General features: G+C 67.2%; 52 protein-coding genes (2 of these 52 cut by a window edge). 25 read left to right on the top strand and 27 right to left on the bottom strand.

What is annotated here, in order from left to right; all coding sequences use genetic code 11:
* The 4 genes in view from ACZYSP_RS09225 to ACZYSP_RS09210 are tightly spaced (at most 43 nt apart) and all read right to left on the bottom strand, a layout consistent with a single transcriptional unit that may run on beyond the window.
* Positions 1-1,065, bottom strand: partial view of a hypothetical protein gene (locus ACZYSP_RS09225; protein ID WP_489013888.1) — the 5' portion only. It extends 12 nt beyond the left edge of the window; the window shows 1,065 of its 1,077 coding nt (coding positions 1-1,065); it begins with the start codon at positions 1,063-1,065; the stop codon falls past the left edge of the window.
* A gap of 31 nt (positions 1,066-1,096) precedes the next feature.
* Complete coding sequence (locus ACZYSP_RS09220; protein WP_307615770.1) at positions 1,097-1,990, bottom strand: amidohydrolase family protein; 894 nt, start codon at positions 1,988-1,990, stop codon at positions 1,097-1,099.
* A gap of 43 nt (positions 1,991-2,033) precedes the next feature.
* The gene (locus tag ACZYSP_RS09215; protein ID WP_307615769.1) at positions 2,034-3,035 is read right to left on the bottom strand and encodes a Bug family tripartite tricarboxylate transporter substrate binding protein; all 1,002 of its coding nucleotides are present in this window, start codon (positions 3,033-3,035) and stop codon (positions 2,034-2,036) included.
* Positions 3,019-3,864 (bottom strand): HpcH/HpaI aldolase family protein, encoded by an 846-nt coding sequence (locus ACZYSP_RS09210; protein ID WP_489013885.1) that lies wholly within the window; start codon positions 3,862-3,864, stop codon positions 3,019-3,021. The genes ACZYSP_RS09215 and ACZYSP_RS09210 overlap by 17 nt, the downstream gene beginning before the upstream one ends.
* Before the next feature lie 111 nt (positions 3,865-3,975).
* On the opposite strand from ACZYSP_RS09210, the gene ACZYSP_RS09205 reads away from it, so the two are divergent.
* Complete coding sequence (locus ACZYSP_RS09205) at positions 3,976-4,884, top strand: LysR substrate-binding domain-containing protein (RefSeq protein ID WP_093075366.1); 909 nt, start codon at positions 3,976-3,978, stop codon at positions 4,882-4,884.
* 10 nt (positions 4,885-4,894) lie between these two features.
* On the opposite strand, the gene ACZYSP_RS09200 is transcribed toward ACZYSP_RS09205, so the two are convergent.
* A complete protein-coding gene (locus tag ACZYSP_RS09200) occupies positions 4,895-6,133 on the bottom strand; it encodes an MFS transporter (protein WP_489013883.1) in 1,239 nt (412 codons plus the stop codon).
* Positions 6,134-6,367: 234 nt separating this feature from the next.
* On the opposite strand from ACZYSP_RS09200, the gene ACZYSP_RS09195 reads away from it, so the two are divergent.
* Complete coding sequence (locus ACZYSP_RS09195; RefSeq protein ID WP_489013881.1) at positions 6,368-7,636, top strand: M20/M25/M40 family metallo-hydrolase; 1,269 nt, start codon at positions 6,368-6,370, stop codon at positions 7,634-7,636.
* Between the two features lie 27 nt (positions 7,637-7,663).
* Here the strand turns inward: ACZYSP_RS09195 and ACZYSP_RS09190 are convergent, their stop codons facing one another.
* From ACZYSP_RS09190 to ACZYSP_RS09155, 8 genes are all read right to left on the bottom strand, one after another.
* Positions 7,664-9,652: a DUF3300 domain-containing protein gene (locus ACZYSP_RS09190; RefSeq protein ID WP_489013879.1), complete on the bottom strand. Its 1,989-nt coding sequence runs from the start codon at positions 9,650-9,652 to the stop codon at positions 7,664-7,666.
* 180 nt (positions 9,653-9,832) lie between these two features.
* Positions 9,833-10,471: a DUF3299 domain-containing protein gene (locus ACZYSP_RS09185; protein ID WP_093171965.1), complete on the bottom strand. Its 639-nt coding sequence runs from the start codon at positions 10,469-10,471 to the stop codon at positions 9,833-9,835.
* A 3-nt stretch (positions 10,472-10,474) separates the two neighbouring features.
* Positions 10,475-11,737, bottom strand: coding sequence for an ABC transporter permease (locus tag ACZYSP_RS09180; protein WP_093049958.1), 1,263 nt, complete (start codon positions 11,735-11,737; stop codon positions 10,475-10,477).
* A complete protein-coding gene (locus tag ACZYSP_RS09175) occupies positions 11,734-12,480 on the bottom strand; it encodes an ABC transporter ATP-binding protein (RefSeq protein WP_093075356.1) in 747 nt (248 codons plus the stop codon). The genes ACZYSP_RS09180 and ACZYSP_RS09175 overlap by 4 nt, the downstream gene beginning before the upstream one ends.
* A 4-nt stretch (positions 12,481-12,484) precedes the next feature.
* Positions 12,485-13,084 (bottom strand): DUF2796 domain-containing protein, encoded by a 600-nt coding sequence (locus ACZYSP_RS09170; RefSeq protein WP_093049964.1) that lies wholly within the window; start codon positions 13,082-13,084, stop codon positions 12,485-12,487.
* Entirely contained in the window at positions 13,081-13,989 is a 909-nt protein-coding gene (locus ACZYSP_RS09165) for a sulfurtransferase (protein ID WP_093075353.1), read from the bottom strand. Before ACZYSP_RS09165 ends, ACZYSP_RS09170 begins: the two co-directional genes overlap by 4 nt.
* A 39-nt stretch (positions 13,990-14,028) precedes the next feature.
* On the bottom strand, positions 14,029-14,961 hold the full coding sequence (locus ACZYSP_RS09160; protein WP_256216693.1) for a DMT family transporter: 933 nt from the start codon (positions 14,959-14,961) through the stop codon (positions 14,029-14,031).
* A gap of 58 nt (positions 14,962-15,019) precedes the next feature.
* Positions 15,020-16,162, bottom strand: coding sequence for an aromatic ring-hydroxylating oxygenase subunit alpha (locus ACZYSP_RS09155; protein WP_093075350.1), 1,143 nt, complete (start codon positions 16,160-16,162; stop codon positions 15,020-15,022).
* Positions 16,163-16,389: 227 nt separating this feature from the next.
* Between ACZYSP_RS09155 and xseB the strand changes: the two genes are divergently transcribed.
* The 4 genes from xseB to ACZYSP_RS09135 all read left to right on the top strand — a co-directional run bounded on the left by xseB (position 16,390) and on the right by ACZYSP_RS09135 (position 20,641).
* Positions 16,390-16,656: an exodeoxyribonuclease VII small subunit gene (gene xseB / locus ACZYSP_RS09150; protein WP_007829283.1), complete on the top strand. Its 267-nt coding sequence runs from the start codon at positions 16,390-16,392 to the stop codon at positions 16,654-16,656.
* On the top strand, positions 16,653-17,573 hold the full coding sequence (locus ACZYSP_RS09145; protein WP_093075348.1) for a polyprenyl synthetase family protein: 921 nt from the start codon (positions 16,653-16,655) through the stop codon (positions 17,571-17,573). The genes xseB and ACZYSP_RS09145 overlap by 4 nt, the downstream gene beginning before the upstream one ends.
* 20 nt (positions 17,574-17,593) lie before the next feature.
* On the top strand, positions 17,594-19,450 hold the full coding sequence (gene dxs, locus ACZYSP_RS09140) for a 1-deoxy-D-xylulose-5-phosphate synthase (RefSeq protein WP_093075345.1): 1,857 nt from the start codon (positions 17,594-17,596) through the stop codon (positions 19,448-19,450).
* A 111-nt stretch (positions 19,451-19,561) separates the two neighbouring features.
* Positions 19,562-20,641 (top strand): TRAP transporter substrate-binding protein, encoded by a 1,080-nt coding sequence (locus ACZYSP_RS09135; protein ID WP_093049979.1) that lies wholly within the window; start codon positions 19,562-19,564, stop codon positions 20,639-20,641.
* 57 nt (positions 20,642-20,698) lie between these two features.
* Here ACZYSP_RS09135 and ACZYSP_RS09130 read toward each other — a convergent pair whose 3' ends face one another.
* The 3 genes from ACZYSP_RS09130 to ACZYSP_RS09120 form a co-directional block, all read right to left on the bottom strand.
* Positions 20,699-21,187: a hypothetical protein gene (locus ACZYSP_RS09130; protein WP_093075341.1), complete on the bottom strand. Its 489-nt coding sequence runs from the start codon at positions 21,185-21,187 to the stop codon at positions 20,699-20,701.
* A complete protein-coding gene (locus ACZYSP_RS09125) occupies positions 21,184-22,725 on the bottom strand; it encodes a TRAP transporter large permease (protein ID WP_093075339.1) in 1,542 nt (513 codons plus the stop codon). The genes ACZYSP_RS09130 and ACZYSP_RS09125 overlap by 4 nt, the downstream gene beginning before the upstream one ends.
* Before the next feature lie 67 nt (positions 22,726-22,792).
* The gene (locus ACZYSP_RS09120) at positions 22,793-23,332 is read right to left on the bottom strand and encodes a TRAP transporter small permease subunit (RefSeq protein ID WP_093075336.1); all 540 of its coding nucleotides are present in this window, start codon (positions 23,330-23,332) and stop codon (positions 22,793-22,795) included.
* 175 nt (positions 23,333-23,507) lie between these two features.
* Between ACZYSP_RS09120 and ACZYSP_RS09115 the strand changes: the two genes are divergently transcribed.
* The gene (locus ACZYSP_RS09115) at positions 23,508-24,809 is read left to right on the top strand and encodes an SUMF1/EgtB/PvdO family nonheme iron enzyme (protein WP_256216692.1); all 1,302 of its coding nucleotides are present in this window, start codon (positions 23,508-23,510) and stop codon (positions 24,807-24,809) included.
* Between the two features lie 6 nt (positions 24,810-24,815).
* Here the strand turns inward: ACZYSP_RS09115 and ACZYSP_RS09110 are convergent, their stop codons facing one another.
* Positions 24,816-26,258, bottom strand: a complete 1,443-nt coding sequence (locus ACZYSP_RS09110) for an MFS transporter (protein WP_093075334.1) — start codon at positions 26,256-26,258, stop codon at positions 24,816-24,818.
* 107 nt (positions 26,259-26,365) lie between these two features.
* Here ACZYSP_RS09110 and ACZYSP_RS09105 point away from each other — a divergent pair, with 107 nt between their 5' ends.
* Positions 26,366-27,226 carry a hypothetical protein gene (locus tag ACZYSP_RS09105; RefSeq protein WP_093075331.1) on the top strand — a complete coding sequence of 287 codons (861 nt, stop codon included), beginning with the start codon at positions 26,366-26,368 and terminating at the stop codon, positions 27,224-27,226.
* Positions 27,227-27,259: 33 nt separating this feature from the next.
* Here the strand turns inward: ACZYSP_RS09105 and aptA are convergent, their stop codons facing one another.
* Positions 27,260-28,615, bottom strand: coding sequence for an omega-aminotransferase AptA (gene aptA, locus ACZYSP_RS09100; RefSeq protein WP_093075329.1), 1,356 nt, complete (start codon positions 28,613-28,615; stop codon positions 27,260-27,262).
* A gap of 106 nt (positions 28,616-28,721) precedes the next feature.
* Here aptA and ACZYSP_RS09095 point away from each other — a divergent pair, with 106 nt between their 5' ends.
* Complete coding sequence (locus ACZYSP_RS09095) at positions 28,722-29,681, top strand: LysR family transcriptional regulator (RefSeq protein ID WP_093075326.1); 960 nt, start codon at positions 28,722-28,724, stop codon at positions 29,679-29,681.
* A 6-nt stretch (positions 29,682-29,687) separates the two neighbouring features.
* On the opposite strand, the gene ACZYSP_RS09090 is transcribed toward ACZYSP_RS09095, so the two are convergent.
* On the bottom strand, positions 29,688-30,452 hold the full coding sequence (locus tag ACZYSP_RS09090) for a FadR/GntR family transcriptional regulator (protein WP_093075324.1): 765 nt from the start codon (positions 30,450-30,452) through the stop codon (positions 29,688-29,690).
* Between the two features lie 206 nt (positions 30,453-30,658).
* On the opposite strand from ACZYSP_RS09090, the gene ACZYSP_RS09085 reads away from it, so the two are divergent.
* The 9 genes from ACZYSP_RS09085 (at position 30,659) to ACZYSP_RS09045 (ending at position 39,554) form a co-directional block, all read left to right on the top strand.
* A complete protein-coding gene (locus ACZYSP_RS09085) occupies positions 30,659-31,864 on the top strand; it encodes an ABC transporter substrate-binding protein (protein WP_093075321.1) in 1,206 nt (401 codons plus the stop codon).
* 24 nt (positions 31,865-31,888) lie between these two features.
* Positions 31,889-32,749: a branched-chain amino acid ABC transporter permease gene (locus ACZYSP_RS09080; RefSeq protein ID WP_093075318.1), complete on the top strand. Its 861-nt coding sequence runs from the start codon at positions 31,889-31,891 to the stop codon at positions 32,747-32,749.
* A gap of 8 nt (positions 32,750-32,757) precedes the next feature.
* Entirely contained in the window at positions 32,758-33,717 is a 960-nt protein-coding gene (locus ACZYSP_RS09075; protein WP_093076048.1) for a branched-chain amino acid ABC transporter permease, read from the top strand.
* Entirely contained in the window at positions 33,714-34,481 is a 768-nt protein-coding gene (locus tag ACZYSP_RS09070; protein WP_093050013.1) for an ABC transporter ATP-binding protein, read from the top strand. The genes ACZYSP_RS09075 and ACZYSP_RS09070 overlap by 4 nt, the downstream gene beginning before the upstream one ends.
* On the top strand, positions 34,478-35,191 hold the full coding sequence (locus tag ACZYSP_RS09065) for an ABC transporter ATP-binding protein (RefSeq protein WP_093050016.1): 714 nt from the start codon (positions 34,478-34,480) through the stop codon (positions 35,189-35,191). The genes ACZYSP_RS09070 and ACZYSP_RS09065 overlap by 4 nt, the downstream gene beginning before the upstream one ends.
* A 34-nt stretch (positions 35,192-35,225) precedes the next feature.
* Positions 35,226-36,479 (top strand): Zn-dependent hydrolase, encoded by a 1,254-nt coding sequence (locus tag ACZYSP_RS09060; protein ID WP_093075315.1) that lies wholly within the window; start codon positions 35,226-35,228, stop codon positions 36,477-36,479.
* Positions 36,476-37,594 carry an ABC transporter substrate-binding protein gene (locus ACZYSP_RS09055; RefSeq protein ID WP_143062569.1) on the top strand — a complete coding sequence of 373 codons (1,119 nt, stop codon included), beginning with the start codon at positions 36,476-36,478 and terminating at the stop codon, positions 37,592-37,594. Before ACZYSP_RS09060 ends, ACZYSP_RS09055 begins: the two co-directional genes overlap by 4 nt.
* Complete coding sequence (locus ACZYSP_RS09050) at positions 37,591-39,084, top strand: M81 family metallopeptidase (RefSeq protein WP_093075310.1); 1,494 nt, start codon at positions 37,591-37,593, stop codon at positions 39,082-39,084. The genes ACZYSP_RS09055 and ACZYSP_RS09050 overlap by 4 nt, the downstream gene beginning before the upstream one ends.
* Positions 39,085-39,176: 92 nt before the next feature.
* A complete protein-coding gene (locus tag ACZYSP_RS09045; protein WP_093075307.1) occupies positions 39,177-39,554 on the top strand; it encodes a nuclear transport factor 2 family protein in 378 nt (125 codons plus the stop codon).
* Between the two features lie 27 nt (positions 39,555-39,581).
* Here the strand turns inward: ACZYSP_RS09045 and ACZYSP_RS09040 are convergent, their stop codons facing one another.
* Positions 39,582-40,727 (bottom strand): helix-turn-helix domain-containing protein, encoded by a 1,146-nt coding sequence (locus ACZYSP_RS09040; protein WP_093075305.1) that lies wholly within the window; start codon positions 40,725-40,727, stop codon positions 39,582-39,584.
* A gap of 178 nt (positions 40,728-40,905) precedes the next feature.
* On the opposite strand from ACZYSP_RS09040, the gene ACZYSP_RS09035 reads away from it, so the two are divergent.
* The 7 genes from ACZYSP_RS09035 (at position 40,906) to ACZYSP_RS09005 (ending at position 48,528) form a co-directional block, all read left to right on the top strand.
* Positions 40,906-41,403 (top strand): (2Fe-2S)-binding protein, encoded by a 498-nt coding sequence (locus ACZYSP_RS09035; RefSeq protein ID WP_093050034.1) that lies wholly within the window; start codon positions 40,906-40,908, stop codon positions 41,401-41,403.
* Positions 41,404-41,416: 13 nt separating this feature from the next.
* The gene (locus tag ACZYSP_RS09030) at positions 41,417-43,801 is read left to right on the top strand and encodes a xanthine dehydrogenase family protein molybdopterin-binding subunit (protein WP_093050036.1); all 2,385 of its coding nucleotides are present in this window, start codon (positions 41,417-41,419) and stop codon (positions 43,799-43,801) included.
* A 20-nt stretch (positions 43,802-43,821) separates the two neighbouring features.
* A complete protein-coding gene (locus tag ACZYSP_RS09025; RefSeq protein ID WP_093050039.1) occupies positions 43,822-44,613 on the top strand; it encodes an FAD binding domain-containing protein in 792 nt (263 codons plus the stop codon).
* A 67-nt stretch (positions 44,614-44,680) separates the two neighbouring features.
* Entirely contained in the window at positions 44,681-45,571 is an 891-nt protein-coding gene (locus ACZYSP_RS09020) for an AAA family ATPase (protein WP_093050042.1), read from the top strand.
* Positions 45,568-46,788, top strand: coding sequence for a vWA domain-containing protein (locus tag ACZYSP_RS09015; protein ID WP_093075302.1), 1,221 nt, complete (start codon positions 45,568-45,570; stop codon positions 46,786-46,788). The genes ACZYSP_RS09020 and ACZYSP_RS09015 overlap by 4 nt, the downstream gene beginning before the upstream one ends.
* A 34-nt stretch (positions 46,789-46,822) precedes the next feature.
* On the top strand, positions 46,823-47,491 hold the full coding sequence (locus ACZYSP_RS09010) for an SRPBCC family protein (RefSeq protein ID WP_093075300.1): 669 nt from the start codon (positions 46,823-46,825) through the stop codon (positions 47,489-47,491).
* A 14-nt stretch (positions 47,492-47,505) separates the two neighbouring features.
* Positions 47,506-48,528, top strand: coding sequence for an XdhC family protein (locus ACZYSP_RS09005; protein WP_093075297.1), 1,023 nt, complete (start codon positions 47,506-47,508; stop codon positions 48,526-48,528).
* Positions 48,529-48,584: 56 nt separating this feature from the next.
* Here the strand turns inward: ACZYSP_RS09005 and mnhG are convergent, their stop codons facing one another.
* The 7 genes from mnhG to crcB all read right to left on the bottom strand — a co-directional run.
* Entirely contained in the window at positions 48,585-48,941 is a 357-nt protein-coding gene (mnhG, locus tag ACZYSP_RS09000; protein ID WP_093050066.1) for a monovalent cation/H(+) antiporter subunit G, read from the bottom strand.
* A complete protein-coding gene (locus ACZYSP_RS08995; RefSeq protein WP_093050069.1) occupies positions 48,938-49,216 on the bottom strand; it encodes a K+/H+ antiporter subunit F in 279 nt (92 codons plus the stop codon). The genes mnhG and ACZYSP_RS08995 overlap by 4 nt, the downstream gene beginning before the upstream one ends.
* Entirely contained in the window at positions 49,213-49,704 is a 492-nt protein-coding gene (locus ACZYSP_RS08990) for a Na+/H+ antiporter subunit E (RefSeq protein WP_093075295.1), read from the bottom strand. Before ACZYSP_RS08990 ends, ACZYSP_RS08995 begins: the two co-directional genes overlap by 4 nt.
* Entirely contained in the window at positions 49,701-51,368 is a 1,668-nt protein-coding gene (locus ACZYSP_RS08985) for a monovalent cation/H+ antiporter subunit D (RefSeq protein ID WP_489014512.1), read from the bottom strand. Before ACZYSP_RS08985 ends, ACZYSP_RS08990 begins: the two co-directional genes overlap by 4 nt.
* Before the next feature lie 41 nt (positions 51,369-51,409).
* Positions 51,410-51,760 (bottom strand): Na+/H+ antiporter subunit C, encoded by a 351-nt coding sequence (locus ACZYSP_RS08980; RefSeq protein ID WP_093050075.1) that lies wholly within the window; start codon positions 51,758-51,760, stop codon positions 51,410-51,412.
* Positions 51,760-54,708: a monovalent cation/H+ antiporter subunit A gene (locus tag ACZYSP_RS08975; protein ID WP_093075293.1), complete on the bottom strand. Its 2,949-nt coding sequence runs from the start codon at positions 54,706-54,708 to the stop codon at positions 51,760-51,762. Before ACZYSP_RS08975 ends, ACZYSP_RS08980 begins: the two co-directional genes overlap by 1 nt.
* A 77-nt stretch (positions 54,709-54,785) precedes the next feature.
* Positions 54,786-54,906 carry the final stretch of a fluoride efflux transporter CrcB gene (gene crcB, locus ACZYSP_RS08970; RefSeq protein WP_093075291.1) on the bottom strand. 257 nt of this gene lie beyond the right edge of the window, so the window shows 121 of its 378 coding nt (coding positions 258-378); its start codon lies beyond the right edge, outside the window; its stop codon occupies positions 54,786-54,788.

The following is a 54,906-nucleotide window of genomic DNA, read 5'->3' as shown; positions in this document are numbered from 1 at the left end:
CCGGTACACCTTGCTCGGCGTGCGAAAGCGGATGTCGGCGCCGAGGCTGTTGGTCACCACCAGGTAGGCGTGGCCGTTGACCTCGAAGGCGCAGGCGTCGGTGCCGCCGGAGGTCGGAAACTCCCGCTGCGGCACCAGCTTGCCGTCGGCGAAGCGGTAGCCGACCGAGGTCAGCGAGGTAACGGGCGCCTCGCGGCTGCCGAGCAGGAAGTTGATCTGAACCAGCTCGCCACCCTGCGCATCTTCGCGCCAGACGAACTCGCGCCCGCCGGGGCCGCTCAGCGTCTGGTGCGCGACGAAGCCGGTGCCGTTCCAGCGCAGAAGCACGGTGTCGTCGTGCAGGCAGGCGAAGGCCAGCCAGGCTTCGCCCTGTGCCTCGAAGAACTGGAAGGCGCGGCCGGTCTTGCCGTCGAGCAGCTGGAAGTCTTCGAAGCGCTTGCCGCTCCACAGCATGACGCGCGAGCGCGCCACGTGGTCGGCATAGGCCAGGAAGCGCTGCCCGCCAATCTCGAAGAACGCGAAGTTGTAGCCCCAGGTCGAGTCGATGACCTGGAACTCGGCGAAGCACTTGCCGTTCCATTCGTAGATGGCCGACTTCGACGGATTCCGGGCCTCGGTGCCTTCCATCGCCACGCCTTGTGCGAGCGCCAGAAAGTGGCGTTCGCCGATGGTGAAGTGCGTCCATTGCTTGGCCGCGAAAGTGGGCACGCGCTGGAACTCGGTGAACGCGCCGTCCTTCAGTTCGAAGATGACCGAGTCGACGTTGAGCTCGTACGGACCGGCGCCCGACTTCAGGCTGGCGGTGGCCAGGAAGGCGCGGCCGCCGATCTCGAAGAACTCCGCGTCTTCTCCACCTGGCACGGGCAGTCGCGTGTGCGGCACGAAGGTTTCGTCCTGCCAGCGGTACACCAGCGCATCGATATCGCTGTTGCCCACGGTGATCATCGCGGGCTGCCCCGGCACGTCGACTGCGAGCTGCGGCACCACGAGGTAGCGCGTGCCGCCGTGAATGAAGGTCTCCGCTGCGCGCGCGCCGGAGGTGTCGAGGTCCTGGATGTTTTTCATCACGGTCGTTCTTTCGTTCGGCATGCGCACCTTACTGCGGAATCGGCGCAAAGCCGAACAGCCGCGCCGGGTTGTCCACCAGGATGCGCTGGCGCGCCGGTGCGTCGGGCGCCCACGGCGCGAGCAGGTTCAGCAGCTCGCCGGTGTCGCGCGCGCCGTCGGGAATGTGCGGCCAGTCGCTGCCCCAGATGGTGCGCTCGGGCAGGGCGTCGACGATGGCGTGCGCCAGCGGGCGCAGCTTCTCGAAGTTGCCGTCCTTGGCCACGCGGTAGGGGCCGGAGAGCTTCATCCAGCCGCGCCCGTCGGCCAGCACCCGCAGCAGGCGGTCGAAGTCCTGCCGCGTGAGGCCGTCGCTCTCGAGCATGTAGCCCATGTGGTCGATGACGAAGTCGGCATCGATGTCGCCCAGGTACGGAATGAGGTCGCGCACCACCCAGCCCGGCGTGTAGAACTGCAGGTGCCAGCCCAGAGCCTTCGTCATGCGCACGCTGCGCTGGATGTACTGCACCAGCTCGGCGGTCGGCAGGCCCGAGCGCAGGAACAGGTCGAGTCGCAGCGCGCGCACGCCGCGGCGGTGCATGTCGTGCAGCGTCTCTTCGGTGACGCTGTCGGCCACCATGGCCACGCCGCGCGCGCGTTCGCCGGCGATCTCCAGGGCGTCGAGCATGCAACGGTTGTCGGTGCCGTAGAAGCTGGGCTGCACGATCACATAGCGCGCCAGGTCCAGCGACTCGCACATGGCGTCGAGCTTGGTGAGCGGGCCGTCGGGCAGTGTGTAGTGCGGCTGGTCGACGTGCGGGTAGCGGTCTTCGCTTTCGAACACGTGCACGTGCGAGTCGCAGGCGCCGGCAGGCACGGTGAAGGCGGGGCACGCCAGCGTTTCGGGCGCGCGCATGGGCGTGGAAGTGAGGATCTGGGAACTCATGATGTCGAAGGAAAAAAGATGAGAGGAAAAAATCGATGAAGGCTCATTCGAGCGAGATGCCGCCGGCGGCAATCAGCCGGCGGTTGCGCTCGAGTTCGGCGGCGACGGTGCGGCGCATCGTCTCGGCGTCGGGCGTGACCGGCGCGAAGCCCTGCGCCTCGAGTGCCTTGAGCGTCTCGGGCCGGGCCAGCACCTCGCGCAGCGCCGCAGTGGCACGCTGCCGCGCAGCCGCCGGCACGCCTGCCGGCAGCACGATTCCGACCCACGAGCGGTAGGTGTAGTTGCGCAGCGCGTCGATGCCGGTCTCCGCAAAGCTCGGCACCGCGGGCAGCGCAGCCCAGCGGGTCGATGCCGTGGCGGCGAGCGCCCGCGCGCGGCCGTTTGCCACGAAGGGCACGATGGGCGAGGTGACGTAAGCCATCATGTCGACCTCGCCTGCGATCAGCGCATTCATCGCCTGCGCCTCGCCCTTGTAGGGCACGTGCCGCGCCGTGATGCCGAGCGTGTGCAGCAACTCCTCGGTCTGCAGGTGCAGGCTGGTGCCGACACCGAAGGAGCCGTATGTCAGCGCGCCGGGGTGTGCTTTCGCATAGGCCACGAGCCCGGGCATGTCGGTCACGGGCAGGTCGGCGCGCACCGCCAGCACGCCGTCGTTGAAGGCGACGATGCCGAGCGGATCGAAGTCCTTGAGCGGGTCATAGCCCGCCGCCTTGTCGACCACCGGATTGACCGATGCGATGGAAGGCGAGACCGCAATCAGCGTGTGGCCGTCGCGTGCGGCCCGCAGAGCCGCCTGCACGCCGATCTTGCCGGCGGCCCCGCCCTTGTTCTCGACCACGACCGGTTCCCCCAGCACGGAAGACAGGCCCTGCGCCACGATGCGGGCGACGCGGTCGATGGGTCCACCCGGCGGCGTCGGCACGACGAGGGTCGTCGCTCCTTGTGCAACCTGGGCGAGCACAGGGCCGGGCAAGGCCAGCGTTCCGAGCAGCAGCGCGAGCACGGCGCCTGTGCGGCGCAGGACTGCTTCAGCGCACGACCGCATCGCCGCTCTCCACACCGACCGAACTCAACGCCTTCGCGACGCGCTCGTGCGCGGCGGCCAGCAGCATGTCGGTGTCGATGCCGGTCATGAGGAAAGGCGCTGCACCACGGTGTACCAGCTCGGCCGAGTAGGCCGCGTCGGCGATGCCGCCGATGGCGAGCGGCTTTCCCACGCGCAGGCAGGCGGCCAGCGCAGTCTCGTGCGCGGCGCGTACCAGCGGGTGCTTGAAGTCACCGGCCACGCCCAGCTCGGCGCTCAGGTCGTTGGTGCCGATGCCCACGATGTCGATGCCCGGCACCGCGGCGATGCGCTCGATGTTCTCGATGCCCAGCGGGCTTTCGATCAGCACCTTCAGCGCGGTGGCCCGGTTCATGGCGACGTTGAAATCCGCCGCGGCCATCTTGCGGTAGCCCACGTGCGGCAGCGTGCCGATGGCCGAGCGGTGGCCCAGCGGCGGAAAGCGGCAGGCGGCCACGAGGTCTTCGGCCTGTGCCACGGTCTCGATGCGCGGCGCGATGATGCCGCCCGCGCCGCCGTCGAGCAGCCGGCCGATCACGCCGTACTCGCGCTCCGGCACACGCACGAAGGGCATGAGGCCGATGTCCATTGCGGCGGCACAGATCTGCACGGCCGCGTCGATGGCGATGCTGCTGTGCTCCAGGTCCACCCAGATCGCGTGGTGGCCGCTGGCCTTGGCGATGCGTGCCATGTCGGGCGTGCGCGAAGCGCGGATGCCCAGTGCCGCCACCGGCAGGCGCTGGCGCAGGCGGCTCACGACGAGGTTGGTCGATGCGGCGTCGGCGGACGCCGTTGCGCTGTCTTGCACCATGCGGGTTCTTCCTTTGTCTCTGTGGTTGTAAAGGTGTGAAGGGATGCTAGAGAATGGGCGTCATATCCGGAAATACCGGATTCGGATTGCATTCGATACGCTGGAGATATCGTGGAACTTCGACACCTGCGCTACTTCGTTGCCGTGGCGGAAGAACTCAACTTCACCCGCGCCGCGGAACGCCTCTACATGGCACAGCCGCCCCTGAGCACGCAGATTCGGGGGCTCGAAGAAGAGCTGGGGGTGCAGCTTTTCGAGCGCGACAAGCGCCGCGTGTATCTCACGCAGGCCGGGCGGCACTTTCTCGACCGGGCGCGCACCATCCTTGCCTCGGTGCAGAGCGCGAAAGACGAAGTGCAGAGCGCCGCAGCGGGCGAGGTCGGCAAGCTCAACGTGGGCTTCACCGCTTCGTCGATGCTCACGACGGCGCTGCCATCGGGCATTCGCCAGTACCGCGCGAGCTTTCCGGCGGTCGAGCTGCAGTTGCGGGAAATGGCGTCGATGCATCAGCTCGACGCCATCAATGCCCGCGAGCTAGACCTTGGCGTGCTGCGCAAGCCCAACGTGAGCATTCCGGTGGGCGTGACCATCGAGGAGTGGTACTCGGCGCCGCTGGTCGCGGCGATGCCGCAGCAGCACGTGCTCACGCGTGGCAAGGGCATCCACATCCGCGAACTGAAGGACGTGCCGCTGATCGTCTATCCGCGCGACGCGGGCATCGGCCTGTACTGGAAGGTGCAAGAGCTGTGCGCCAAGGCGGGCTTCCGCCCGGCGGTGATGCACGAGACGCGGGAGGCCTCGACCATGGTCGGGCTGGTGGCTGCGGGCTTCGGCGTGGCCATCGTGCCGGCCGACACGCAGTGCATCCAGCTCGAAGGGGTGCTGTACAGCCGCATCCTCGACAAGGACGCGGTGTCGAGCCTGTATCTGGGCTACCGCGATGCAGACGCCAATCCGCACCTCGACAGCCTGTTGCGGCTGTTGCGCGGCACGCAGGTCGCGTCGAGCCGCAAGCGCTGATGACGATCTGTCAGCCGCGCGGCTTGCGGTACGCGATCCAGCCCAGGGCCGCCGCCGCGATGAAGGCCGGGATCGCGGCGAGCAAGAACAGCTGCCCCCACGGCAACTTCGCACCCACCAGAAGGCCGCCGACCAGCGGCCCCACGATGGAGCCGATGCGGCCGACGGACATCGACAGCCCCACCCCGGTCGCGCGCACGCTCGCCGGGTAGTAGTGCACGCACAACGCGGGGATGTTCATCTGTCCGCCGATCACCAGTAGGCCGATGGCGAACACCAGGCAGAAGGAGGCGACCTCGCTGCCGACGATGTGAAAGCCGAAGAAAGGCACGAGCGCTGCACCCAGCGCCAGGCACAGCGCCACCGGTCCGAAGGGGCTGCGCCGCGCCACCGCGAAGGACATGGCGAAAGCCCCGGCCACGCCGCCCACGTTGAGCATCACGCCGGCGAGCGCGGAGCGCTGCGGGCTCATGCCGTTCATGGCGAGCACGCTGGGCGTCCAGCTCAGCAGGAAGTAGCTGACCAGCAGGATCATGAAGGCGGCGGTGGCGATCAGCACCGTGCCGGGGCCGCGTCCTTCGGCGACGAGTTCGGCCAGTGGGCGCCTGGCATGGGCGGGGCTTGCGTCCGCTGCCGTGGTGCTCGTGCGTCCCGACTCGGATATTGCGAACACCAGCGGCAGCAGCGCCAGCGCCAGTGTGCCGCCGCCGATGAAGATGCCGCGCCAGCCCACCGACTGCATCAGCGCTGCCGTGATGGCGCCCCCGGCCACGGCCCCGATGGGAAAGCCCAGGAACATGCGCGAGACCGTCGCGCTGCGTTGGTCTGGATGCGCATGCTCGGCCGCCAGCGCCGAGATGGTGGGAATCGCGCCGCCGAGGCCGATTCCCGAGAGAAAGCGCCACAGCATCAGCTGCTCCGGGCTGGCCGATGTCGCGCTCAGCAGGATGAAGCCGCCTGCCACCAGGATCGAAGCAAGCAGCAGCCGGCGCCTGCCGAAGCGGTCGGCCGCCGCACCCACGGTGAGTGCGCCCACCACAGCGCCCGCGAAGCTCACGGCGAACACCTTGCCGAAGGCGCCGGGCGGCATGCCCCATTCCCTGGAGATGAGCGGTGCGACGAAGGACAGCATCAGCGTGTCGTAGCCGTCGATCAATGCGATCAGGAAGCAGACGACGATCGAGAAGCGGCTGGCGTAGGGGAGGGCGCGTGGCGGGCGGCTGGCCCCGGCGAGTGGAAGCGATGACATGTTTTTGTCTCCTGATGGATGCAGCTGCTCTTTGGCGCTGATGCGGCCGATGCTAGGAGCCGCCATGCATATCCACAAATACATTTTCCGGAATGCATTGCGGTAGCTTTTGCGTATGGAGCCCTGCGGCGGACCAGTCGGGCAAACCCTGTCGTTGCCGTGTCTCCGATTTGCTCGCCCGGCACGAGCGCGTGGCTATGCTGTGTGCCGTCATTCACTCCCGAGAAAAACACCATGTCCTTGCGTTTGTCCTCCTTCCCGCTTCGCTCCATGGCCCTGGCCTGCGGCCTCGCACTCGGCGCTGTCGCCGGCGCGCACGCCGCGCCCGATGCGAAGCTGCTCGCCGCCGCCGAGAAGGCGCAGCCCGCGGTGATCGACAACCTCAAGGAGATGGTGCTGATCGAATCGGGCAGCCTCAACGTCGACGGCCTGCTCAAGATGGCCGACGTGGTGGAAGGGCGCCTGAAGGCCGCCGGCTTCAAGACCGAGCGCCGCAAGGCCACGGCCGGCGCGGGCGCCGACCTCGTGATCGGCACGATCAAGGGCACGGGCAAGCGCAAGATCATGCTGCAGGGCCATATGGACACGGTGTATGCGCCGGGCATCCTGAGCAGCCAGCCCTACAAGGTCGACGGCAACCGCATCTACGGCCCCGGCATAGCCGACGACAAGGGCGGCCTGGCCGTGATGATGGCCTCGCTCAAGATCCTGGCCGATGCCGGCTGGCGCGACTACGACACGCTCACTGTGGTGATGAACCCCGACGAGGAAGTGGGCTCGGTCGGCTCCGGCGAGCTGATCGCCACGATGGCCGACCAGCACGACACGGTGCTGTCGTTCGAGCCGACGGTGGCGAAGTCGGTGGTCAAGGGCGAGTCGCTGCTGCTGGGCGCGGCCGGCATCGCGCAGGCCACGATGGAAGTGAAAGGCCGCGCGGCACACGCCGGCGCGGCGCCCGAACTGGGCCGCAACGCGCTGTACGAGCTGTCGTACCAGATGCTGCAGACCAAGGATCTCGCCAAGGACATCCCCGGCGTTACGCTCAACTGGACCGTGGCGCGCGCCACGGGCCCGATCAACCAGATCACCGAGAAGGCGCAGGCGCTGGGCGACATCCGCATCACGCAGCCCGGCGCCGAGAAGAAGCTCAACGAGGCGCTGCAGGCGAAGATCGCGGCCGGCAAGCTGATTCCCGACACCGAGACCACGGTGAAGGTGGAAGTGGGCCGCCCGGCCTTCATCGCGGGCGACAAGGGCCGCGCGCTGGCCGAGAAGGCGCAGGCCATCTACAAGGAAATCGATCGCGACCTCGCGCTGACGCCGATGACCGGCGGCGGCACCGACGCGGGCTATGCGGGTCGTTCGGGCAAGGCGACGGTGGTCGAGAGCTTCGGTCTCGCGGGCTTCGGCTACCACGCGCGCGACGAGTACATCGAAGTCGACTCGATCGTGCCGCGCCTCTACCTCGTCACGCGGCTGCTGACCGAGATCGGCAAGAACTGATAGACGCCGCCTGGCGGCGCAGGCGCGCTACTGCTGTTGCTGTCCGGGCTCGCCGGGCCGTCCCGGTGGGCGCCGCGCCGCGACTGCAGCCGCGGCGGCCGCGCGCTGTTGCTGCTGCTGGGCCTGCTGTTGTTGGTGCTGCTGCTGTTGCTGCTGGCGCTGGATCTGCTGTTGTTGCTGCTGCGCCTGTTGCTGGGCACGGGCCTGCTGCTGCTGCATCTGCTGCTGACGTTGCTGCTGTTGCTGCTGCTGTTGCTGCATCGCCTGTTGCTGTTGAGCGCGCGCGGCTTGCTGCTGTGCCTGTTGTTGCGCCTGCTGCTGGCGGCGTAGCTGCTCCTGCTGGGCTTGCTGCTGCTGCCGGGCCTGGTTCTGGGCCTGCTGCTGTTGCGCTTGTTGGCGCTGGACCTGCTGTTGCTGTTGTTGGGCCTGCTGTTGCGCGCGGGCCTGTTGCTGCGCCTGCTGTTGCTGCTGCATCTGCTGGCGGCGCGACTGCTCTTGCTGGGCCTGTTGCTGGCGCTGTTGTTGCTGGCGTTGCTGTTCCTGCACCGCCTGTTGCTGTTGGCGCTGCTGTTGCTGCGCCTGCTGTTGTTGTTGCGCTGGTTGGGCTTGCTGGCGGCGCGCAGGGTCTTGCTGCTGCTGGAGCCGGGCCTGGCGTGCCTGCTGCTGTTGCTCGCGCGCTTGCTGTTGTTGCTGTTGTGCCTGCAACTGCTGGGTCTGCTGCTGCGAACGTTGCTGGGCTTGTTGCTGCGCCTGCTGTTGATGCATCAGGGCTTGCTGCTGGCGGACTTGTTGTTGCTGCTGTTGTTGCGCAAGCGCCGCCTGCTGCTGTTGCTGCTGGCGTTGTTGTTGCTGCTGCGCGAACAGTGCCTGCTGCTGTTGCGCAGGGCCCGGGCCGGCCGCGAAGTTGGGTGGCGGTGCCCCCGGCGGCAGCGCGCCGCGCGGTCCGCCATTGTTGTTGTAGACATTGCGCACGTTGTTGTTGACCACCGTGGTCGAGCGCGAGATGTAGGTGCTGTTGTTGTAGACCACGGCCGGCCGGGCGAAGGCTGGCTGCACGGCGAGGCCACGATCGCGGTCACGCCCGCGCGGCGCGCCCCAGTTCATGTTCCACGAGTGCCAGCCCCAGTCGTGCCGCTCCAGCGCGGCGCCCACGATCACGCCGGCTCCGAACGCGAGCGCACCCGCAGCCGCCACCTGGCCGCCGCTGTAGCCCCGCGACACCACCTCGACCGGCGGTGCATAGGCATAGCCGGGATAGATCGGCTGCGGATCGCCGTAGATGACCTGCGGGTCATAGGCCGGCACGTACACCACGTCAGGCTGCACGGGCTCGATGGTGATGTACTGCGGCGGCGGCTCGATTACCGCGGGGCCTGCGTACATGGGCTGCATGTCCGGCGAGGGCGCGTAGTTCTGCGGCGGCGCGGCGCTGGCCACGCGCAGCTTGTCGTTGTTCTTGAGGCGGCCCGCCTTCGATGCGCGCTGGCGCATGACCTGGATCGCGTTCATCACATCGGCCGGGTCGTTGTAGTAGGCCTGCCCGAGCGCCTCGGTCCACGGGATGTTGCCGGCCATCTGGTCGATGACGGGGCGGAATGCGGTGAGCGACTTCACGCTCGGGTCCCAGGGCTGCTGGTTGGCTGCATCGGACAGCGGGCCGGCCTTGAGGTTGCGGTTCTGCGCAAGCCATTCGTGCGCGGCGGTGATCTGCTCGGGGTAGGTGGCACCGGCCAGGATCTGGGCCACCAGCTTGTCGGGGTAGAGCGCGATGGGCGCGACCATCTGGTAGAGCTGCTCGGCGGCGGGCGGCGTGTAGGCAGCCTGCACCGGGGCTGCGGCAGGGGCCGGTGTTTGCGGCACCGAGGGCGCGGGCATGGTGGTTGCCGGGTCGGTGGCGGCGGCAGTGGGCGCGGCAGCTGGCGTACTGGGGGTCTTGTCGCAGCCTGCGAGGACGAGGGCGCCGATGCACAGCGAGATCGTCAGCAGTCGCGGAGCGAGGGGGAGATTTTTTGTCATCTGGAGTTCCATGAGGACGCCGGCGTCGTGCCCGGAACTCTTTCAACGGTGCGCGGCAGCAGGCGATGACAAAGCCTGCGCCGTGGATGCAACGGTCTGTGTCGGTGGTGCGCCGTCAAACCTGTCGGCGCAGAACCACACGGCAGGGAGGCCGCTGCCTCCCGCGCTGCTGCGTTGCTGCTACTTGGCGCCGCCCGTGTACTTGGTGACGCTGGCGGCGCTCACGTGGTAGCCGCTCACGCCCATCATCGAGTCGTTGCGCAGGGTCTGCAGCTTGCCGGTGACCCACACGGTGTCCATGGCGCGGAACTTGGCGCCCTTCTGCGGCACCACGTGCAGGATCTGGTTGGCGGGCGGCGGCGGCGTGTGGATGCAGGCGCCGAAGTAGGGCACCAGCAGGAACTCGGTGACCTCGCCCTTGGCCTCTTCGAGCGGCACGATAAAGCCCGGAATCTTGACTTCGGTGCCGTTCATCGCGGGGTTGGTCGGCGCGTTGTTCGACACCTCCTGCATCTTCATGAGCAGCTCGTTGGCGCGCGGGTCGCCATCGTCGAGTGCGCTCAGGTCCATGCCCTTGAACTCCTTGGCCGGGTCCCAGTCCTTGGGCACCAGTTCTTCCCAGGTGATCTGGCGAGGCTGGCCCGGTGCGGCCTTGGCGGCTGCGGGTGCCGCGGCCTTGCCACCCAATGGGTTGTTGGCGGTGGTGTCCTTGGGCGCGGGCTCGGCGGCCCAGGCGGCGGCCGTGAGGCCGGCACCGGCGATCAGCATTGAAAGCCGGATGAAAGCTTTGCTCTTGGACGTCGTGTGTGCAATGGGCATGGTTCAAATCCTCGGTGAGAGGCCGTCGGCAAGGGAGAGTCGGTAGGCGCGGATGCCAGGCAAGAGGCTTGCCAGCCATCCAGCGACCAGCAGGCTTGCCATGAGCAACCATTCGTTCAGTGTAGGTTCTGAAAGGCTCAATGTCAGCCCGAACTGTGCCTGCAGCCATGGCGAGAGCAGGGCGATGCCGAGCACCGCCATCACCACGCCGAAGGCCACGCCCAGCACGGTGACCATCGCGCCTTCGAGTGCGAGCAGCGCCAGCACGTGGCGCAGGCCCGCGCCCACGGCGCGCAGCACGGCGAGTTCGCGGCGGCGTTCGTTGAGGCCGGCCATCACCACAGACACCAGCCCCGCAAGGCTTACCAGCGCGACCAGCGCCGACATCAGCAGCAGCGCGTTCTCGCCGATGCCGATCACGCTCCACAGTTCGTCGAGCGCCACGCCGGGCAGGATGGCCATCAGCGGCTCGCCGGTGTAGGTCGAGATCCAGCGCTGCACGCCGAACACGGCGGCGCGGTTCTTCAGGCCCACCAGCGCGGCTGTCACGTTCTTGGGCGTGAGGTCGAACTTGCGCACCTGCTCGGCCGGAATGTGCACGCCCGGCATCGGCGCGCCGCCCACCCATTCGAGGTGGATGGCTTCCATGGCCGCGAGGCCGATGTGCACCGTGCGGTCGACCGGCGTGCCGGTGCGCGCGAGCACGCCGACCACGGTGAAAGGCTTGTCCGCATGCTCGGCCACGTTGAGCTCGCCGCTGCCGTGCGCGAGCGTGATCTTCTGGCCCACGTGGTAGCCGAGCTTGTCGGCCACTTCGGCGCCAACTACAGCATCGAACAGTTCGCTGAAGGGCTTGCCCTCGCGCAGCTTCAGCGTCTGTTTGTCGCCGTAGCGGAAGTGCGTGAAGTAGTCGGTGGAAGTGGCCAGCACTGCGAAGCCGCGATGCGAATCGCCGAGCGACAGCGGCACCACCCAGTCGACGCCCGGGTGCTCCGACAGCGCCTGCACGCTCTTCCACGAGATGTTGTTGGTGGCCGCGCCGATGCGGAACACCGAGTACAGCAGCAGCTGCGTGGAGCCGGTGCGCGCGCCCACGATCAGGTCGGTGCCCGAGACGGAGGATGCGAAGTTCTCGCGCAGCTCGGTGCGGATGCGTTCGACACCCAGAAGAAGAAAGGTCGACAGCGCGATCGAGAACACCGTGAGTGCCAGCGTGAAGCGGCGGTTCCAGGCGCTGCGCCAGGCAATCGAGAAAAGTGCTTTCATGCGTCCACCGCCATTGCGCTGGTGGCGGCGCGGTTGATCTCGGGCAGCAGCACGTGTCGCACAAAGCGCTGCGCGATGCGCTGGTCATGGCTCACGAACACGAGCGCGCTGTGGTTCTCGGCGCAGGCTGTCAGCAACACGTCGAGAAAGGCTTCGCGCCGGTCTTCGTCGAGTGCCGAAGTGGGCTCGTCGGCAATCACTACTTCGGGCTGGCCAATGAGCGCTCGTGCAGCGGCCACGCGCTGCTGCTGGCCGACCGACAACTGCAGCGCCTGGCGCTTCCACAGGTTGCGGTCGAGGCCCATCTGGTGAAGCAGGTGCTCGGCTTCGTCGCGCGAGCTGCCGTTGCGTGCGGCATTTGCTTCGCGCCGCTGCGAGAAGCGGCAGGGCAGCAGTACGTTGTCGATCACGCTCAGGTACGGCAGCAGGTTGAACTGCTGGAAGATGTAGCCCACGTGCGCCACGCGGCTGCGGTCGCGCGCTGCGCCCGAGAGCTTGGACCAGTCGTGTCCCAGCAGCGTGACGCGGCCTTCGTCTGCCACCAGCACGCCGGCCAGCAATGACAGCAGCGTGCTCTTGCCACAGCCGCTCGGGCCATGCAGGAACACCGATTCACCTGCGGTGATACGAAAGGCCTCGATGTCGATGCACGGCGTTTTCACGCCGGGCCATGCGAAGCGCAGCGCTTCGGCGGCGAGCACGACGCGCAAGGGCGACGACTCTGCCTCGGGATGGGTACTCACAGCGTTACTTGCCCCAGCTGAGCCGGGCGGGCTGGCTTGCCTGCGCGCCGGCCGGGCGCTTGAGCTGGCGCTTGAACTGGCCTTGCGCCGTGGCAATCTGCGAGTCGATCTGGCGCAGGCCCTTGAACACGCTGAACAGGTTCAGGTCGATGAACTTCGCGGCGGCCGCGTTGGTGCAATTGAAGGAGAAGGTGGCGTCGAGGTCGGCATGGCCGACGGGCTCGCTCGGATCGGGGTTGCCCAGGCCCAGTGCGCCGGAGCGCAGGTCGACCGGGCCGAGCTTGCAGTTGGCGGCGGGATCGACGATGAAGAGCTTGTCGGCCGCGCGCAGCTGCGCAACTGCTTCCTCGACGAGCTTCTTCTCGGCGTCGGTCTTGGGTGCGCGTTCGAAGCCGACGATGTTGTCGAGCGGTGACTCCATGTCGATCACCACCGTGGGGCCGTCGACGGCCACGTCGAGCTTGAGCTGGCCGTGCACGTGGGCGTGCTGCTGCTGGGCCTGTGCGGTGAGGAACGGGGCGGCCGCGAGGAGGGCGGCGGCGATGGCGAGGCCGGTGGTGCGGCCAAGGCTTCGGGAACGTCGATTCGTCGTCGTCAATGTCATGGTTCAGCGCCTTGCCGGGTCGGCAGCCCCGGCGTGTTGCTCCATTCGCTCCAGCTGCCGGCATAGAGCGCGGTCGTCCCGAATCCCGCGATCTGCATGGCGAGCAGATTCGGCACGGCGCTCACGCCGCTGCCGCACTGGTGGACGACTGTCGCCGCATCGCGTCCCGCGAGCAGCGCTTCGAACTCGGCACGCAATTGCGATGCCGGCTTGAATTTGCCGTCGGGGCCGAGGTTGTCGGCGAAAGGCCGGTTGAGGGCCCCGGGGATGTGACCGGCAATCGGGTCCAGAGGTTCCACCTCGCCGCGGTAACGTGCACCGGCGCGTGCGTCGATCAGGTTCTGGTCAGGCTGGCCGAGCCGGCGCACCACGGTGTCGGTGGTGACGAGCTTCGCAATCGGCTCGCCCATGACGAAGTTCGACTGGAAGCGCGCGGGCTCCTCGCTGCTCGTGACTTCGCCGCCCGAGGCCTGCCAGGCCTGCAGGCCGCCGTCGAGCACGGCCACTGCGTCGTGGCCCATCCACTTGAGCATCCACCACAGGCGGCCGCAGTAATTGGCGCCGTTGCGGTCGTACACCACGGCCTGCATGCCGTTGGCGAAGCCGATGCTCGAGAGCCAGGCCGCGAACTTCTCGCGGCTGGGCAGCGGATGGCGTCCACCCGAGGCGGGCAGGCCGTCTTCCTGCGCCACGACCACCTCGCCGTGCGCGCCGGGGGCGCCGTGCTTCGCGCTGAGGTCGGTGTCGAGGTTTGCGTACAGCGCGCCCGGAATGCGCGCGGCCGCGTATTGCTGCGCGCCGCTCTCGGGCTTCATGAGGTCGAAGGTGCAGTCGAACACCATGAGAGGCGTGTCCGTCGATTGCAGCTTGCGGAGTTGTTCGACGCTGATGAGGGTGGTGTACATGGTGTGTGTCCTTCTCTGGTCAGGTCAATGCAGAAAGAGTCAATGTTCCTCGGCCGGCGCCTTGGGCACCGCCCGTTGTCGCAACACGGTTGCAGCAATGCCGCTGGCGATGATAAGGGCCATGCCCGCCCAGCCGGTGGCATCGATACGGTCGTTGAACAGCACCACGCTGTAGAACGCCGCGAAGACGATGCCCGAATACTGCAGGTTGGCCACCACCAGTGTGCCGGCCTGGGTCTTGGCGGTGGCGTAGGCGCGGGTCATGCAGAGTTGTCCGAGGGCGGCCAGCAATCCGATGGGCAGCAGCCACAGCGCATGCTGCCAGGTCCAGGCGCCACCGCCCGAAAACCCGGTGGCCGCCGTGGCGAAGGCTCCGGCCACTGCCGAGCCGACCGCGAAATAGAACACCGTGCGCAGCTCGGGTTCGCCGATGCGCGACAGCGCCATCACCTGCATGTAGGCAAACGCGGCCGTCAGGCCCGACAGCAAACCCAGCATGCCCGCGAAGCCCTCGCTGCCGTTGACGCTGGGCTTGAGCATCAGCACCACGCCCACGAAGCCGGCGAGCACGGTCAGCACCAGCGTGCCCTGCAGCGGCGGGCGCTCCACGCGGCCGTCGCGCCCGGGCACCGGCACCCAGGCCAGCAGCGAGCCGCCGACCAGGAAGGCTGCGACCCACACGCTGCTCATGTAGTTGAGGGTGACGGCCGTGGCCAGCGGCAGGTGGGCGATGGCATAGAACCAGGCGCCCAGCGACAGCACGCCGATGGTGCTGCGCCAGGCGTGCATGCCGGGGTATCGGGTGGCCAGCGAGACGCCGCGATTGCGGGCCAGCAGCCAGAGAAACACGATGCCGATGAGGCCGCGGCCCAGGACCATCTCACCGCTGTTGAACCACTCCGAGGCGACTTTCACGACCACGCTCATCGTGGCGAACAAAAAGGCCCCCAGCACCATCCACAGCGCTTGCATCGTTTCGACTCTAAGGTAAGGAAAAAGAGTGCCCCGCCGAGTGCGGGGCGGGCCGGTCTCAGGCTGGTTTCTGCATCGCGGCCTTGTACCACTCGTGGAACTGCTGCATGCCGTCTTCCATCGGGCTCTGGTAGGGGCCGGTCTCGTTGTCGCCGCGCAGCATCAGCGCGCGGCGTCCGGCGTCCATGCGCTCGGCGATCTCGTCGTCTTCCACGCAGGTTTCCATGTAGGCAGCCTGCTGGGCTTCGACGAACTCGCGCTCGAAGGCGACGATTTCCTCGGGGTAGAAGAACTCGACCATGTTGAGCGTCTTCGTCGGGCTCACGGGGTGCAGGGTCGACACCGTGAGCACGTGCGGATACCACTCGACCATCACGTGCGGGTAGTAGGTGAGCCAGATGGCGCCGTACTTCGGCGGCTTGCCGTCGCGGTACTTGAGCAGCTGCTCCTGCCACTTCTGGTAGACCGGGCTGCCTGCGCGGCCCAGGCGGTTGGCCACGCCCACCGTCTGCACCGAGTAGCGGGGCTTGAACTCCCAGCGCAGGTCATCGCAGGTGACGAAGCTGCCCAGGCCCGGGTGGAACGGGCCGACGTGGTAGTCCTCGAGGTAGACCTCGATGAAGGTCTTCCAGTTGTAGTTGCACTCGTGCAGCTCGACGCGGTCGAGCGCGTAGCCGCTGAAATCCAGGTCGGCCTGCGGGCCGAGGCCGGCCATGTCGGCCGCCACGTCGGGGCCGGAGCCGTCTGCGTTCTTCTCGAAAAGAAGGCCGTTCCACTCGGTGAGCGGGTAGTTGTGCAGGTTCAGGCAGGGGTCCTGCTCGAAATGCGGGGCGCCGATCAGCGTGCCGGTGGTGCGCGAATCGCTCGCGGCGTAGGTCCAGCGGTGCAGCGGGCACACGATGTTGCCGCCGGCCTGGTTGTCGAGCTGGCCCCGGCCCTGGAGGATCAGTGCCTGGCGGTGGCGGCAGACGTTGGAAATCAGCTCTACGCCCTTGGGCGTATGGACCAGCGCCCGGCCCTGATGCTCCTGCGGCAGGGTGTGGAAGTCGCCCATTTCGGGTACGGCCAGGCGATGGCCGACATAGCGGGGCCCTCGCGCGAAAAGGTTTTGCATTTCGCGGGCGTAGAGCGCCTCATCGAAATACGCGGAAACTGGAAGTTGGCTCGCGGCCTGCTGCAGTTGAAGACTTAAATCAGACATGGAGGACCTGACCAAGCTCCCCACAGGGAGAAAAAGAGAAAAGAACGGAAGGCGCCGCCAGGAAGGGTCGGCGGCCCGAAGAATGTGTTGACGTCGTCAACGAGAGAAGTTCGCATTGTACCCGGGGGGCATTTTTGTGCCCCCGGCTTTTCACCCGGTCCGGCGGCGGTCGCCAGTTGTTTCGATCCCAGTCCTAAAATGCCCGATTTCACCCACGTTTCGCTTGCATGCCCAAGGTGCCCCCCCCTTCCTCGTCCAGCCCGGCGGCAACGCCCGATACGGGCCCGCTGCCTGCCAGTTACGAAGCCGGGCTCCAGGAACTGGAGCAACTGGTGGCGGAACTCGAATCGGGCCAGTTGCCCCTCGACCAGCTGCTAGTCAGCTACCAGCGCGGCGCGGCGCTGCTCGCCTTCTGCCGCGACAAGCTGCAGGCGGTCGAAGACCAGATCAAGGTGCTCGATTCGGGCAGCCTGAAGGTCTGGACGCCTGAATGAGCGCCGCCGCGCTGAATTCCAGCCATTGGGACGCCCGCACGCTAGCCGGCTGGAGCGACCCCCACCTGGCGAATGTTGAAGCGGCGCTGTCGCGCTGGGTCGGCGTCGACGCCCCCGTGCTGCTGGGCGACGCCATGCGCTATGCCGTGCTCGACGGCGGCAAGCGACTGCGGCCCCTGCTGGTGCTGGCCGCCAGCGAGGCCGTCGGCGGCAACCGGGCCGCTGCCCTGCGCGCGGCCTGCGCCACCGAACTGATTCACGCCTATTCGCTGGTGCACGACGACCTGCCGTGCATGGACAACGACGTCCTGCGCCGCGGCAAGCCCACCGTGCACGTGAAATTCGGCGAGGCCGATGCCCTGTTGGCTGGCGACGCGCTGCAGGCCCTGGCCTTCGAACTGCTCACGCCCGATGGCGACGAGATTCCCGCCTCCACCCAGGCCCTGCTGTGCCGCCTGCTCGCGCGCGCCGCGGGCAGCCAGGGCATGGCCGGCGGCCAGGCCATCGACCTGGCCAGCGTCGGCATTGCGCTCGACGAAACGCAGCTGCGCGAAATGCATCGCCTGAAGACCGGCGCGCTGCTTCAGGGCAGCGTCGAGATGGGCGCCGCCTGCGGTTCGGTCACTCCCGCGGCGCTGGCCGCGCTGCGCGACTACGGCGCCGCCATCGGCCTCGCGTTCCAGGTGGTCGATGACATCCTCGACGTCACGGCCGACTCGCAGACCCTGGGCAAGACCGCCGGCAAGGACGCCGCGGCCGACAAGCCCACCTACGTGTCTCTGCTCGGCCTCGACGGCGCGCGCGCCCAGGCGCGCCAGCTGCTGGCCGATGCGCTCGCCGCCCTGGAGCGCAGCGGCCTGGCCGACACCGCCGCTTTGCGAGCGTTGGCCCACATGGTGGTCGACCGCGACCGCTGAGAGAAAAGAACAACCCCCACATGGCTCCGCTGCTTCCCACACTTCACGACCCCTCGCCGATCCGCAAATACGACCGGGCGCAACTGCGCCAGCTGTCCGACGAGGTGCGCGCCAGCGTGCTCGACAACGTCTCGCGCACCGGCGGCCACCTGAGCTCCAACCTCGGCACGGTCGAACTTACGGTCGCGCTGCACCACGTGTTCAACACGCCGCACGACCGGCTGGTGTGGGACGTGGGCCATCAGACCTACCCGCACAAGATCCTCACGGGCCGGCGCGAGCGCATGCCCACGCTGCGGCAGATCGGCGGCATCTCGGGCTTTCCGCAGCGCAGCGAGAGCGAGTACGACACCTTCGGCACTGCCCACTCGTCGACCAGCATCTCGGCCGCGCTCGGCATGGCCATGGCTGCCAAGCAGAAGGGCGAAGACCGCCACACCGTGGCCATCATCGGCGACGGCGCGCTCACGGCGGGCATGGCCTTCGAGGCGCTGAACAATGCGGGCGTGTGCGACTGCAAGCTGCTCGTGATCCTGAACGACAACGACATGTCGATCAGCCCGCCGGTGGGTGCGCTCAACCGCTACCTCGCGCAACTGATGAGCGGCAACTTCTACGCCGCCGCCAAGAACGTCGGCAAGAGCATGCTGCGCAACGCACCGCCGCTGTTCGAGCTGGCCAAGCGCCTGGAGCAGCATGCCAAGGGCATGGTCGTGCCGGCCACGCTGTTCGAGCAGTTCGGCTTCAACTACGTGGGCCCGATCGACGGCCACGACATCGACTCGCTGGTGCCCACGCTCGAGAACCTCAAGCACCTCGAAGGCCCGCAGTTCCTGCACGTGGTCACGAAGAAGGGGCAGGGCTACAAGCTGGCCGAGGCCGATCCGGTGGCCTATCACGGCCCCGGCAAGTTCGATCCGCAGGTGGGGCTGGTCAAGTCCGCCGCGGTGGCCAAGCAGACCTTCACGCAGGTATTCGGCCAGTGGCTGTGCGACACGGCCGCGCACGACGGCCGCCTCGTGGGCATCACGCCCGCGATGCGCGAAGGCTCGGGCCTCGTTGAATTCGAGAAGCGCTTTCCCGATCGCTACTACGACGTCGGCATTGCCGAGCAGCACGCCGTGACCTTCGCGGCCGGCCTGGCATGCGAGGGGCTGAAGCCGGTGGTCGCGATCTACTCGACCTTCCTGCAGCGCGCGTACGACCAGCTGATCCACGACGTGGCGATCCAGAACCTGCCGGTGGTGTTTGCGCTCGACCGCGCGGGCCTCGTGGGCGCAGACGGCGCCACGCATGCGGGCGCGTACGACATTCCGTTCCTGCGCTGCATTCCGAACATGAGCGTGGCCTGCCCGGCCGACGAGCGCGAGTGCCGCCAACTGCTGTCGAGTGCCTACGAGCAGAACCACCCGGTGGCCGTGCGCTATCCGCGCGGTTCCGGCGCAGGCGTCACGCCGCACCTCACGCTCGAATCACTGCCCTTCGGCAAGGGCGAGATTCGCTGCGAAGGCAAGCGCATTGCCATCCTCGCGTTCGGCACGCTGCTGTACCCTGCGCTCACCGCCGCCGAGTCGCTCGACGCCACGGTGGTCAACATGCGCTGGGCCAAGCCGCTCGACGTCGAGCTGCTGCTGAAGGTCGCAGGCACGCACGATGCCATCGTCACGCTGGAAGAGGGCGCCATCATGGGCGGCGCGGGCAGTGCGGTGCTCGAAGCACTGCAGGCTGCCAACGTGCAGAAGCCGGTGCTGCAACTCGGCTTGCCCGATCGCTTCATCGAACACGGCGATCCGGCCAAGCTGCTGGCGTCGATCGGACTGGATGCCATCGGCATCGAGGCATCGATCCGCGAGCGCTTCGTTTCGAGCGCAGGGTAAACCCCTGCCGGCGGCTGTAAGCGCGTTTTTACAATCGTCCGGACTTAGACAAAAGTCCCCAACGCGGTCACAAGCCGCGTTTTGTTTTTCCAAGAACTCGGAGAGCTATCAATGGATCGTCGTTCCCTCATCAAAAACGCCGGCATCGCGGGCGTTCTGGCTGCCGGCATCGCACCCGCGGTTCACGCCCAAGCCACCGTTCGCTGGCGCCTGGCGTCGAGTTTTCCCAAGTCGCTGGACACCATCTTCGGCACCGCCGAGGTGTTCTCGAAGAGCGTCAGCGACATGACGGGCGGCAAGTTCCAGATTTCCGTGCATGCCGGCGGCGAGCTGATGCCCGCATTCGGCGTGGTCGACGGCGTGCAGAACGCCTCGGTCGAAATGGCCCACACGGCGCCGTACTACTTCTACGGCAAGGACCCGACCTTCTGCCTGGGCTGCGCAGTGCCCTTCGGCATGAACACCCGCCAGCAGAACGCCTGGATGTACGAAGGCAACGGCCTGAAGCTGATGCGCGCGTTCTACGCCAAGTACAACATCATCAACCTGCCGGGCGGCAACACGGGCGCGCAGATGGGCGGCTGGTTCCGCAAGGAAATCAAGTCGGTCGCCGACCTGAAGGGCCTGAAGTTCCGCACCAACCCGTTCGCGGGCAAGGTGCTCGAGCCTTTCGGCGTGATCCCGCAATCGATTCCCGGTGCCGACCTGTACCCGGCGCTCGAAAAGGGCACGCTGGACGGTCTCGAATGGGTCGGCCCGTACGACGACCAGAAGCTGGGCTTCAACAAGATCGCGCCGTTCTACTACTACCCCGGCTGGTGGGAAGGCGGCCCCGAGCTCGACTTCTACATCAACACCAAGGCATGGGAAGGCCTGTCGGCCGAGTACAAGGCCATCGTCGAGGCGGCTGCCGCACACGCCAACATCACGATGACGGCCAAGTACGACTCCAAGAACCCGATCGCGCTGAAGCAGCTCGTGGGTTCGGGCACCAAGCTGCGTCCGTTCTCGCAGGACGTGATGAACGCGGCCTTCAAGTCGGCCCAGCAGATCTACTCGGACCTGAACAACACCAACCCCGAGTGGAAGAAGATCTACGGCGACTGGTCGAAATTCCTGGCCGACCAGAACGCCTGGTTCCGCTACACGGAAGGCACCTTCGACCGCTTCATGCAGCAGCAGAAGCTGTAAGCAGGCGCCTCGCGCGCTGCATGCAAAAAAGCCCCGCTGGAACCAGCGGGGCTTTTTTTATTTCGTCGACCCGGTATCGGGTTCGGGGGTATCCGGCTTCGGTGGAATGGAGCGCTTCGCCACCTGTTCGCCGAAGGCCACGAGCACGCTCGCATCGGCCGAGTGGAACCACGTCATGCCGCCGTAGCGCCGTCGCACCAGCAGCCGCGGCGCGATCACGCGTTCGAGCATGCGGATGTGCACGAGCTTGAGCTGCGCCACTTCCTGCGCGCTCACGCGCTTGTTCCAGAGCCAGGTCTGGATCAGCACGTCGCCTTCGAGCCGCGTGCGGCTGTAGACGATCCAGTAGCCGACCCACACCACGCACAGCGCCGCGATGCCGAACACCACGAGGGCGCTCGTGGACCACGCGGTGCTGCGCAGCGAGGGCAGGCTCCAGATCGCGAAGGCGAAGAGATCGACCACCAGCACCACCGCCAGCGTGCGCAGCAGCGCAGGGAAGGCGGGGCTTTCGAGCGAGGGGGTGCTGCCGCCGTCGTCGCTCACGGCTTGGTGGCTTCGCCGGAAGCCGGCGGCGTCGCCGGTGTTTCTTCCGGTGTCTTCTTCTCGTTGCCGAACGGGTCTTCCATGTTCACGCCGTTGCTGTCGGGCGCGGGCGGCGGCTCTGCGTCGGCAGGCATGTCGAGGTTGACCTTGTCGATGTCGACGACCTTTTCCTTCTCGAGGAACACGGTGACCGTCTGCGGGAAGAAGATCACGATGGCCACCAGCAGCAGCTGCATCAGCACCCACGGCACGGCGCCGAGGTAGATGTCGCGCGACTCCACCTTCTTGGGTAGCGCCCCGTTCTTGAAGAGGGTGTCCGCAATGCCTCGCAAGTAGAACAGCGCGAAGCCGAAGGGCGGGTGCATGAACGAGGTCTGCATGTTCACGCACAGCAGCACGCCGAACCACACCATGTCGATGCCCAGCTTGTGGGCCACGGGGCCCAGCAGCGGCAGGATGATGAACGCGATCTCGAAGAAGTCGAGGAAGAACGCGAGGAAGAACACAAAGATGTTCACCGCGATCAGGAAGCCCACCTGGCCGCCCGGCAGGCCCGAGAGCATGTGCTCGATCCACTTGGCGCCGTCGACGCCCTGGAACACCAGCGAGAACACGCGCGAGCCGATGAGGATGAACACCACCATCGCAGTGAGGCGCATGGTGCCTTCCATCGCGTCCTTCATCAGCTGCCAGTTCAGGCGGCGATGGATCAGCGCGAGGATGAGCGAGCCCACCGCGCCCATCGCACCGGCTTCGGTCGGCGTGGCGATGGCCTTGTCCATGAAGGGCAGGCCGCCCATCGAGCCGAGCACCGCGAAGATCAGGATGGCCGAGGGGATGATGCCGCGCAGGCACTTGCCCCACAGCGCCCAGCCGTTCAGCGTACGTGCGCTGGCCGGCAGGCCCGGCACGTAGTGCGGGCGCAGCCGCCCGACCATGAAGGTGTAGATCGCGAAGATGATGACCTGCAGGATCGACGGACCCCAGGCGCCCTTGTACATCTGGCCCACGTCGGTGCCGAGCTGGTCGGCCATGACGATCAGCACCAGCGAAGGCGGCACCAGCTGCGTGATGGTGCCCGACGCGGCGAGCACGCCGGTCGAATAGCGCATGTCGTAGCCGTAGCGCATCATGATCGGCAGCGAGATCATCGCCATTGCGATCACCTGGCCGGCCACCGTGCCGGTGATGGCGCCGAGGATGAAGCCCACGATGATCACCGAGTAGCCGAGGCCGCCGCGGATGGGACCGAAGAGCTGGCCCATCGAGTCGAGCATGTCCTCCGCCAATCCGCATTTCTCCAGTACGGCTCCCATCAACGTGAAGAACGGGATCGCGAGCAGCGTCTCGTTCGACAGGATGCCGAACACGTTCAGCGGCAGGTTGGCCATGAAGCCGGCCGGGAACCAGCCCATCTCGATGGCGAAGAAGCCGCAGATCAGGCCGAGGGCGGAGAGCGAGAACGCGACCGGGAAGCCGATCAGCATGATCACCACGAGCCCCGCGAACATGATCGGGGCGAAATTTTCCATGTGCATTTCTACTTATCCTGCGGTGCGGGAGAGGGCTAGGCCAGAAGGGGCGCGGGGATGCGAAAAGCGCCCGTCACTGCACCGGCTTCTCGTAGTGCGTGTCCATCTCGATCAGGCCGCGCAGGTAGGCAATGCGCTTGATGATTTCCGAAACGCCCTGCAGGAACATCGCGGCGAAGCCCACGGGCATCAGCAGCGCGGCGGGCCAGCGGATCAGGCCGCCGATGTTGCCGGACATCTCGCCCGTGACCCACATGTTCCAGAACATGGGCCAGGTGACGTAGGTGAAGAGGGCCATCACCGGCAGCAGGAAGAAGATCAGGCCGAACAGGTCGACGTACACCGGCCCATAGCCCTTGAGCTTGCCGTAGATGATGTCCACGCGCACATGCTCGTTGAAGCGGAGCACCACGGGCGCGCCGAGCATCACGGTGGCGGCGAACAGGTACCACTGGATTTCGAGGAACGCGTTGTTGCTGAAGTCGAAGCCGTAGCGGACGAGGGCGTTGGCCGCCGAGATGAGCGAGGCCGCCAGGACGGCGTAGCCGGCGATCTTGCCGAGTTTTTCGCTGATCCAGTCCATGCCGGTCGCGAATTTGAGGAATGCAGACAAGGGGGTGTCTCCCGCGAAGCCCAAGGTGAAACGCCGGCCCCTGGTGGGAGCTGCGCAAAGCCCGAGATGTTACCCCGTTGAACCTTTGTATCTACTTGGCATGAGGGGCGGGGTTTACCCGGAATCCGGGTCTTGTCCGGGGCGTGGGAGGCGGCCCTGGTCGCCATAATCGTCCATGTCTTCGCGCCTTCCGCCTTCGACGCCTTCGGGCGCCATGGGCCTGCCCCATTCGATCGATTCGCCCGACATGTGCCGCGCGGGCCGCGAGCTGTTGTCCCTGGCGCTGATCGACGCGCGCAACCACACGCTGCACCTGCTGTCGCTCTACGAGGAGGCCCTGGGCGCCGAAGCGCTTGCCGTGCCGCCCGTGCCCGAGGAAGAGGGCGTGGTGCCGCCGGTCTGGCTGGCCGGCCACATCGGCTGGTTCGCCGAATGGTGGATCGGGCGCAACACCCAGCGCGCCTTCGGCGTCGACTGCCCGGTGCGGCCCACGCGCCTGGCGCCCATCGACCCCGGCGCCGACGACTGGTGGAACCCGTCGCAGAGCACGCCGGGCCGCCGCTGGTCGCCCGACCTGCCCGACCTCGCCCAGACCAAGGCCTACCTGCTCGAAACGCTGGAGAGCACGCTCGAGCTGCTCGAGAACGCGGCCGAGACCGATGCCGGCCTGTACTTCTACCGCCTCGCGCTGTTCCACGAAGACCTGCGCGGCGAGCAGTTCGTGGTGATGGCGCAGACACTGGGGCTGCCCCTGGGCGTCGAGCAGGCGCCCATCGCCGTCACGCGCGAGCCGCTGCTGCTGCCTGCCACGCGATGGGAATTGGGTTCGTCCGAGAGTGGCTTTGCCTTCGCACAGGAGCGCAGCGCGCATCGGGTCGACGTGCCCGAGTTCGAGATCGACGCGCAGCCCGTCACCTGGAACCAGTACATCGAATTCGTTGACGACGGCGGCTACGACCGCGAGGAGCTGTGGCATGGCGAAGGCTGGCGCTGGCTCGGGGCGCAGATCGAGGGCCGGCGCGGGCCGCGCCACGTCGAGCAGATCGGCGCGGCGCGCAACGGCACGGGCGGTTCGGTGCTGCAGCAGCGCTTTGGCGTGACAGTGCGTGCGGCAGGCCACCACAGCGCCGTGCACCTGAGCTGGTGGGAGGCCGACGCCTGGGCGCGCTGGGCCGGGCGGCGCATCGCGACCGAAGTCGAATGGGAGATTGCTGCGCACACGGCCGGGCGGCGTGGCTTCCGGTGGGCCGACGTTCACGAGTGGACGTCGGGCACGCTGCAGCCGTGGCCGGGGTATCGGGCCGACCCGTGGAGCGCAGGGGGAGAGTTCGATCCCGCGGCTGCTTTCGGCCGGGCGCGCGTGCTGCGCGGGGCTTCGTTCGCGACGCGTGCGCGCCTGCGTTCTCCGCGCCGCCGTGGCTTTGCGCTGCCCGAGCGTGACGACGGCTTCTTCGGCTTCAGAACCTGCGCGCTGTAGAGACAGTCAGCGCTCGCCGCCGGCTTCCGAAGACAGCGGCGGCGCCACTTCCTCCAGCGGCTTGCGCTCAGCATCGGCCGCATAGCGCAAGGCCAGCAGCCCCGCGACGATGACCAGCGCCGCGCCGATGCCGTAGCCCACCATCACCGCGCCCCGGCTGCCGGTTTCGATCAGCAGGCCGAACAGCAGCGGCGCAGCGAAGCCGCCCGCGCCCATGCCGACCGCGTAGAAGATCGCGATGGCCATGGCACGCATCTCGAGCGGAAACACCTCGCTCACCGTGAGGTACGCCGAACTCGCCGCTGCCGACGCCAGGAAGAACACCGCCGACCAGCACAGCGCCTGACCGCGCGCATCGAGCCAGCCCATCATGAAGGCCCAGCCCGTGAGCGCGAGGCCAACGCCCGCGAGTACGTACGTCAGCGCGATCATCCGGCGCCGGCCCACGCTGTCGAACAGCGGGCCCAGCAGCAGCGGCCCGAGCACATTGCCCAGCGCGAACGGAAAGATGTAGAGCGCCACGTCGCCTTCGGGCACGCCGTAGAAGCGCGTGAGCACCAGCGCATAGGTGAAGAAGATCGCGTTGTAGAAGAAGGCCTGCGAGATCATCAGCGCCAGCGCGACCATGCTGCGCTGCGGGTAGCGCCTGAGCAGCACGCGCGCCACTTCGCGCATCGACGGGCTGTTGGCGCGCGCGGCCGTGTAGTTCACGACAGAGCCTTGCGGCGCGGGCAGCGGACCGTGCTGGGTCTCGATCTCCGCTTCGATCTGGTCGACGATGCGTTTGGCCTCGTCGGCGCGTCCGTGTGCAATGAGCCAGCGCGGGCTCTCGGGCACGTCGCGCCGCACCAGCAGGATAGCCACCGCCAGCACCGCGCCCAGCGCAAAGCCCGCGCGCCAGCCCCATACCGGGCCGATCACGCGAGCGTTGAGCAGCACCAGGCTGAGCGCCGCGCCCAGCGCCGCGCCGATCCAGAAGCTGCCGTTGATCGCGAGGTTGACGCGCCCGCGCACGCGCGCCGGGATCAGTTCGTCGATGGCCGAGTTGATGGCCGCGTACTCGCCGCCGATGCCAAGCCCCGTGACGAAGCGGCACAGCGCGAAGAAAGCAAAGTTGGGAGAAAACGCCGTGGCCAGCGTGCCGACCGTGTAGACCACCAGCGTGATGAGAAAGAGCTTCTTGCGCCCGAGCCGGTCGGTGAGCCGGCCGAAGAGCAGCGCGCCGAGCACCGCGCCCGCCACGTACACCGAGCCCGACAGCCCGATCTCGCCGGCCGTGAGCCCCAGCGTGTCGGGCCGCTCCAGCACCGCGCCGATGGAGCCGACCAGAGTGACTTCGAGCCCGTCGAGCACCCAGGCCACGCCCAGCGCGATCACCACGCGCCAGTGCCAGCGCGACCACGGCAGGCGGTCCAGGCGGGCGGGGATGTCGCTGCTCAGTACCGTCATGCCTGCGATTCTGGGAGTCGGTCGCAGCGTCCGCTGTAGGACCGTGCCGGTCTATGATCCGCGCGCCGCGTGGGAGCGGCGACTACACCAATGGAGCGAGGGGAAACATGATCTGTCTCGATGGCGCGCATCGCCGCGCGTTCTGGCTTTGCACGCTTTTGGCTATTGCCGGCTTGACGGGCTGCGGCACGCCGCCCACTTACAAGAATCGTCCTGTCTCCGGCAGTTCGCCCGGGACTTTCGCACTCGCGCATGCCAAGGCGGTGGAAGAGCCGCGGCATGCGATGCGGCACCTGGACGATGCCAGGAGCATTGTCTACACGCAGTTGGAAGGTGGAGGTGGCCTGGCAGTTGGATTGCTGTTCGGCCCTCTGGGCGCGGCGGCCAATGCCGGCATGATCGACAGCAGGACGGGGCTCGATGCCCAGCGCCTGAAGGGCAAGCTCACGCTGGAACCTCGGCAGCTGTTCCTCGATGCCGCGATCCGCCAGGGGCTGGATGTCGCCGGCGCCGGTGCGGCGGGGCAAACGGGTGCAACACCCTATTTGCATGTGAGCAAGGCGAGCAACGAGCGGCTGCTGACGGCCGCGGCGGTCCGGCTGGAGCAGGGCGCAGGTGCCGACCAGTGGTCCGGTCTCTACATGTACCAGTTGCCATCTTCCTACACGCTGGATGATCTGGCCCAGCCCACCGAGGAAATCCAGCGCCGACTGAGCGCGGAAGCCGCACGGGGCTTTTCGGAACTCGCGGCCTTTATTGCGAAGGAGGGGCAACCCAAGGATGGATCGGGAAAGGTGGCGCCGGAAAAAGAATTCACCTATATCTCGGACCTGCTGACGCCACGCTTCGAAATCGAGATGCGTGGGCGCTTTATTGCAAGGTCGGAAGACCTGGTGTGGTTCAGGACCTTCGACGGCGTGTACGCCGTGCGTACCTCCAGCATCAAGATCAGGTCGGGCCGGATCTGACGGGTTGCCCCGTCGGATCGTGTCGGCCCCCGATCAGGCCGTCTCGGCCAGCGCGTCCGCCAGTGCGTTGACCATGCGGTCGATCTCGGCCTTCTCCGCGATGAAGGGTGGAGCGAGCTGGATGGTGTCGCCGCCGTAGCGCACGTAGAAGCCCTTCTTCCAGCAGTTCATCGCGATCTCGTACGGACGGCGTGCGGGCTCGCCCGGCAGCGCGGCGATCGTGATGCCGGCTGCGAGGCCGTAGTTGCGGATGTCGGCCACGTGCTTGCTGCCCTTCAGGCTGTGCACGGCGTTCTCGAAATGCGGCGCCAGCGCCTGCACGCGGCCGATCATGTCTTCCTTCTGCAGCACGTCGAGTGCGGCGATGCCGGCGGCACAGGCCACCGGGTGTGCGCCGTAGGTGTAGCCGTGCGGGAACTCGAGCATGTAGTCGGGGCCGCCTGCTGCCATGAAGGTGTCGTAGATCTCCTTGCTGGCGACTACTGCGCCCATCGGCTGCGCGCCGTTGGTCACCTGCTTGGCGATGTTCATGATGTCGGGCGTCACGCCGAAGGCTTCCGCGCCGGTGAGTGCGCCGCAGCGGCCGAAACCGGTGATCACTTCGTCGAAGATCAGCAGGATGTTGTTGGCCGTGCAGATGTCGCGCAGGCGCTTCAGGTAGCCCTTGGGCGGAATCACCACGCCGGCCGAACCCGCGAAGGGTTCGACGATGACGGCCGCGATGTTCGATGCGTCGTGCAGCGCGATCAGGTCGAGCAGGCGGTCGGCCAGCTCGGCGCCGTTCTCGGCCATGCCGCGCGTGAAGGCATTCGATGCGAGCTGCGTGTGCGGCAGGTGGTCGGCTTCGACGCCCTGGCCGAAGAGCTTGCGGTTGGCCGCGATGCCGCCGACCGAGATGCCGCCGTAGTTGACGCCGTGGTAGCCCTTCTCGCGGCCGATCAGGCGCGTCTTGCTCGCCTGGCCCTTGGTGCGCCAGTAGGCGCGCGCCATCTTCAGCGAGGTGTCGGCGGCTTCGGAGCCCGAGCCGGTGAAGAACACGTAGTCGAGGCCCGCGGGCGTCATTTCCTTGATCTTGTTGGCCAGCTCGAAGGAGAGCGGGTGGCCGAACTGGAAGGCGGGCGAGTAGTCGAGCTTGGCGATCTGGCGGCTCACCGCCTCGGTGATTTCGGGGCGGCCGTGGCCCAGGCCCGAGCACCACAGGCCCGAGAGGCCGTCGAAGATCTTGCGCCCGTCGATGTCGGTGAAGTAGGCGCCCTTGGCCTCCACGATGATCCGCGGATCGGCCTTGAAGTTGCGGTTGCCGGTGTAGGGCATCCAGTGCGCGTCGAGCCAGGCGGCGTCGGTGCGCGCGGTGGGCGTCGGTTCGATGGCGGGCGTTGCGAGGGTCATGGCGCTTCCCGCACGGGGCGGGCTCCGGGGGTGATGGGATGTGCCGATTGTTGGCAGAGCCTTCAGTGTGGAGAATGGCGCAATATCAATGTTCACTTGACACTTCATGCAAGTAAAGGCCAAAGCCCGAAGCGGTGCCCAAAACAGTGCCCGCAACCGCGCCGTATTGGGGCAGCTCAGCGACATGGACCTGCGCCTGCTCAAGGTGTTCAAGAGCGTGGTCGACTGCGGCGGCATGGCGGCCGCCGAGCTGGAGCTGAACATCGGCACCTCCACCGTGAGCCGCCATGTGAAAGACCTGGAGACGCGGCTGGGCCTCGTGCTGTGCCGGCGCGGGAGGGCCGGCTTTGCGCTCACCGCCGAGGGGCAGCGCGTATACGACGAGACGCTGCGCCTGCTGGCCTCGGTCGACGCCTTCCGCGGCAGCATCGACGACATCCACAACCGCATGGGCGGGCAGCTGGACGTGGCGCTGTTCGACAAGACGGCGACCAACCCGAAGGCGCGCATCGGCGAGGCGATCGCGCGTTTCACCGAGATCGCACCCGAGGTGACTCTGGCGCTGCACGTGGGCTCGATCAACGCCATAGAGCAGGGCGTGCTGGAGGGCAATTTCCAGATCGGCATCATCCCGGCGCATCGCAGCTCCAAGAGCCTTGTGTACGCCGACTTGTTCGACGAGACGATGCTGTTGTATTGCGGCGCGAAGCACCCGCTGTTCGGCGCCGATCACGCCAGGCTCACCTGGGCCAAGCTGCGCGAGCACCATTTCGCGGGGCTCGGCTACCACTCGCCGAACATGGAGTTGAGTCACCGCGCGAAGCTGTCGCGCAAGGCCACGGGCTTCGACCAGGAGGCGATTGCAACCTTGATTCTTTCGGGGCGCTTCCTGGGCTTTCTGCCCGACCACTACGCGCAGGTGTTCGAGCAGCGCGGGCTGATGAAAGCGGTACTGCCGGCGCGCTTCAACTATGCGTGCCGCTTCGTCAGCCTGTTGCGGCGTTCGCCGAAGCCGTCACGTGCGGTGCTGGCGTTTCAGGAATGCCTGGAGAAGGCGCACCGGTAAAGCAGGTCAGCGCTGCCCGCTCGGCAGCAACAGATGCTTGGCGCCGATATGCGCCTCCATCTCGTGCATGTGCTGCTCGGCATCGATCATGTGCTCGGACATCAGCCGGCGCACTTCTTCGGCGTCTTCCTTGCGGTAGGCGGCCAGCAGCTGCGTGTGATAGTCGACGTTGGCTTCGCCGAAGTGGTGGTGGTCCAGCGCCTTCTTGTAGACCACGAGGTCGCGCAGCAGGTCGTTGAGAAAACGGCACATGAAGGAGAGCACCGGATTGGGGCAGCTCTCGGCCAGCATCGTGTGAAAGCCGAGTTCGGCCTCGCGCTGCGTGCGCAGTTCGTCTTCGTTGGTCGGCTCGATCGTGCACAGCCGGACGTTTTCTTCCAGCTGCTCGAACTGCTCGGGTGTCAGTCGGCCCACCACGCTCACGGCCAGCTCGGGCTCCAGTGCCTTGCGCAACTGGTAGATGTGATGGCCGTCGAGATGGTGAAAGTGCAGGAAGTTGCGCAGCGGCTCCGATGCATGGTCCACCGACACCTGCTGCAGATACGCCCCGCCGCCGGGGCCGGTGCGGATGGAGACTAGGCCGCGCACCTCCAGCGCCTTCAAGGCCTCGCGCACCGTGCTCTTCGAATAGCCGAAAAGCTCGATCAGTTCTTTCTCGTTCGGCAGCCGGTCGCCGGGCTGCTTGCGCTCCGCCACGATCCAGCGCTTGACGTCTTCGACGATGACGTCCGAGAGCTTTTGCCGCTTCGGGCGGTTCTGCCCCACTCTCATTCACACGCTCCATGCCCATCGGGAGATGCGCGGGATGCGCAACAGCGGGCGATCTTAAACGGCGTCGTGCGACGGGGCGGTCTGGTTTTGGGCACAAGGATTGCTAGCGGGTTTTTACCAGCATATTAATCCGATTTATCCGCTTAAATTCGCCAGCGATCGCAGGCACCACCTTTCCCTTACTTCCCACCACGACCGGAGAACTCATGCAACGCAGACATCTTCTTCAGCTGGCCGCCCTGTCGGCTGCCCCCGCTTCGCTCCTGGGCGGCCGCGCCGCCTTTGCCCAGTCGGCGGACGCGATCCGCTTCGGCTGCCCGGTCCCGATGTCGGGTGCCTTCGCAGCCAATGGCAAGTTCGCCGACCTGGGCATGAAGCTGGCCATCGAGCAGTACGGCAGCGTGCTGAAGCGTCCGCTGGCCTACACGGTGCTCGACACCGAAGGCAAGCCGGCCACCGCGGTGCGCAAAGTGCAGGAAGCCTCGCAGCAGCAGGGCGCGAAGTTCTTCGCGGGCGGCATCCTCTCGTCGGAAGCGCTGGCCATGGGCAAGGAGGCCGAGAAGGCCGGCGGCCTGTTCATCACCACCGCCGGCGCCGATGAAATCACCGGCAAGGACTGCAACCCCGCCACCTTCCGCTGGTCGGTGCCCACCTTCGGCGCCATCGAGCAGACGGTGCGTCCGCTGATCGCCTCGATGCCCAAGGCCAAGCGCTGGTACACGATCACGCCGCAGTACGTGTTCGGCGACGGCCTGCTGAGCGCGGCCAAGAACATCTTCCAGGAGAAGGGCATCGAGCACGTGGGCAACAGCTACCACTCGCTCAACGAGAAGGAATTCAGCGGCTACCTCACCAACGCCATGGCCGCCAAGCCCGACGTGCTGCTGCTGCTGAACTTCGGTGCGCAGTCTTCGGCCGCGCTGCGCCAGGCGGTGAGCTTCGGCATGCACAAGAACATGACGATCCTCATGGCCTGGGCCTCGGGGCTGGAGCAGTTCGACGAGCTGGGCGCCGACCTGTGCGACGGCGTCTACTTTGGCGCGCAGTACTGGCACACGGCCGACACCTCCCTCAACAAGGACCTGGTGAAGCGCACCGCCGACAAGCTCAAGATCGTGCCCAACTACAGCCTCGCGGGCTCGTACGTCTGCACCAAGATCCTGATCGATGGCATCGTGAAGGCCGGCACCGTGGACCAGAAGGCGGTGATTGCCGCGCTCGAAGGCATGAAGTTCGACGGCCTCACCGGCACCGAGGAAATCCGCAAGGCCGACCACCAGGTCATCAAGGACTACTACCTGCTCAAGGGCAAGGCGAAGTCGAAGATGAAGGACGCTGCCGACTACGTCGACGTGGTGAGCTCGGGCAAGTCGTTCCTGCCCGTCGACAAGACCGGCTGCAAGCTGGCCTGAGCACGCAAGGACACCGACGCGCCCATGTCCGTCTACCTGCTCCAGACCATCAACGGAATCGGCATCGGCATGCTGTATTTCCTGCTGGCCGTTGGCTTGTCCATCGTGTTCGGCCTGCTGCGCTTCGTGAACTTCGCGCACGGGGCTTTCTATCTGCTGGGTGCCTACCTGTGCTACCAGGCCATGCAGTGGGGCCTGAACTTCTGGGTCGCACTGCTCGTGGTGCCGCTAGCCGTCGGCGCGCTGGGCTGGCTGGCCGAGAAGCTGCTGCTGCGCCGCGTGTATGCCAAGGCGCACGAATTCCACATCCTCGTGACGGTGGGCCTCGCGCTCGCGGTGCAGGAGATCGTGATCGTGTTCTGGGGCCCGCTGGGCAACAGCGTGGCCACGCCCGACCTGCTGCAGGGCGTGGTCATGTGGGGCGCCTTCGTCTATCCCAAGTACCGGCTGTTCGTGATCGGCTTCACCGCCGTGCTCGCGGTGCTGCTGTGGGGGGTGCTCGAAGGCACGCGCCTGGGCAGCGCGGTGCGCGCGGGCAGCGAATCGACCGAGATGGTGTCGCTGCTCGGCATCAACGTGTTCCGCGTGTTCAGCCTGGTGTTTGCGCTTGGCGCGGCCACTGCTGCGCTGGCCGGGGTGCTGGCCGCGCCGATTCGGGGTGCGGAGCCTTTCATGGGCGTCGAGGCGCTGAGCGTGGCCTTCGTGGTGGTGGTGATCGGCGGGCTCGGCAGCTTTGGCGGCGCGCTCGTGGGCGGGCTGGTGATCGGCATCGTTCAAAGCCTCATGAGCACCATCTGGCCGCCGGGGGCGAGTCTGATGATCTACATCGCGATGGCAGCCGTGCTGCTGCTGCGCCCGCATGGCCTGCTCGGCCGCAAAGGATGAACGACGTCATGCCGAGAAAAATCACATTCCTCCTGGCGCTGATCGCCGCGCTGGGCCTGCCGCTGGTGCTGAGCTCGGGCTCGCTCGCGAGCGAAGTGCTCATCTACGCGCTGGCAGCGCTGGGCTGCAACCTGCTGCTGGGCTACACGGGGCTGCTGTCCTTCGGGCAGGGCATCTTCTTCGGGCTGGGCAGCTACACCATCGCGATTCTGCTCACGCGCCTGCACCTGCCCATGCCGCTCGCATTGCTCGCGGCCATGGCCATGGGTGCGATCGGCGCGGCGGTGGTCGGCTGGGTTGCCATCCGCCAGCGCGGCACCTACTTCGTGATGCTCACGCTGGCCTTCGCGCAGATGTTCTATTTCATTGCCTACACCGCGACCGACCTCACGGGCGGCGACAACGGCCTGCTCGACGTGCCGCGCCCCGGCTTCATGGACACGCCGTGGAAGTACTACGCCTTCGTCGCGGTGATCTTCCTGATCGCCTTCGGCCTGCTGCTGCGCGTGACCGATTCGATCTTCGGCCGCACGCTGCTCGCCATCCGCGACAACGAGGATCGGGCCGCCGCCGTGGGCTACGACCTCAAGCGCTTCAAGCTGCTGGCCTTCATGATCTCGGGTGCCGTCACCGGTCTGGCGGGCGGGCTGCACGCCATGATGACCGGCATCGCGCCGCTGTCGAACGCCGAGTACCACACGAGCGAAATGATCCTGGTCATCACCGTGATCGGCGGCACCGGCAACCTGTTCGCCTCGGTGCTGGGCTCGGCCTTCTATGTGCTGCTGGCCGACTGGCTCTCCACGCTGTGGCCGCGCTGGCTGCTGCTGCTTGGGCTGCTGCTGATCGGCGTGAGCATCGGCATGCAGCGCGGGCTCTGGGGGCTGGGCGAGGGCATCTGGAAACGCATCTTCCGGCGGACGCCACCGGCTCCAAACGCGCCTGCCGCGCAAGGGGAGAAGGCATGAGCGACGTTCTCATCGAAGCCATTGGCGTCACCAAGCACTACGGCAAGTTCGCCGCGCTCGGCGGGGTCGACCTGAAGATCAGGCGCAACACCGTGCATTCGGTGATCGGTCCCAACGGCGCGGGCAAGACCACGCTGTTCCACATGCTCACGGGCACCGGCACGACCACTGGCGGCCGCATCCTGTTCGACGGCCACGACGTCACGCGCGAGCCCGACCACCGGCGCGTGCAGCGCGGCATGGCGCGCTCGTTCCAGGTCACGGCGCTGTTCCTCAGCCTGTCGGTGCGCGAGAACCTGCGCGTGGCGGCGCAGGGCGTTTCGCCGCGCCAGGCCATGAACTGCTGGCGCGCGCCAGTCGGCGAACTGGCCTGCACGCAGACGGTGGACGAGGTGCTGCAGCGCGTCGGGCTCGAACGGCTGGCGAACACGCCGGCCAGCGAGCTTTCGCATGGCCAGCAGCGCCGCCTCGAAGTGGGCATGGCGCTGGCCGCCAGGCCGAAGGCCATCTTCCTCGACGAGCCGACCTCGGGCATGGGCATCGACGACCTCGACGACATGAAGCAGCTCATTCGCAGCCTGCGTGACCGGCACACCGTGGTGCTGATCGAGCACAACATGAACATCGTGATGGACATTTCCGACACCGTGACCGTGATGCAACTGGGCCGCGTGCTCGCCGAGGGACTGCCGGGCGACATCCGTGCCGATGCGCGCGTGCGCACGGCCTATCTGGGCAACATGATCACCGGAGGCAAGGCATGAGCGGCCAGAACATCCTCGAAGTCGAAAAACTCCATGCGCACTACGGCAAGAGCCACGTGCTGCAGGGAATCTCGATGCGCGTGGGCGAGGCCGAGCTCGTCACGCTGCTGGGCCGCAACGGCGCGGGCAAGTCGACCACGCTCAAGAGCATTGCTGGTGCGGTCACCCCCACGAGCGGGCGCGTGCGCTTCCAGGGCGCCGACATCGCGGGCATGCCGCCGCACCGCATCGCCACGCGCGGCGTGTGCCTGGTGCCGGAGCACCGAGGCGTCTTCAAGCTGCTGACGGTAGAAGAAAACCTGCTGCTCGGCCTGCGGCGCGAATCGCCCTGGCAGCTGGCCGACATCTACCGCATCTTTCCGCGCCTGAAGGAGCGGCGGCGCAACGGCGGTGGGCAGCTCTCGGGTGGCGAGCAGCAGATGCTGGCCATTGGCCGCGCGCTCATGAACCACCCGCGCCTGCTGATCCTCGACGAGCCCGTCGAGGGCCTGGCGCCGGTGATCGTCGAGGAGATCGTCGCGCAGCTGAAGACCATCAAGGCGGCCGGCGTGGCCATCCTGCTGGTCGAGCAGAACCTCGAAGTCTGCGTGCAGCTGGCCGATCGCCACTACATCGTGGAGCAGGGCGTGATCGTGCACGAGGCCGGCAACGCAGCCTTCATGGCCGACCATGAAGTGAAAGACCGCTATCTGGGCGTGGGCCTTGCTTGAGGCTTCCCGCAACACTCATCCCTATCGCAAAGCCATGAACTCACACACTGAACTCCGCATCGACGGCCAGCGGCTCTGGAACTCGCTGATGGAACTGGCGCAACTCGGCGCCACCGAGAAAGGCGGCGTCTGCCGCATCGCGCTGACCGACCTCGACCGCCAGGGCCGCGACCTGTTCGTGCGCTGGGTGCGCGAGGCGGGCTGCGAAGTCCGCGTGGACGCCATCGGCAACATCTTCGCGCGCCGCGCCGGCCGCAATAACGCGCTGCCGCCCGTTACCACCGGCAGCCACATCGACACGCAACCCACCGGTGGCAAGTTCGATGGCAACTACGGCGTGCTCGCGGGGCTGGAGGTGATCCGAAGCCTGAACGACGCGAAGATCGAAACCGAGGCGCCGCTCGAAGTGGCGGTGTGGACCAACGAGGAAGGCTCGCGCTTCGTGCCCGTGATGATGGGCTCCGGCGTGTTCGCCGGTGCGTTCACGCTCGAGCATGCACTGGCGCAGTGCGACAACGACGGCGTCAGCGTGTCCGACGCGCTTGCCTCCATTGGCTACGCGGGCAGCACGCCCGCGTCGGCAACAACATCGCCGGTGGGCGCGTACTTCGAGGCGCACATCGAGCAGGGCCCGGTGCTCGAAGCCAACGAGCGCGTGATCGGCGTGGTCGAAGGCGCTCTCGGCCAGCGCTGGTACGACGTGGTGGTGCAAGGCATGGAAGCCCATGCCGGCCCCACGCCGATGGAGCTGCGCAAGGACGCGCTGCTGGCCGCCTCCGAACTCGTGATCGAGGTCAACCGCATCGCGCTCGCCCACGCGCCGCATGGGCGCGGCACGGTCGGCTGGATCGACAACTACCCGAACTCGCGCAACGTGATCCCGGGCCGCGTGAAGCTCAGCGTCGACCTGCGCGCGGCCGACGACGTGGTGCTGTCGGCCATGGACGCCGAACTGAAAGAAGCCGTGCAGCGCATTGCCACGAAGGGCAAGGTCGAGATGTCGGTGGAGCAGGTCGTGTACTTCCAGCCGCAGCCCTTCACTCCCAAGCTCGTGTCTGCCGTGCGCGAAGCTGCGCAGGCGCAGGGCATGACCTGGATGAACGTGATCAGCGGCGCGGGCCACGACGCGGTGTACCTCGCACGCGTGTGCCCCACGGCCATGATCTTCGTGCCTTGTCTCGACGGCATCAGCCACAACGAGATCGAGGACGCACAGCCCGACCATCTCGAAGCCGGCTGCAACGTGCTGCTGCAAGCCATGCTGCAAAGCGCGGGAGTCGTGTCGTGAAGGCGTGGAGCCGCGCCCTGATGGCGCTTGCCCTCGCGTGGTCCGTGGTGCCGGCAAGCGCTGCCGAACCCATCCTGGTGGGCCAGTCCGCGGTACTGACGGGGCCGCTGGCACCTAACAGCCTCGCGTTCATGGAAGGCCAGACGCTGTTGTTCGACCAGCTGAACAAGGCCGGTGGCATCGGCGGGCGGCCCGTCAAGATGATCACGTACGACGATGTCTATGCGGCCGACAAGGCCGCGGCCAACGCCGAGAAGCTGCTGGGCACCGACCGCGTGGTCTGCCTCTTCGGAACCATGGGCACGGGCATCGGTGCGGCCATGGCGCCCGTGGCGGCGAAATACGACAGCTTCATCTTCGGCGGGCTGACCGGTGCCGCGGTGCTGCGCGGGCCGAAGGTGCCGATCTATCACGTGCGCGAGTCGTACGCCGACGAAGTGCGCCGCGTGATGACCCATCTGGCGACGGTGGGCCTGACGCGCATCGCCATCGTCTCCAGCGACGACGCCTACGGCAAGGGCATCGAGAAGGACGCGATAGACGCGCTCCAGAAGAACGGGCTGTCCCAGGTGCTGGCGCTGCGCTTCGACCCGCAGGAAAAGGAACCGACGCGCGCCGCGCAGCAGATCATTGCCAGCGGCGCGCAGGCCGTGTACGTCATTGCGGCCGGCATGCCGGCGATCAACATGATCCGGGCGCTGGTCGCCGCGCCGATTCATCCGCAGATCTACACGAACTCGGTGGCCAGTTCTTTCCTGCTCTACAAGGAGCTCGGCGAGAAGAGCCGCGGCATCGTGCTGTCGCAGGTGATGCCGCCGTTCTGGAAGACCCGCTTCCCGATCGTCGACGAGTACCAGCGCGCGCGCAAGAGCGCGGGCAGCGAGGGCGAGGGCTCCTACCTGGGCCTGGAGGGCTACATCACGGCCAAGGCGTTTGCGGAAGCGCTGCAGCGTGTCAAGGGGCCGATCACCACCGAATCGCTCAGGCGAACCATCGAGACCTCGCCGCCCATGAACCTGGGTGGCTACATGCTGACGTTCAAGGCCGACAACCGCAACGGTTCGAATTTCGGCGACATCACGATGCTGGCAAGCGGCGGGAAGTTTGCTCAATGAAAGTCTTGATAGCGCGCCTCAACCACGAGACCAACACCTTCTCGCCCGTGCCCACGCCGCTCGCGGCCTTCGGGCCCGACGGGCCGACCTTCGGCGAGCAGGCTTACCGCGACAACAAGAGCATGCGCACGGCGATGTCGGCCTTCATCGACCTGGCCGAAGCGGCCGGCGCCGAACTCGTCACGCCGGTGTCGGCCTCGGCCAACCCGAGCGGGCCGGTCGACGCGCAGGCCTACACGCTGCTGACGCAATGCATCGTCGATGCGGCTGCGGGTTGCGATGCCATCCTGCTCGACCTGCACGGCGCGATGGTGGCGCAGAACAGCGCCGACGGCGAAGGTGACCTGCTGGTGCGCCTGCGCGCGGCGGCACCGGGCGTGCCCATTGGAGTGGCGCTCGACCTGCATGCCAACGTCACGCCCGAGATGGTGGAAAACGCGGACGTGATCGTCGGCTTCAAGACCTACCCGCACATCGACATGTACGAGACCGGCGAGCACGCCGGCCGCCTGCTGCTCGACCTGCTGGCCGGGCGCAGCAAGCCGGCGATGCGCTGGCACCGGCTGCCGCTGATGGCGCACACGCTGCGCAGTGCGTCGTTCACAGGCGCGATGCAGCGCGCCATCGAGGCGGCGCGCGAGGCCGAGAAGTCGGAGTCGCTCGCGGTGTCGATCCTGGCGGGTTTTTCGCTGTCGGACATCGAGTCGCCGTGCATGAGCGTGATCGTCGTCGATGCGCAGTCGCCCGAGCGCGCGCAGGCCACGGCCGACCGCATCGCCGCGCAGATGTGGAGCGAGCGCGAGGCCTTCATCTACCGCAGCGAACCGCTGGCGCAGTCGATCGGGCGCGCGAAGCTGATTGCCGAGGGCGCGACGCGCCCGGTGCTGCTGCTCGACCATGGCGACAACTGCATGTCCGGCGGCAGCTGCGACACCATGGACGTTCTGCAGGAGGCGCTGGCGCAGGGGCTGCACGGCATCGGCGTCGGGCCGCTGTGCGACCCCGAAGCGGTGGCGCAACTGGTCGAGGCGGGCGAGGGCGCGCAGGTGACGGTGGCGCTCGGCAACAAGGTCTCGCTCGAAGGCATCGGCCTCTCGAAGACGCCGGTGCGCCTGACGGGCACCGTGCGAACCATCAGCGACGGCGAGTACGTCATTACCGGTCCCACCTATACCGGCCAGCGCAGCAGCATGGGGCGCACGGTGCTGTTCGACATCGGCACGGCGCGCATCGTGGTGACCGAGCGCACGCAGGAGCCTTGGGATATCGGCGTCTTCGAATGCGCGGGGCTCGATCCGCGCAAGGAGCGCTTTCTGCTGCTCAAGTCGCGCATGTATTGCCGGCCGGTGTTCGAGCCGCTGTCGGCCGCGCTGGTGGAGTGCGACAGCCCGGGCGTCACGAGCTCGGACTACAGCCTGTTCCCGTTCAGCAAGGTGCGCCGGCCGGTGTTTCCGCTGGATGCGAACGCCTCGATGGACGCTGCAGCATGACCTGAGACGTCATCGACGCGAATCGCGTGCGACGCGACCATTCCTTCACCCCGCGATGTTGCGGGTCGAAACCCTCGAAAGGAATCGTCATCATGAACACCGCCGCACACGATGCCACCGCGATCGCCCAACGCTACATCGCCGTCTGGAACGAAACCGATGCCGCGCGCCGCGCCGCGCTGATCGAAGCCGGGTGGACGGCCAACGCCCGCTACGTGGACCCGATGGCGCAGGCCAGCGGGCACGAGCAGATCAGTGCGCTGGTCGGCGTGGTGCACCAGCGCTACCCGGGCTTTCGCTTCAACCTGCTGGGCAAGGCCGATGCGCACGGCGACCACTTGCGTTTTTCATGGACGCTGGGGCCGAGCGGAGCGGAAGACCTGATTCAGGGCACCGACTTCGTGCGGCTCGATGCAGGCAAGCTCAGTTCGGTGACGGGCTTTCTGGACAAGGTGCCGGTCGGCGCCTGAGCCTGAACGAAAACTGAACGCCGGCGCTCAATCCGGCGCGCCGGCCGGCCGTCCACGCCACAGCTTGCGGTAGACGGTCGCCCGGCTGATGCCCAGGGCCCGTGCCGCTTCCGCCACATTGCCGCGCGCATCGGCCACTGCCTTGCGGATCAGCGCGGTTTCCACATCGCGCAGCCGCGGGCGGGTGTCGGAAGCAGGCGCGCCCGCCGTGCCGCTGGTGCTGCTGCGCTGGGGTCGCACCTGCACCCGAAGGCCCGACCAGAGCGGCACTTCGAGCACCGCGTCGGCGCGTCGGGCCGCGTCGAACATCATGTGCAGCGGCAGCGCGAACAGGTCGTTGAAGTGCAATGCATGCTCGCTGCGCGGCAGCGGCTGGTGCAGCATCTGCCGGGCCGCCGCGTTGGCGCCCGTGACGCTGCCGGTGGCGTCGATGCACAGCAGACCCTCGGTGGCCTCGCTGTTCGTGCTGCCGGGCCACGCCAGGTGCAGCAGCAGTTCGCAGGGTTCGCGCATCACCAGCATGTTCTCGATGCTGCGCGCCGACAGGGTGGCCAGGTGGCGCAGCTCGGGTCGTTCGACCACCTGCACGCCGGTCAGGTCGAGCATGCCGATGCAGTCGCCACGGGGGCCGAACAGCGGGGCGCCGGCGCAGCTGTAGACGCCGGTGTCGTCGAAGAAATGCTCGCCACGGTGCAGCCACACCGATTCCTGCTCGGCCAGTGCGGTGCCGATGGCGCTGGTGCCGATGGCGCGCTCAGACAGGTCGACGCCGACGCGTCCGATGTCGCGTGCATACCGGCTGGCGGCGTCGGCGCCGTCAGGCAGGTTGCCCACGTCGATGACGATGCCGTCGGCATCGGTCAGTACGGCGAAATAACGGGTGTCGGCAATGGCGCGCGACAGCCGCTCTATCACCGGACGGGCCGCCGAGACCAGCGCCCGGTTGCGCTCGGCGACGTCGCGGCTGGCCGAGCGGCTCACCGGGTCGAAGCTGACTCGCTGCTGGGGCCGGCGACCGGCCTCGATGCAGCGCTGCCAGGAGCGGGTGATCCACGAATCGACGCAGGCGGCGCCGCGCGCCCGGGCGGCCGACTCGCCCTCGATCACTTCGCGGCGGGCTTGGGCAATGGCCAGGGAACGCTCAGGCGATGGCGAAACGATAGAGACGGGCATCGTGGTTTTTCGCGCGTGTGGGGCGGCTTTTCCTGGCTCGCCGGACGGCAAGCTGTTTCATTTTGAGAATTTCGCGCGGTCTGTGCAAGTGTCAAGGGTTTTGCCTAGGATAGTGCGAAAGGTCGGCATCCAAGATGCTTTTGCTGAAACAGCCATCACCTTTAACGGAGACAGCCAAATGCAGGTCGCTTTCAAGGTCAACGGCCGTCAGGTCACGGTCGACGCTCCTCCCAACACCTTCCTCGTCTACGCCATCCGGGAGCACCTCCATCTCACCGGTACCCACGTTGGCTGCGACACCGCCCAGTGCGGTGCCTGCACCGTCCACGTGAATGGCCGGGCCGTCAAATCTTGCAATGTGCTGGTAGCCCAGGCTGCCGGCGCGGACATCACCACCATCGAGGGCATTGCCGAGGCTGACGGCACCATGCACCCCATGCAGGCGGCCTTCAAGGAATGCCACGGCCTGCAGTGCGGTTTCTGCACTCCCGGCATGGTCATGAGCGCAATCGACCTGTGCACCCACCACCCCAAGTCGAGCGAGTCGGAAATCCGCGAACTGCTCGACGGCAACCTGTGCCGCTGCACGGGCTATCAGAACATCGTGAAGGCAGTGAAGATGGGCGGCGAGGCAATGGCCTCGGGCACTCCCGTCAAGACAACCGTAACGGCATGAAGGGAGCGACATCATGGGTGCTTCCGACTTCTCGAACCTGCCGCACATCGGCGAGGCGCTACGGCGCAAGGAAGACTACCGCTTCCTGACCGGCGCCGGCAACTACACCGACGACATCACGCTGGCCAACCAGAGCCATGCGGTCTTCGTGCGCTCGCCGCACGCCCACGCCGCCATCAAGTCGATCGACATTGCCGAGGCACTGAAGATGCCCGGTGTGATCGGTATCTTCAGCGGCAAGGACATCGAAGGAAAGATGGGCGGCCTGCCTTGCGGCTGGCTCATCAACAACCCCGACGGCACCCCCATGAAGGAGCCGATGCACCCGATCCTCGCGATCAAGAAGGTGCGCTACGTGGGCGACCATGTCGCGATGGTCGTGGCCGAGACGGTCGAGCAGGCCAAGAACGCGGCCGAGGCGGTGGTGGTCGATTACGACGTGCTGCCCGCGCTCGTGAGCGTGGCCGACGCGGCGAAAAAGGCCGGCGGCGCGGTGCTGCACGACGAGGCGCCCGACAACCAGTGCTACAAGTGGGCGCTGGGCGACAAGGCGGCGGTCGATGCGGTGTTCGCCAATGCCGCGCACGTCACCAAGCTCGACCTGGTCAACAACCGGTTGATTCCCAACCCCATCGAGCCGCGCGTGGCCATCGGCAGCTACAGCCGGGGCACCGACGACTACACGCTCTACGTGTCCAACCAGAACCCGCACGTCGAGCGCCTGCTGATGACGGCCTTCGTGCTGGGCCTGCCAGAGCACAAGGTGCGGGTGATAGCGCCCGACGTGGGCGGCGGCTTCGGCTCCAAGATCTTCCTGTATGCAGAAGACGTGTGCCTGACCTGGGCCGCCAAGCAGCTCAACCGCAACATCAAGTGGACGGCGGAACGCTCGGAGTGCTTCCTGTCTGACGCGCATGGCCGCGACCATGTGAGCCACGCCGAAATGGCGATGGACAAAGACGGCAAGTTCCTCGCGCTGCGCGTGCATACAGACGCCAACCTCGGCGCCTACCTGTCGACCTTCTCGACCGCGGTGCCCACCATCCTCTACGCCACGCTGCTGGCGGGCCAGTACACCACGCCGCAGATCTACGTGGAGGTCGACGCCTGGTTCACCAACACCGCGCCGGTCGATGCCTACCGCGGAGCGGGGCGGCCCGAGGCTACCTACCTGCTGGAGCGGCTGGTGTCGCGCTGCGCCTGGGAAATGAAGCTGGGGCAGGACGAGATCCGCAAGCGCAACTTCATCAGCACCTTCCCGTACCAGACGCCGGTGGCGTTGCAGTACGACACGGGCGACTTCCACGCCTGCATGGACAAGGCCCGCGTGCTGGCCGAGGTCGATGGCTTCGCGGCGCGCAAGTCGGCCACCGAGGCCAAGGGCAAGCTGCGCGGCATCGGCTACTCGAGCTATATCGAGGCTTGCGGCATCGCGCCGTCGAACATTGCCGGCGCACTCGGTGCGCGGGCGGGCCTGTTCGAATGCGGCGAGATCCGCGTGCACCCGACCGGCAGCGTGACCGTGTTCACCGGCTCGCACAGCCACGGGCAGGGCCACGAAACCACCTTCGCACAGGTCGTCGCGGCGCGGCTGGGCATTCCGGTCGAGAACGTCGACGTGGTGCATGGCGACACCGGCCGCGTGCCCTTCGGCATGGGCACCTACGGTTCGCGCTCCATCTCGGTGGGCGGCGCGGCCATCATGAAGGCGCTCGACAAGATCGAGACCAAGGCCAAGAAAATCGCCGCGCACCTGATGGAGGCGAGCGACGCCGACATCGAGTTCGCCAACGGCGAGTTCACGGTCAAGGGCACCGACAAGAAGATCCCCTTCGGCCAGGTGGCGCTCACGGCCTACGTGCCGCACAACTACCCGCTCGACAAGCTGGAGCCGGGCCTGAACGAAACCGCCTTCTACGACCCGACCAACTTCACCTTCCCGGGCGGCACCTACATCTGCGAGGTCGAAGTCGACAAGCAGACCGGCGAAGTCAAGGTCGACCGCTTCACTGCAGTGGACGACTTCGGCACCATCATCAACCCGATGATCGTCGAGGGCCAGGTGCACGGCGGGCTGGTGCAGGGCATCGGCCAGGCGCTTCTCGAAAACTGCGTCTACGACAACGAGACAGGCCAGCTGCTCACCGGCAGCTTCATGGACTACGCCATGCCGCGAGCAGGCGACTTTCCGCAATTCAAGCTCGACACCGTGTGCACCCCGTGCACACACAACCCGCTCGGCACCAAGGGCTGCGGCGAGGCGGGGGCCATCGGCTCGCCGCCGGCCGTGATCAATGCGGTGCTCGACGCGCTGGCGCCATTGGGCGTCAAGGATTTCGATATGCCTGCCTCCCCCAGCCGCGTCTGGGAAGCGATGCAGGCCGTGGCTCAACACTAAAACAAAGAAGGAATCACACCATGTATGCCTTCACACTCGAACGGCCTGCCACCGTGGCCGATGCGGCCAAACTCGTTGCCGCCGGCGCCAAGCCGCTGGCGGGCGGGCAGACCCTGCTGGCTTCGATGAAGCTGCGGCTCTCGGCCCCCGAACAGTTGGTGGACCTCAGCGGCATCAAGGAACTCACCGGCATCACGAAAAACGGCAACGCCATCACCATCGGCGCCATGTCGCGCCATCTCGACGTGGCGAACAACGCCGACGTGAAGGCCGCCTACCCGGCGCTGGCCGACCTGGCTTCGCGCATCGGCGACCGGCAGGTGCGCGCGATGGGCACCATCGGCGGCTCGGTGGCCAACAACGATCCGGCGGCGTGCTATCCCAGCGCGGTGCTTGCTTCGGGCGCGACCGTGGTCACGTCGAAGCGCGAGATTGCGGCGGACGATTTCTTCCTGGGCCTGTTCACCACGGCGCTGGAAGAAGACGAGCTGATCACCGCGATCCGCTTTCCCATTCCGAAGCGCGCCGTCTACGAAAAGCTGCGCCAGAAGGCATCCAACTTTCCGCTGGTCGGCGTGTTCCTTGCGCAATACGACAGCGGCGTGCGCGTGGCGATCACCGGCGCGGGCAACGGCGTGTTCCGCCATGCCGGGCTGGAAGACGCGCTCAACAAGAGCTTCACCGCAGCCGCCGCTGCAGCGGTGAAGATCGACGCGAGCGATCTCAACAGCGACTTGCATGCCTCGGCTGCGTACCGCGCGAACCTGATCAGCGTGCTGACCCAACGCGCCGTCACCAAGGCCCTGGGCTGAAGAGGCCGGGGCTGCCGATTGCCCACCGGAAGGCGCGACACTCTCGCGTCTTCCGCTACGCTTTGCCATGATCTTTCCGACCATCGATTCCCTTTCCGAAGCTTTGGTGCAGGCCGGCTACTTCGCCGACCGGCGGCTGGCGACGGCTGTGTTTCTTGCGCTCAAGCTGCAGCGCCCGCTGCTGCTCGAAGGCGAGCCCGGCGTCGGCAAGACTGAGCTGGCCAAAGCGCTGTCGACCGCGCTGAACCGCGAGCTGCTGCGCCTGCAGTGTTACGACGGCCTGGAGCAGCGCGAAGCGCTCTACGAATGGAACTACGCGGCGCAGTTGCTGCACATGCGCGCGGCTGAAGCCACGGGCGCGGCGCGCGACGTGGAAGCCGAGGTCTACCAGCCGCACTACCTGATCCGCCGCCCGCTGCTGCAGGCGCTGCAGACGCCGCTGCCCGGCGCCGTGCTGCTGATCGACGAGGTGGACCGCGCCGACGAGCCCTTCGAGGCCTTCCTGCTCGAATACCTGGGCGAGTACCAGGTGAGCATTCCCGAGCTGGGCACGGTGCGCGCCGTGGTGCCGCCCGTCACCATCCTCACGAGCAACCGCACGCGCGAACTCAACGATGCGGTCAAGCGCCGCTGTCTCTATCACTGGCTCGACTATCCCGAGCGAGAGCGCGAACTGGCCATCGTGCGCGCACAGGTGCCGCAGGCCGGCGAGAAGCTGTCGGCGCAGGTGTCGGCATTCGTCGCGCGGCTGCGCGAGGCGCCTTTCGTCAACGCCTTCCAACGTGCACCCGGCATCGCCGAGAGCGTCGAATGGGCGAGGGCGCTGATTGCGCTCGACACCGTCGAACTCGACCCCGAGGTGGTGGTCGACACCGCCGGCATCCTGTTCAAGCAGCGCGACGACGTGGCCGCGCTGACGCGGGAGCTGGCGTCGGACCTGCTCAAGCCCGAGGCATGACGACCACCGGTATCCAGCAACTCGGCGACGTTCGCAGCGGCAAGCTCGCCGGCAACATCACCGCCTTCGGCCGTGCGCTGCGCCGTGCCGGCGTGCGCACCGACGCCATGCGCATCGCGCTGGCTGCCGAAGCGGCCACGCTGGTAGGCGTGGAAGACAGGCTCGACCTGAGCGCCGCGATGGAAGCCGTGATGGTGAGCCGCGAGCAGGACCGCATGGTGTTCCGCGAACTCTTCGACGCTTGGTTCCGCGATCCGGAGCTGGCCAACAAGCTGCTCGCACAGATGCTGCCGAGCGCCGAAGGCAAGGCGGAGCCATCGAAGCGCCGGCCGCGCGTGCGCGAGGCGCTCACCGCACCGCGCAACCCTGCCAAGCCAGCCGAGCTGGCCAAGCCCGACCGCGAGATCGAGTTCGACGCTGCCATGACGTCGAGCGACCGCCAGCGCCTGCAGCATGCGGACTTCAACGCGCTCGGCGCTTCTGAGTACCGCCTGGTCGAGCGGCTTGCGCGCGACATCAGGCTGCCGATTCCCGAGCTGCCGTCGCGCCGTCTGCGCGTGGCTGGCGACGCGGGCCGGCAGCACGCGCGCATGCACTGGCCAGGCGTGCTGCACGAGGCGGCGCGCACGGGCGGCGAGATCCTGCGGCTGCCCAAACTGGCCCGGCGCCAGCAGCCCTTGCCGCTGCTGGTGCTGGTCGATGTGTCGGGCTCGATGGAGCGCTATGCGCGCTTGCTGCTGGCTTTCCTGCACGCCGCCACTCGCCGCGCGGGCCGGCGCGACGTGTTCGCCTTCGGCACCCGCCTGACCGACCTGACCCCCGCCTTCCGGCTCGCCGACACCGACGCCATGCTCGGCGCCGCCAGCCTCGCCATCGACGACTTCGCGGGCGGCACGCGGCTCGGCAGCTCCCTGACCGAATTGCGCCGCGCCCACACCCGCCGCCTGACCGGCCGCCGCACCCTGGTGCTGGTGATCAGTGATGGCCTCGACACCGGCGAACCGTCGCTGCTGGAGCAGGAGCTGCTGTGGCTCAAGCGCCATTCGCGCCGCCTGCTGTGGCTCAACCCCTTGCTGCGCTTCGAGGGCTACGCCCCTCTGGCGCGTGGGGCCAGTGTTCTGCACCGGCAAGCAGACGCGATGCTGGCAGTTCACAATCTCAGCGCACTCGAACAGCTCGCAGCGAGCCTGGCCGCCCTGATGCGGTCCGGCCGCTAGCGTTGCCCGGGAAGGAAGACAAAGGAAACCCACCATGGAAATGCTCGGAAACCGCCGCCTCGGCATCACCCAACAACAGGCCTGGGAAGCGCTCAACGACCCCGAGACACTGAAGAAGTGCATTCCCGGTTGCGACAAGTTCGAGCTCACGGGTGACAACCAGTACAGCGTCGCGCTCGCCGTCAAGATCGGCCCGGTGTCGGCCAAGTTCAACGGCAAGGTGATGCTGTCGGACATCGTGGCGCCCGATGGCTACAAGCTGAGCTTCGAAGGGCAGGGCGGCGTGGCAGGGTTCGCCAAGGGCTCGTCGAGTGTCTCGCTCAAGCCGGTGACGGCCGAAGCTGCACCGGCCGAGGCTGCCGTCTCGCATGAAGCCGAGGCCGCATCGTCTCCTGCCGTCCCCGGCTGCGAGCTCGACTACACCGTGCAGGCCCAGGTCGGCGGCAAGATCGCCCAGCTCGGCCAGCGTCTGATCGACGGCGCAGCCAAGTCGACCGCCGACGATTTCTTCAAGCGCTTCGAGGCCGAGATGCAGAGCCGCTACGGCCCGCCGCCCGCGCCCGTCGTGGAAGCCACCGCCGAAGCGCCTGCAGAGAAGGCCGGCATGATGTCCGGCCTCATGAAGAAGATCGGCCTCGGCAAGAAGGACGACAACAGCGACAACAAGGACGCGCCCGCCGTACCGGGCGACGCCAGCAGCTAGGAACCGGCCGCGCCATGGAAAACCTCGACGTCATGGTGCTGCGCACGCTGCGCGACTGGCGGCGTGCCGGCAAGCGCGCGCTGCTGACGACCGTTGTGCGCACCTGGGGCTCGTCGCCCCGGCCCGTGGGTTCGATCATGGCCCTGGCCGAAGACGGCGCGGTGGTCGGCTCGGTCTCGGGCGGCTGCATCGAGGACGACCTGATCGCGCGCTACAGCCACGCGCATGGCAAGGGCGAAGACGTGCCGCTGGGTGCGCCACCCGCGCTCGTGAAGTACGGCATTACCGCCGACGAGGCGCATCGTTTCGGACTGCCCTGCGGCGGCACGCTGGAGCTGCTGCTCGAATACGCGCCCGATGCCAGCTCGCTCGACCTGCTGGTCGAGCAGCTGGAACAAGGCAAGCTCATGCAGCGCACGGTGACGCTCGCCACCGGCGCGGTGCGGCTCGCCGAGGCGAAAGCCCCCGACGAGCTCACCGTGAACGACACCGAGCTCACCAACACCTTCGGCCCCGAGTACCGCATGCTGCTGATCGGCGCCGGCCAGCTGGCCGAGTACCTCGCGACGATGGCCAAGTTCAGCGGCTTTGCCGTGACGCTGTGCGACCCGCGCGCCGAGTACCGCACCGCGTGGTCGCTGCCCGGCGTGCACATCACGACCGAGATGCCCGACGACGCGGTGTTGGCCTTCAAGCCCGACCGCCGCAGCTGCGTGGTCGCGCTCACGCACGATCCCAAGCTCGACGACCTCGCGCTGCTCGAAGCACTGCAGAGCGAAGCCTTCTACGTCGGCGCCATCGGCTCGCGTCGCAATGCCGACGCGCGGCGCGACCGCATGATCGAGCACTTCGACCAGACCGAAGAATCGCTCGCGCGGCTGCGCGGGCCTATCGGCATCTACATCGGCAGCAAGACGCCGCCGGAGATCGCGGTGAGCGTGATGGCCGAGATACTGGCTGTGAAGAACGCTGTGACGCTGCCGCGTGAGGTCGAGGTGGCGCGGGCCAAGGAAATGCAGCAGTTGCAGCCGAGCTGATTTGCTTTTTTCGGGGTGCGTGCGAATGGCACAGGGTGCTCCCTTCCACCAGTGAATCAGCCCGACTTCGCCTCGGGCGGCACGTCGCCCCCCTTCTGCCGCTCACGAAACAGCGCCGCGCGCATCAAAAAGATAGTGGTGATCGGCGCCGTGAGCGCAATGAACAGCACGATCAGCACCGCATGCAGGAACAGGCTGAAGCCCTGCACCGAAAAATAGACGATGGTGGCGACCGTCATGCACCACACGCCGACCGTCGCGCCCAGCGTGGGCGCATGGATGCGGCGGAAGAAGGTGGGCAGCCGAACCAGGCCGAAAGAACCTATGGCCGCGAAGGCCGCGCCCAGTACCGCGAACACGGCGGTGATGATCTCGGCCCACAGCGGCAGTGGGCCCACGATGAAGTCCGTCATTCGATCACCTCCCCGCGCAGCAGGAACTTGGCCATGGCCGTGGAGCCGACGAAGCCGAACAGCGCGATCAGCAGCGCCGCCTCGAAGTAGACGTTGCTCGCGTAGATGATGCCGAGCACCAGCATCATCAGCATGCCGTTGATGTAGAGGCAGTCGAGCGCCATCACGCGGTCTTGTGCGCTCGGGCCGATCAGCAACCGCGAGAGCGCGCACAGCATGGCCACGGCCAGCAGGAAGAGCGCGAACTTCAGGGCCCAGAAGAGGATGGGTGTCATGACTCGAAGATCTCCATCAGGGGGCGCTCGTAGCGCTGCTTGATCAGTGCGACGAAGGCGGCCTCGTCGTCCACGTCGAACACGTGGATCAGCAGCGTGCTGCGGTCGAACGACACTTCGCCCCAGGCGGTGCCGGGCGTGAGGCACATCACCATGGCCAGCACCGCGAGCCCGTTGGGGTCGCGCATGTCGAGCGGAATCTGCACGAACTTCGAGGCGATCCGCGAGGTGCGTCGCGTGAGCAGCAGCCGGGCCACGTCGTACGCCGACTTCAGCATGTCGAAGGTCACGACGAAGGACAGCCGCAGCGCGACGCCGGGCCTGCGCATGCGTACCGCCGCCGGGCGCAGGCCCTCGGTGAGCAGCGGCACCGCGATGGCGAGGATCAGGGCCGCCAGCAGCGTGGCGGCGTCGAGCGACTGGTTGAGCAGCAGCCAGACGATGAACAGCGCGAAGGACAGCGACGGAGAAGGAATCAGGCGCTTCATGGGGCCGTGCCTTCCTTTGCTTCTTCCTTTTTCACCGGATTCGGAATCTGCCGCGCGCCCAGCACCGCGTTGCGATAGGGCGTGGGTGTCTTCAGTCCTTCAGCGGTGGCCCTGGCGTGCTGCATGACAGGCCCGGCCCACACAGTCAGCGCCACGCTGGCCGCGAGCAGCCCGGCCACCGGCAGCACTTCGAGTGCGGGCAGCGAGGGCATGGTGGGGTGGAGTTGCGTCCAGAAGTGGCGGATGCCGGTGCGGCTCAATGCAATCAGCGAGAGAAAGCCCGAGGCGATCAGCAGCGCAAGAAAGATCCAGCCGGCGGTGCCGATCGCCTTGGCGCCGAGCATGCCCGAGAGCATCGCGAACTTGCCGATGAAGCCCGACAGCGGCGGCAGGCCCGCGAGCAGCAATGTGCAGCCCATGAAGCTCAGGCCCAGGAAGGCCACGCCGGCGGGAATCGCGCGGCCGTAGAGTGCCTGCGCCTCGTCGTCGAGGTTCACGTCGTTGAGTGCGCGCAGGTCTTCGGCAAGAAAGGGCGCGTTGCCGGCCGCCTCGTGCGGCGCCACGCTCATGCCCGCGTTGCGCCAGCGCTCGATCATGTCGGTCAGCAGGAAGAAGGCGCTGACCGCGAGCGTGGAACTCAGCAGGTAGTACAGCGCGCCGGCCCACACGGCCGGCTGGCCGAGCCCGACCGCCGCGAGCAGGGTGCCCGCAGACACCAGCACGCTGAAGCCCGCGAGGTTCGACAGCCGCTGCGTGCCGACGATGCCGAGCGCCCCCCCGAACAGCGTGGCAAGGCCCACGCCAACCAGCGCCGCCTGTCCGAAGGCGGCCGAGTCGCCGGTGTCGGGCGCGAACAGCACGGTCCACAGCCGCAGGATCGTGTAGACGCCGAGCTTGGTCAGCAGCGCAAACACCGCGCCCACCGGCGACACCGATGCGCTGTAGGCCGGTACCAGCCAGAAGTTGAGCGGCCACGCGCCGGCCTTGGCGAAGAAGGCAGTCGCGAGGATGGCCGCCGCCGCGTGCACCAGGCCGCGGTCGCCCGGCGCGAGTTCGGCGATGCGCACGCCGAGATCGGCCATGTTGAGCGTGCCGGTCACGCCGTACAGGATGGCCGCGCCGATCAGGAACAGCGACGACGCAGCGAGGTTGATCGCGATGTAGTGCAGCCCCGCCTGCACGCGCGGCCGGCCCGAGCCGTGCAGCAGCAGGCCGTAGGAGGCCGCGAGCATCACCTCGAAGAAGACGAACAGGTTGAACAGGTCGCCCGTGAGGAAGGCTCCGTTCAGGCCCATGAGCTGCAGTTGCAGCAGCGGATGGAAATGCACGCCCGCGCGGTCCCAGCGCGAGGTGGAATAGATCGATGCGGCGAAGGCGATCACGCCCGTGAGCGCGACCATCATGGTCGAGAGCCGGTCGGCCACCAGCACGATGCCGAAGGGTGCACGCCAGTTGCCCGGCAGGTAGACGCCGATGGAGCCGGGGCCGCCGCCGGTGTCGGCAGCGTTCACCCAGCGCAGCAGCGCGAGCGCGGCAAGCAGGCCGACGAGACCCGAGACCACGCTCAGGGCCGACTTGGTGCGCCGCCGGTTCTCGCCCAGCAGCAGCATGAGCGCGGCCGTGAGCATGGGCACGAGGATCGGCACCGCCACCAGGTGCGGCATGCTGAACTCGAGCAGTTCGTCGAGCAGGTGGAAGATTTCTTTCACTCCGCCTCCTGCCGCTCTTCACCGTCCACGTGGTCGGTGCCGGTGAGGCCGCGCGAGGCGAGCATCACAACGAGGAACAGCGCCGTCATCGCAAAGCCGATCACGATGGCAGTCAGCACGAGGGCTTGAGGCATCGGGTCGGCCGTATTGGCCAGCGTGGAGGTGAGGCCTTTGATGAGCACCGGCTCGCTGTCGACCTTGAGCCGGCCCATGCTGAAGATGAAGAGGTTGACCGCGTAAGAGATCAGCGTTAGGCCCATGATGACCTGGAAGGTGCGAGGGCGCAGCAGCATGTACACGCCAGAGCCGGTGAGCACGCCGATGGCGAGTGCGAGCACGATTTCCATCAGCTGGCTCCCCCGGCGGCGACAGCAGCTGCGGCGGCTTCGGCTTCTTTTTCGGCCTGCTCGTCGGCCCAGCGGTGGCTTCGTATCGACTGGTGGGCCAGCGCGGTGAGGATCAGCATGGTGGCGCCGAGCACCAGCGCGAACACGCCGATGTCGAAGAAGAGGGCGCTGGGCACGTGCACCTCGCCCAGCAGCGGCAGATGCAGGTGTGCGGTGTGCGTGGTCAGGAAGGGATAGCCGAAGAACACCGCGCCGCCGCCGGTGGCCAGCGCCAGCAGCAGGCCGATGGCGATCCAGCGGCGCGGGTAGATGCGCAGATGCTCTTCCACCCATTCGGTGCCCGAGACGATGAACTGCAGCACCAGCGCGACCGACATCACCAGCCCCGCGACGAAGCCGCCGCCCGGCGCGTTGTGGCCGCGCATGAAGAAGTAGACCGACACCAGCGCCGCCAGCGGCAGCACCAGCCGCACCAGCACGGCCGGCACCATGAGGTAGCCCACAGCGGTGTCCTTGGCGCGGCGCGGGTTCAGCAGGTCGCTGCTGCCGTCGTCGACCTGCAGGCGCTGCTGGACCGGCAGGGCCATCGATTCGATCGCGGGGCGGAAGCGCCGCAGCAGCGCATACACCGTGAGCGCGACCACGCCGAGCACGGTGATCTCGCCGAAGGTGTCGAAGCCGCGGAAGTCGACCAGCATCACGTTGACCACGTTGGTGCCGCCACCCTCGGTGAGCGCGTGTTCGAGGAAGAAGGGCGAGATGCTCTGCGGGAAGTTGCGCGTCATCATGGCCCACGCCAGCGCCGCCATGCCGCCGCCGGCGACGGTGGCCACCAGCAGGTCGCGCCCGCGCCGGCCCCACGGTCGCAGCCGCGCGCGTGCAGGTTGAATGACGTCCTTGCTGCGCATCGGCAGCCAGCGCAGGCCGAGCAGGATCAGCACCGTGGTCACGGCCTCGACCACCAGTTGGGTCAACGCGAGGTCGGGTGCCGAGAACCAGATGTAGGTCACGCAAGAGACCAGCCCCGCGCCCGAGGCCAGCATCAGTGCCGCGAGCCGGTGGAACTTGGCCTGCCATGCGGCGGCCAGCGCGCAGGTACCGCCGATGATCCAGGTCATGGCGAACATCGGCGAGAAGGGCAAAAGCTCGCGCGTGCCGGGTGCGGCGGGCGTGGCCCACAGGGAAGCCGCGGCGCCCGCCACGGCCGCGACTACCAGCAGCAGCAACTGCCACTGCAGCCGGCGCGTGCCGAACAGGCGGCGGCTGCGCCGGCCCGCTTCGCTCAGCAGCGCGAGCAGGTGCTCGAAGATGACCTGGCCGTCGAAGCGATGCAGCAGCGGCGTGTGCTCGAGGCCGCCGCTCGCGCGACGACGGCGCTGCAGCAGGTACAGCGCGGCGCCGCCCACCAGCGCGACGAAGCTCATCAGCAGCGGCAGGTTGAAGCCATGCCACACCGCCAGGCTGTATTCGGGCAGCGCGCCGCCGACGACCGGCGTGGCGGCCGCCGCCAGCATCGGGCCGACCGACCACGCTGGCACCACACCCACCACCAGGCACAGAAGCACCAGCAGTTCGACCGGCACGCGCATCCAGTGCGGCGGCTCGTGCGGGTGCTTGGGCACCTCGTCGCCGCAGGGCGGGCCGAAGAACACGTCGAACACGAAGCGCGCCGAATACGCCACGCTGAAGATGCCCGCGATGGTGGCGATGACCGGCAGGCTGAAGTCGACCCACGGCGTCGACTGGATGAACACCGTCTCGGCGAAGAACATTTCCTTCGAGAGAAAGCCGTTGAGCAGCGGCACGCCGGCCATCGAAGCGCTGGCGATGATGGCCAGCGTGCCCGTGATGGGCATGAGCCGCATCAGCCCGCTGAGCTTGCGGATGTCGCGCGTGCCGGTCTCGTGGTCGATGATGCCGGCCGCCATGAACAGCGACGCCTTGAAGGTCGCGTGGTTCATTACATGGAACACCGCCGCCACGGCCGCGAGCGGGCTGTTCAGGCCCAGCAGCAGCGTGATGAGCCCGAGGTGCGAGATGGTCGAGTAGGCCAGCAGCGCCTTCAGGTCGCGCTGGAACATGGCGATGAAGCCGCCGAGCAGCAGCGTGACGGCGCCCGCGCCGCCCACCATCCAGAACCACTGCTCGGTGCCCGAGAGCACGGGCCACAGCCGCGCCATCAGGAACACGCCGAGCTTCACCATCGTGGCCGAGTGCAGGTAGGCCGACACCGGCGTGGGCGCGGCCATGGCGCGCGGCAGCCAGAAGTGGAACGGGAACTGCGCGCTCTTGGTGAAGGCGCCGAGCAGCACCAGCACCAGTGCGACCGGGTACAGCGCGTGCGCTCGGATGAGGTCGCCCGAGGCCAGCACCACGTCGAGCTCGTAGCTGCCGACGATGCGGCCGAGCACCAGCACGCCGGCCAGCAGGCACAGCCCGCCAGCGCCGGTGACGGTGAGCGCCATGCGCGCACCGCGCCGCGCGTCGCGGCGGTGGTGCCAGTAGCCGATGAGCAGGAAGGAGAAGAGGCTGGTGAGCTCCCAGAACAGCACCATCTGAATGAGGTTGCCCGAGAGCACCACGCCCATCATCGCGCCCATGAACGCGAGGAAGAACGAGAAGAAGCGCGGCACCGGATCGGAGGCCGACATGTAGTAGCGCGCATAGAGCACCACCAGCGCGCCGATGCCCAGCACCAGCATGCAGAACAGCCATGCGAAGCCATCCAGGCGGAACACGAGGTTCAGGCCGAGGGCCGGCAGCCATTCGATTTCTTGCCGCAGCACGTTGCCGTGCGCGATCTGCGGGAAGAACCATGCGACCTGGATGGCGCAGCCCAGCGCGACCAGCCCCGCCAGCGTCGACTCCCTGTTGCGTGCGTTGGAAGGCATCAACGCGGCCAGCACGCTGGCAATGAAGGGGAGGGCGATGAGAAAGACCAGGGGCATTGCGGGCAATTCTATCGACCGACCCTATGGAAGGCCCTATCTATAACCGCAAGACATAAGGCAGTTTTTCGCTCGATTCAGGAGGAGAAAGCCTGCACCGTGCGCAACCCGAGCCAGGTCATGCACAGCGAACCGCCAAGGTGCAACGCGATCGTGCCCATCGCGAGGCCGAGCCTGCCGCCCATGAGCATGCCGACC

It is taken from the genome of Variovorax sp. F042 (genome assembly GCF_057814215.1).
This window is presented reverse-complemented; position numbering and strand designations above follow the sequence as displayed.

What these genes read in the sequence shown, in the direction of transcription:
- ACZYSP_RS09220 (WP_307615770.1), bottom strand. Translation starts at nt 1,990, where the DNA reads ATGAGTTCCCAGATCCTCACTTCCACGCCCATGCGCGCGCCCGAAACG.
- ACZYSP_RS09215 (WP_307615769.1), bottom strand. Translation starts at nt 3,035, where the DNA reads ATGCGGTCGTGCGCTGAAGCAGTCCTGCGCCGCACAGGCGCCGTGCTC.
- ACZYSP_RS09210 (WP_489013885.1), bottom strand. Translation starts at nt 3,864, where the DNA reads ATGGTGCAAGACAGCGCAACGGCGTCCGCCGACGCCGCATCGACCAAC.
- ACZYSP_RS09200 (WP_489013883.1), bottom strand. Translation starts at nt 6,133, where the DNA reads ATGTCATCGCTTCCACTCGCCGGGGCCAGCCGCCCGCCACGCGCCCTC.
- ACZYSP_RS09195 (WP_489013881.1), top strand. Translation starts at nt 6,368, where the DNA reads ATGTCCTTGCGTTTGTCCTCCTTCCCGCTTCGCTCCATGGCCCTGGCC.
- ACZYSP_RS09190 (WP_489013879.1), bottom strand. Translation starts at nt 9,652, where the DNA reads ATGACAAAAAATCTCCCCCTCGCTCCGCGACTGCTGACGATCTCGCTG.
- ACZYSP_RS09185 (WP_093171965.1), bottom strand. Translation starts at nt 10,471, where the DNA reads ATGCCCATTGCACACACGACGTCCAAGAGCAAAGCTTTCATCCGGCTT.
- ACZYSP_RS09180 (WP_093049958.1), bottom strand. Translation starts at nt 11,737, where the DNA reads ATGAAAGCACTTTTCTCGATTGCCTGGCGCAGCGCCTGGAACCGCCGC.
- ACZYSP_RS09170 (WP_093049964.1), bottom strand. Translation starts at nt 13,084, where the DNA reads ATGACATTGACGACGACGAATCGACGTTCCCGAAGCCTTGGCCGCACC.
- ACZYSP_RS09165 (WP_093075353.1), bottom strand. Translation starts at nt 13,989, where the DNA reads ATGTACACCACCCTCATCAGCGTCGAACAACTCCGCAAGCTGCAATCG.
- ACZYSP_RS09160 (WP_256216693.1), bottom strand. Translation starts at nt 14,961, where the DNA reads ATGCAAGCGCTGTGGATGGTGCTGGGGGCCTTTTTGTTCGCCACGATG.
- ACZYSP_RS09155 (WP_093075350.1), bottom strand. Translation starts at nt 16,162, where the DNA reads ATGTCTGATTTAAGTCTTCAACTGCAGCAGGCCGCGAGCCAACTTCCA.
- xseB (WP_007829283.1), top strand. Translation starts at nt 16,390, where the DNA reads ATGCCCAAGGTGCCCCCCCCTTCCTCGTCCAGCCCGGCGGCAACGCCC.
- ACZYSP_RS09145 (WP_093075348.1), top strand. Translation starts at nt 16,653, where the DNA reads ATGAGCGCCGCCGCGCTGAATTCCAGCCATTGGGACGCCCGCACGCTA.
- dxs (WP_093075345.1), top strand. Translation starts at nt 17,594, where the DNA reads ATGGCTCCGCTGCTTCCCACACTTCACGACCCCTCGCCGATCCGCAAA.
- ACZYSP_RS09135 (WP_093049979.1), top strand. Translation starts at nt 19,562, where the DNA reads ATGGATCGTCGTTCCCTCATCAAAAACGCCGGCATCGCGGGCGTTCTG.
- ACZYSP_RS09125 (WP_093075339.1), bottom strand. Translation starts at nt 22,725, where the DNA reads ATGCACATGGAAAATTTCGCCCCGATCATGTTCGCGGGGCTCGTGGTG.
- ACZYSP_RS09115 (WP_256216692.1), top strand. Translation starts at nt 23,508, where the DNA reads ATGTCTTCGCGCCTTCCGCCTTCGACGCCTTCGGGCGCCATGGGCCTG.
- ACZYSP_RS09110 (WP_093075334.1), bottom strand. Translation starts at nt 26,258, where the DNA reads ATGACGGTACTGAGCAGCGACATCCCCGCCCGCCTGGACCGCCTGCCG.
- ACZYSP_RS09105 (WP_093075331.1), top strand. Translation starts at nt 26,366, where the DNA reads ATGATCTGTCTCGATGGCGCGCATCGCCGCGCGTTCTGGCTTTGCACG.
- aptA (WP_093075329.1), bottom strand. Translation starts at nt 28,615, where the DNA reads ATGACCCTCGCAACGCCCGCCATCGAACCGACGCCCACCGCGCGCACC.
- ACZYSP_RS09095 (WP_093075326.1), top strand. Translation starts at nt 28,722, where the DNA reads ATGCAAGTAAAGGCCAAAGCCCGAAGCGGTGCCCAAAACAGTGCCCGC.
- ACZYSP_RS09090 (WP_093075324.1), bottom strand. Translation starts at nt 30,452, where the DNA reads ATGAGAGTGGGGCAGAACCGCCCGAAGCGGCAAAAGCTCTCGGACGTC.
- ACZYSP_RS09085 (WP_093075321.1), top strand. Translation starts at nt 30,659, where the DNA reads ATGCAACGCAGACATCTTCTTCAGCTGGCCGCCCTGTCGGCTGCCCCC.
- ACZYSP_RS09080 (WP_093075318.1), top strand. Translation starts at nt 31,889, where the DNA reads ATGTCCGTCTACCTGCTCCAGACCATCAACGGAATCGGCATCGGCATG.
- ACZYSP_RS09075 (WP_093076048.1), top strand. Translation starts at nt 32,758, where the DNA reads ATGCCGAGAAAAATCACATTCCTCCTGGCGCTGATCGCCGCGCTGGGC.
- ACZYSP_RS09070 (WP_093050013.1), top strand. Translation starts at nt 33,714, where the DNA reads ATGAGCGACGTTCTCATCGAAGCCATTGGCGTCACCAAGCACTACGGC.
- ACZYSP_RS09065 (WP_093050016.1), top strand. Translation starts at nt 34,478, where the DNA reads ATGAGCGGCCAGAACATCCTCGAAGTCGAAAAACTCCATGCGCACTAC.
- ACZYSP_RS09060 (WP_093075315.1), top strand. Translation starts at nt 35,226, where the DNA reads ATGAACTCACACACTGAACTCCGCATCGACGGCCAGCGGCTCTGGAAC.
- ACZYSP_RS09050 (WP_093075310.1), top strand. Translation starts at nt 37,591, where the DNA reads ATGAAAGTCTTGATAGCGCGCCTCAACCACGAGACCAACACCTTCTCG.
- ACZYSP_RS09045 (WP_093075307.1), top strand. Translation starts at nt 39,177, where the DNA reads ATGAACACCGCCGCACACGATGCCACCGCGATCGCCCAACGCTACATC.
- ACZYSP_RS09040 (WP_093075305.1), bottom strand. Translation starts at nt 40,727, where the DNA reads ATGCCCGTCTCTATCGTTTCGCCATCGCCTGAGCGTTCCCTGGCCATT.
- ACZYSP_RS09035 (WP_093050034.1), top strand. Translation starts at nt 40,906, where the DNA reads ATGCAGGTCGCTTTCAAGGTCAACGGCCGTCAGGTCACGGTCGACGCT.
- ACZYSP_RS09030 (WP_093050036.1), top strand. Translation starts at nt 41,417, where the DNA reads ATGGGTGCTTCCGACTTCTCGAACCTGCCGCACATCGGCGAGGCGCTA.
- ACZYSP_RS09025 (WP_093050039.1), top strand. Translation starts at nt 43,822, where the DNA reads ATGTATGCCTTCACACTCGAACGGCCTGCCACCGTGGCCGATGCGGCC.
- ACZYSP_RS09020 (WP_093050042.1), top strand. Translation starts at nt 44,681, where the DNA reads ATGATCTTTCCGACCATCGATTCCCTTTCCGAAGCTTTGGTGCAGGCC.
- ACZYSP_RS09015 (WP_093075302.1), top strand. Translation starts at nt 45,568, where the DNA reads ATGACGACCACCGGTATCCAGCAACTCGGCGACGTTCGCAGCGGCAAG.
- ACZYSP_RS09010 (WP_093075300.1), top strand. Translation starts at nt 46,823, where the DNA reads ATGGAAATGCTCGGAAACCGCCGCCTCGGCATCACCCAACAACAGGCC.
- ACZYSP_RS09005 (WP_093075297.1), top strand. Translation starts at nt 47,506, where the DNA reads ATGGAAAACCTCGACGTCATGGTGCTGCGCACGCTGCGCGACTGGCGG.
- mnhG (WP_093050066.1), bottom strand. Translation starts at nt 48,941, where the DNA reads ATGACGGACTTCATCGTGGGCCCACTGCCGCTGTGGGCCGAGATCATC.
- ACZYSP_RS08995 (WP_093050069.1), bottom strand. Translation starts at nt 49,216, where the DNA reads ATGACACCCATCCTCTTCTGGGCCCTGAAGTTCGCGCTCTTCCTGCTG.
- ACZYSP_RS08990 (WP_093075295.1), bottom strand. Translation starts at nt 49,704, where the DNA reads ATGAAGCGCCTGATTCCTTCTCCGTCGCTGTCCTTCGCGCTGTTCATC.
- ACZYSP_RS08985 (WP_489014512.1), bottom strand. Translation starts at nt 51,368, where the DNA reads ATGCCGCACCTGGTGGCGGTGCCGATCCTCGTGCCCATGCTCACGGCC.
- ACZYSP_RS08980 (WP_093050075.1), bottom strand. Translation starts at nt 51,760, where the DNA reads ATGGAAATCGTGCTCGCACTCGCCATCGGCGTGCTCACCGGCTCTGGC.
- ACZYSP_RS08975 (WP_093075293.1), bottom strand. Translation starts at nt 54,708, where the DNA reads ATGCCCCTGGTCTTTCTCATCGCCCTCCCCTTCATTGCCAGCGTGCTG.